The sequence below is a fragment of the Ruegeria atlantica genome (assembly GCF_013033965.1).
GTDB classification, from domain to species: domain Bacteria; phylum Pseudomonadota; class Alphaproteobacteria; order Rhodobacterales; family Rhodobacteraceae; genus Ruegeria; species Ruegeria atlantica_D.
In genome coordinates this window covers 1-56,951 of sequence record NZ_WQFE01000010.1, presented here as the reverse complement: position 1 = coordinate 56,951, position 56,951 = coordinate 1, and the positions used below count along the sequence as shown (strand labels likewise).

52 protein-coding genes, 1 other RNA gene and 2 riboswitches (1 of these 55 running past the window's edge) are annotated in these 56,951 nt (G+C 57.2%); of the genes, 38 read left to right on the top strand and 15 right to left on the bottom strand.

Annotated elements, in window-relative coordinates:
- Positions 1–53, bottom strand: partial view of a hypothetical protein gene (locus GOW16_RS16790; protein ID WP_170417104.1) — the beginning only. Its footprint begins 436 nt before the window's first position; only the first 53 of its 489 coding nucleotides appear in the window; it begins with the start codon at positions 51–53; its stop codon lies beyond the left edge, outside the window.
- Between the two features lie 197 nt (positions 54–250).
- Between GOW16_RS16790 and GOW16_RS16785 the strand changes: the two genes are divergently transcribed.
- Complete coding sequence (locus GOW16_RS16785; RefSeq protein WP_170417102.1) at positions 251–862, top strand: hypothetical protein; 612 nt, start codon at positions 251–253, stop codon at positions 860–862.
- 16 nt (positions 863–878) lie between these two features.
- Here GOW16_RS16785 and recR read toward each other — a convergent pair whose 3' ends face one another.
- The 3 genes from recR to GOW16_RS16770 all read right to left on the bottom strand — a co-directional run bounded on the left by recR (position 879) and on the right by GOW16_RS16770 (position 3,782).
- Positions 879–1,472: a recombination mediator RecR gene (gene recR / locus GOW16_RS16780; RefSeq protein WP_170417100.1), complete on the bottom strand. Its 594-nt coding sequence runs from the start codon at positions 1,470–1,472 to the stop codon at positions 879–881.
- A gap of 64 nt (positions 1,473–1,536) precedes the next feature.
- Positions 1,537–1,881, bottom strand: coding sequence for a YbaB/EbfC family nucleoid-associated protein (locus tag GOW16_RS16775; protein WP_170417098.1), 345 nt, complete (start codon positions 1,879–1,881; stop codon positions 1,537–1,539).
- 149 nt (positions 1,882–2,030) lie between these two features.
- Entirely contained in the window at positions 2,031–3,782 is a 1,752-nt protein-coding gene (locus GOW16_RS16770) for a DNA polymerase III subunit gamma/tau (RefSeq protein WP_170417096.1), read from the bottom strand.
- Positions 3,783–3,939: 157 nt separating this feature from the next.
- On the opposite strand from GOW16_RS16770, the gene GOW16_RS16765 reads away from it, so the two are divergent.
- Positions 3,940–4,434 carry a protein-tyrosine phosphatase family protein gene (locus GOW16_RS16765; RefSeq protein WP_254429821.1) on the top strand — a complete coding sequence of 165 codons (495 nt, stop codon included), beginning with the start codon at positions 3,940–3,942 and terminating at the stop codon, positions 4,432–4,434.
- A 10-nt stretch (positions 4,435–4,444) separates the two neighbouring features.
- Here GOW16_RS16765 and GOW16_RS16760 read toward each other — a convergent pair whose 3' ends face one another.
- Positions 4,445–4,852 (bottom strand): hypothetical protein, encoded by a 408-nt coding sequence (locus tag GOW16_RS16760; RefSeq protein ID WP_170417094.1) that lies wholly within the window; start codon positions 4,850–4,852, stop codon positions 4,445–4,447.
- A gap of 84 nt (positions 4,853–4,936) precedes the next feature.
- A riboswitch (cobalamin riboswitch) is annotated at positions 4,937–5,155 on the bottom strand.
- A 144-nt stretch (positions 5,156–5,299) separates the two neighbouring features.
- Between GOW16_RS16760 and GOW16_RS16755 the strand changes: the two genes are divergently transcribed.
- Positions 5,300–6,157, top strand: a complete 858-nt coding sequence (locus tag GOW16_RS16755) for an alpha/beta hydrolase family protein (protein ID WP_170417092.1) — start codon at positions 5,300–5,302, stop codon at positions 6,155–6,157.
- A gap of 8 nt (positions 6,158–6,165) precedes the next feature.
- Here GOW16_RS16755 and rsgA read toward each other — a convergent pair whose 3' ends face one another.
- The 3 genes from rsgA to GOW16_RS16740 form a co-directional block, all read right to left on the bottom strand.
- Positions 6,166–7,194, bottom strand: coding sequence for a ribosome small subunit-dependent GTPase A (rsgA, locus tag GOW16_RS16750; RefSeq protein ID WP_170417090.1), 1,029 nt, complete (start codon positions 7,192–7,194; stop codon positions 6,166–6,168).
- A gap of 159 nt (positions 7,195–7,353) precedes the next feature.
- Positions 7,354–7,452, bottom strand: an RNA gene (gene ffs, locus GOW16_RS16745) — signal recognition particle sRNA small type.
- A 39-nt stretch (positions 7,453–7,491) separates the two neighbouring features.
- On the bottom strand, positions 7,492–9,321 hold the full coding sequence (locus tag GOW16_RS16740; RefSeq protein WP_368039930.1) for a bifunctional 2',3'-cyclic-nucleotide 2'-phosphodiesterase/3'-nucleotidase: 1,830 nt from the start codon (positions 9,319–9,321) through the stop codon (positions 7,492–7,494).
- A 207-nt stretch (positions 9,322–9,528) separates the two neighbouring features.
- Here GOW16_RS16740 and nudC point away from each other — a divergent pair, with 207 nt between their 5' ends.
- Genes nudC through GOW16_RS16725 form a run of 3 tightly spaced genes read left to right on the top strand, consistent with a single transcriptional unit; the run spans position 9,529 to position 11,532 of the window.
- Complete coding sequence (gene nudC, locus GOW16_RS16735; RefSeq protein WP_170417086.1) at positions 9,529–10,509, top strand: NAD(+) diphosphatase; 981 nt, start codon at positions 9,529–9,531, stop codon at positions 10,507–10,509.
- Positions 10,510–10,549: 40 nt separating this feature from the next.
- The gene (locus tag GOW16_RS16730) at positions 10,550–11,017 is read left to right on the top strand and encodes an SRPBCC family protein (protein WP_170417084.1); all 468 of its coding nucleotides are present in this window, start codon (positions 10,550–10,552) and stop codon (positions 11,015–11,017) included.
- Between the two features lie 32 nt (positions 11,018–11,049).
- Positions 11,050–11,532 carry a GNAT family N-acetyltransferase gene (locus GOW16_RS16725; RefSeq protein WP_170417082.1) on the top strand — a complete coding sequence of 161 codons (483 nt, stop codon included), beginning with the start codon at positions 11,050–11,052 and terminating at the stop codon, positions 11,530–11,532.
- Here GOW16_RS16725 and GOW16_RS16720 read toward each other — a convergent pair.
- Entirely contained in the window at positions 11,529–12,362 is an 834-nt protein-coding gene (locus tag GOW16_RS16720; protein ID WP_170417080.1) for a prephenate dehydratase, read from the bottom strand. The two genes, GOW16_RS16725 and GOW16_RS16720, sit on opposite strands and share 4 nt — an antisense overlap.
- A gap of 119 nt (positions 12,363–12,481) precedes the next feature.
- On the opposite strand from GOW16_RS16720, the gene GOW16_RS16715 reads away from it, so the two are divergent.
- From GOW16_RS16715 to GOW16_RS16690, 6 genes are all read left to right on the top strand, one after another.
- Positions 12,482–12,988 (top strand): c-type cytochrome, encoded by a 507-nt coding sequence (locus GOW16_RS16715; RefSeq protein WP_170417462.1) that lies wholly within the window; start codon positions 12,482–12,484, stop codon positions 12,986–12,988.
- A 176-nt stretch (positions 12,989–13,164) separates the two neighbouring features.
- Positions 13,165–15,108, top strand: coding sequence for an extracellular solute-binding protein (locus GOW16_RS16710; protein WP_170417078.1), 1,944 nt, complete (start codon positions 13,165–13,167; stop codon positions 15,106–15,108).
- A gap of 5 nt (positions 15,109–15,113) precedes the next feature.
- Positions 15,114–16,199, top strand: coding sequence for a microcin C ABC transporter permease YejB (locus GOW16_RS16705; protein WP_170417076.1), 1,086 nt, complete (start codon positions 15,114–15,116; stop codon positions 16,197–16,199).
- Positions 16,200–17,306 carry an ABC transporter permease gene (locus GOW16_RS16700; protein ID WP_170417074.1) on the top strand — a complete coding sequence of 369 codons (1,107 nt, stop codon included), beginning with the start codon at positions 16,200–16,202 and terminating at the stop codon, positions 17,304–17,306.
- Positions 17,303–17,614: a hypothetical protein gene (locus GOW16_RS16695; protein WP_170417072.1), complete on the top strand. Its 312-nt coding sequence runs from the start codon at positions 17,303–17,305 to the stop codon at positions 17,612–17,614. The genes GOW16_RS16700 and GOW16_RS16695 overlap by 4 nt, the downstream gene beginning before the upstream one ends.
- Before the next feature lie 2 nt (positions 17,615–17,616).
- On the top strand, positions 17,617–19,209 hold the full coding sequence (locus GOW16_RS16690; RefSeq protein WP_170417070.1) for an ABC transporter ATP-binding protein: 1,593 nt from the start codon (positions 17,617–17,619) through the stop codon (positions 19,207–19,209).
- Between the two features lie 252 nt (positions 19,210–19,461).
- Here GOW16_RS16690 and GOW16_RS16685 read toward each other — a convergent pair whose 3' ends face one another.
- Complete coding sequence (locus GOW16_RS16685) at positions 19,462–21,390, bottom strand: elongation factor G (RefSeq protein WP_170417067.1); 1,929 nt, start codon at positions 21,388–21,390, stop codon at positions 19,462–19,464.
- A gap of 177 nt (positions 21,391–21,567) precedes the next feature.
- Positions 21,568–22,923 carry an oxygen-independent coproporphyrinogen III oxidase gene (hemN, locus tag GOW16_RS16680; protein WP_170417065.1) on the bottom strand — a complete coding sequence of 452 codons (1,356 nt, stop codon included), beginning with the start codon at positions 22,921–22,923 and terminating at the stop codon, positions 21,568–21,570.
- 64 nt (positions 22,924–22,987) lie between these two features.
- Here hemN and fnrL point away from each other — a divergent pair, with 64 nt between their 5' ends.
- Complete coding sequence (fnrL, locus tag GOW16_RS16675; protein ID WP_170417062.1) at positions 22,988–23,728, top strand: transcriptional regulator FnrL; 741 nt, start codon at positions 22,988–22,990, stop codon at positions 23,726–23,728.
- 64 nt (positions 23,729–23,792) lie between these two features.
- Positions 23,793–24,047: a GlsB/YeaQ/YmgE family stress response membrane protein gene (locus GOW16_RS16670; protein WP_170417060.1), complete on the top strand. Its 255-nt coding sequence runs from the start codon at positions 23,793–23,795 to the stop codon at positions 24,045–24,047.
- Positions 24,048–24,092: 45 nt separating this feature from the next.
- On the opposite strand, the gene GOW16_RS16665 is transcribed toward GOW16_RS16670, so the two are convergent.
- Positions 24,093–24,932 carry a universal stress protein gene (locus GOW16_RS16665; RefSeq protein WP_170417058.1) on the bottom strand — a complete coding sequence of 280 codons (840 nt, stop codon included), beginning with the start codon at positions 24,930–24,932 and terminating at the stop codon, positions 24,093–24,095.
- A 195-nt stretch (positions 24,933–25,127) separates the two neighbouring features.
- Here GOW16_RS16665 and ccoN point away from each other — a divergent pair, with 195 nt between their 5' ends.
- From ccoN to GOW16_RS16590, 15 genes are all read left to right on the top strand, one after another.
- Positions 25,128–26,735: a cytochrome-c oxidase, cbb3-type subunit I gene (gene ccoN, locus GOW16_RS16660; RefSeq protein WP_170417056.1), complete on the top strand. Its 1,608-nt coding sequence runs from the start codon at positions 25,128–25,130 to the stop codon at positions 26,733–26,735.
- Between the two features lie 16 nt (positions 26,736–26,751).
- Positions 26,752–27,480 carry a cytochrome-c oxidase, cbb3-type subunit II gene (gene ccoO / locus GOW16_RS16655; protein WP_170417054.1) on the top strand — a complete coding sequence of 243 codons (729 nt, stop codon included), beginning with the start codon at positions 26,752–26,754 and terminating at the stop codon, positions 27,478–27,480.
- 11 nt (positions 27,481–27,491) lie between these two features.
- Positions 27,492–27,728: a cbb3-type cytochrome oxidase subunit 3 gene (locus GOW16_RS16650; RefSeq protein ID WP_170417052.1), complete on the top strand. Its 237-nt coding sequence runs from the start codon at positions 27,492–27,494 to the stop codon at positions 27,726–27,728.
- Positions 27,725–28,588, top strand: a complete 864-nt coding sequence (ccoP, locus tag GOW16_RS16645) for a cytochrome-c oxidase, cbb3-type subunit III (protein ID WP_170417050.1) — start codon at positions 27,725–27,727, stop codon at positions 28,586–28,588. The genes GOW16_RS16650 and ccoP overlap by 4 nt, the downstream gene beginning before the upstream one ends.
- A gap of 406 nt (positions 28,589–28,994) precedes the next feature.
- Positions 28,995–29,870 carry a LysR family transcriptional regulator gene (locus GOW16_RS16640; RefSeq protein WP_170417049.1) on the top strand — a complete coding sequence of 292 codons (876 nt, stop codon included), beginning with the start codon at positions 28,995–28,997 and terminating at the stop codon, positions 29,868–29,870.
- A 100-nt stretch (positions 29,871–29,970) separates the two neighbouring features.
- On the top strand, positions 29,971–31,398 hold the full coding sequence (gene ccoG, locus GOW16_RS16635; protein ID WP_170417047.1) for a cytochrome c oxidase accessory protein CcoG: 1,428 nt from the start codon (positions 29,971–29,973) through the stop codon (positions 31,396–31,398).
- A 1-nt stretch (position 31,399) separates the two neighbouring features.
- Positions 31,400–31,858: a FixH family protein gene (locus GOW16_RS16630; protein ID WP_170417460.1), complete on the top strand. Its 459-nt coding sequence runs from the start codon at positions 31,400–31,402 to the stop codon at positions 31,856–31,858.
- A gap of 3 nt (positions 31,859–31,861) precedes the next feature.
- Positions 31,862–34,039, top strand: a complete 2,178-nt coding sequence (locus tag GOW16_RS16625) for a heavy metal translocating P-type ATPase (protein WP_170417045.1) — start codon at positions 31,862–31,864, stop codon at positions 34,037–34,039.
- A 5-nt stretch (positions 34,040–34,044) separates the two neighbouring features.
- Positions 34,045–34,203, top strand: coding sequence for a cbb3-type cytochrome oxidase assembly protein CcoS (gene ccoS, locus GOW16_RS16620; RefSeq protein WP_170417043.1), 159 nt, complete (start codon positions 34,045–34,047; stop codon positions 34,201–34,203).
- 68 nt (positions 34,204–34,271) lie between these two features.
- Positions 34,272–34,469, top strand: a complete 198-nt coding sequence (gene secE / locus GOW16_RS16615; RefSeq protein WP_058272489.1) for a preprotein translocase subunit SecE — start codon at positions 34,272–34,274, stop codon at positions 34,467–34,469.
- A 201-nt stretch (positions 34,470–34,670) separates the two neighbouring features.
- A complete protein-coding gene (nusG, locus tag GOW16_RS16610; RefSeq protein ID WP_152459924.1) occupies positions 34,671–35,204 on the top strand; it encodes a transcription termination/antitermination protein NusG in 534 nt (177 codons plus the stop codon).
- Between the two features lie 178 nt (positions 35,205–35,382).
- Positions 35,383–35,525: riboswitch (cobalamin riboswitch) on the top strand.
- 53 nt (positions 35,526–35,578) lie between these two features.
- On the top strand, positions 35,579–36,259 hold the full coding sequence (locus GOW16_RS16605) for an energy-coupling factor ABC transporter permease (protein WP_170417041.1): 681 nt from the start codon (positions 35,579–35,581) through the stop codon (positions 36,257–36,259).
- Between the two features lie 308 nt (positions 36,260–36,567).
- Positions 36,568–37,017: a 50S ribosomal protein L11 gene (gene rplK / locus GOW16_RS16600; protein ID WP_113791694.1), complete on the top strand. Its 450-nt coding sequence runs from the start codon at positions 36,568–36,570 to the stop codon at positions 37,015–37,017.
- A gap of 1 nt (position 37,018) precedes the next feature.
- Positions 37,019–37,717 (top strand): 50S ribosomal protein L1, encoded by a 699-nt coding sequence (gene rplA, locus GOW16_RS16595; RefSeq protein WP_170417038.1) that lies wholly within the window; start codon positions 37,019–37,021, stop codon positions 37,715–37,717.
- A 234-nt stretch (positions 37,718–37,951) separates the two neighbouring features.
- The gene (locus GOW16_RS16590; RefSeq protein ID WP_170417036.1) at positions 37,952–38,740 is read left to right on the top strand and encodes a hypothetical protein; all 789 of its coding nucleotides are present in this window, start codon (positions 37,952–37,954) and stop codon (positions 38,738–38,740) included.
- 66 nt (positions 38,741–38,806) lie between these two features.
- On the opposite strand, the gene GOW16_RS16585 is transcribed toward GOW16_RS16590, so the two are convergent.
- Positions 38,807–39,847, bottom strand: a complete 1,041-nt coding sequence (locus GOW16_RS16585) for a Hint domain-containing protein (RefSeq protein WP_170417034.1) — start codon at positions 39,845–39,847, stop codon at positions 38,807–38,809.
- Between the two features lie 160 nt (positions 39,848–40,007).
- The gene (locus GOW16_RS16580) at positions 40,008–40,982 is read right to left on the bottom strand and encodes a phosphotransferase (RefSeq protein ID WP_170417032.1); all 975 of its coding nucleotides are present in this window, start codon (positions 40,980–40,982) and stop codon (positions 40,008–40,010) included.
- A 481-nt stretch (positions 40,983–41,463) separates the two neighbouring features.
- Here GOW16_RS16580 and rplJ point away from each other — a divergent pair, with 481 nt between their 5' ends.
- From rplJ to GOW16_RS16550, 6 genes are all read left to right on the top strand, one after another.
- Positions 41,464–41,982: a 50S ribosomal protein L10 gene (rplJ, locus tag GOW16_RS16575; protein WP_170417030.1), complete on the top strand. Its 519-nt coding sequence runs from the start codon at positions 41,464–41,466 to the stop codon at positions 41,980–41,982.
- A gap of 80 nt (positions 41,983–42,062) precedes the next feature.
- Positions 42,063–42,437, top strand: a complete 375-nt coding sequence (gene rplL, locus GOW16_RS16570; RefSeq protein ID WP_170417028.1) for a 50S ribosomal protein L7/L12 — start codon at positions 42,063–42,065, stop codon at positions 42,435–42,437.
- 251 nt (positions 42,438–42,688) lie between these two features.
- Positions 42,689–46,825 carry a DNA-directed RNA polymerase subunit beta gene (rpoB, locus tag GOW16_RS16565; protein ID WP_170417026.1) on the top strand — a complete coding sequence of 1,379 codons (4,137 nt, stop codon included), beginning with the start codon at positions 42,689–42,691 and terminating at the stop codon, positions 46,823–46,825.
- 52 nt (positions 46,826–46,877) lie between these two features.
- Entirely contained in the window at positions 46,878–51,119 is a 4,242-nt protein-coding gene (gene rpoC / locus GOW16_RS16560) for a DNA-directed RNA polymerase subunit beta' (protein ID WP_170417024.1), read from the top strand.
- Between the two features lie 134 nt (positions 51,120–51,253).
- Positions 51,254–51,709: a macro domain-containing protein gene (locus GOW16_RS16555; RefSeq protein ID WP_170417022.1), complete on the top strand. Its 456-nt coding sequence runs from the start codon at positions 51,254–51,256 to the stop codon at positions 51,707–51,709.
- Between the two features lie 87 nt (positions 51,710–51,796).
- Positions 51,797–52,666 (top strand): DMT family transporter, encoded by an 870-nt coding sequence (locus GOW16_RS16550; RefSeq protein WP_170417020.1) that lies wholly within the window; start codon positions 51,797–51,799, stop codon positions 52,664–52,666.
- Here the strand turns inward: GOW16_RS16550 and GOW16_RS16545 are convergent.
- Positions 52,651–53,457: a putative rhamnosyl transferase gene (locus tag GOW16_RS16545; protein ID WP_170417018.1), complete on the bottom strand. Its 807-nt coding sequence runs from the start codon at positions 53,455–53,457 to the stop codon at positions 52,651–52,653. The two genes, GOW16_RS16550 and GOW16_RS16545, sit on opposite strands and share 16 nt — an antisense overlap.
- Before the next feature lie 385 nt (positions 53,458–53,842).
- Between GOW16_RS16545 and rpsL the strand changes: the two genes are divergently transcribed.
- Genes rpsL through fusA form a run of 3 tightly spaced genes read left to right on the top strand, consistent with a single transcriptional unit; the run spans position 53,843 to position 56,836 of the window.
- The gene (gene rpsL / locus GOW16_RS16540; protein ID WP_005621086.1) at positions 53,843–54,214 is read left to right on the top strand and encodes a 30S ribosomal protein S12; all 372 of its coding nucleotides are present in this window, start codon (positions 53,843–53,845) and stop codon (positions 54,212–54,214) included.
- Positions 54,215–54,229: 15 nt separating this feature from the next.
- On the top strand, positions 54,230–54,700 hold the full coding sequence (rpsG, locus tag GOW16_RS16535) for a 30S ribosomal protein S7 (protein WP_008756926.1): 471 nt from the start codon (positions 54,230–54,232) through the stop codon (positions 54,698–54,700).
- An 18-nt stretch (positions 54,701–54,718) separates the two neighbouring features.
- Entirely contained in the window at positions 54,719–56,836 is a 2,118-nt protein-coding gene (gene fusA, locus GOW16_RS16530) for an elongation factor G (protein ID WP_170417016.1), read from the top strand.
- Positions 56,837–56,951 lie beyond the last annotated feature (115 nt).

Genomic DNA, 56,951 nt, shown 5'->3' with positions numbered 1-56,951 from the left:
AAAGCGGCGGTGGCGGTGAAGGCGGCGAAGGTGAAGGCGAGAAGGCGGGTCATGACAGTTTCCAAACACATTGGTCCTTAAGTCCTAGTGAACTGTTAGCCTTTTAGAACACCAAAGTCAGCGCCTTGTTGTTGAATTTGCATCAGCAGCGATATGAAACAGTTCCCCTAGACTTCGGGTGTTTTCAAGCAGTCGAACCTTTGCATAATTGGCAGGTGACATTTGTCAAAAGCACTCTCGAGGTTAAAAAGTGTTTAAGTTCGGACTTTTCGGCAAAAATACAGACGCAAAGGCTGAAACGAACGATCAGCAGATTGTCATCGCACAGTTGAATGCACGCGTTCAGCCTATGGATCGTGGGGATTACTTTGAGGACCCATTGGACGAGGTGCTTCGAAGTGCAGACTTGGGTGAGGTTACTGGTGGTGGCACTCAGTTAGCCGGAGATCCAGACGGCATCGCGTATTGTGATCTCGAGATCGCGATAAATGATGAAACCGATGCAACCATTCTGAAAATCACGCGAACCCTTGAGGAATTGGGAGCCCCAAAGGGATCGTTTTTGAAGTTTTCCTCTGACAGAGCGGACGTCCCCTTCGGTCAGGCTGAGGGAATGGGCATTTTTCTTAACGGAACGGATTTGCCGGATGAAGTTTATGCAAATTCTGACGTAAACGAAACTATAGGGCACCTTGAGAAGTTGTTGGAGAGTATCGGTAGTTTTCGGGGCTATTGGGAAGGAAGCAGCGAAACGGCTCTGTACTTTTATGGAGGTGACTTCGAACTGATGAAGAAGGCGGCCGCCCAATTTCTCGAAGAAGATCCCCTATGTGCAAAATCGCGTATCGTACAAATTGCATAAACCGCGAGCGATAAAGCTACAACTCTTTCCTTGCTCTCAGCGCCGCTGTGATCGTCCCGTCATCCAGATAATCCAGCTCGCCGCCAATCGGCACACCCTGCGCCAGTGAGGTCAGGCGGACCTGCCCCTCCAACTGATCCGCTATGTAATGCGCGGTGGTCTGACCATCGACGGTGGCGTTCAGCGCAAGAATGACCTCGGTGATCCCTTCGGCCAGAACCCGATCTTTAAGCCGGGGGATACGCAACTCATCCGGGCCGACGCCATCCAATGCCGACAGCGTGCCACCCAGCACGTGATAGCGGCCTTTGAAGACACCGGCACGTTCCATTGCCCAAAGGTCGGCGACGTCCTCGACCACGCACAGCTCTCCGGTCGCGCGGGCCTCGCTGTCGCAGATGTCACAGATGTCGGTGGTGCCGACATTGCCGCAATTCAGGCATTCGCGGGCGGTCACCGCCACTTGCTGCATCGCATCAGACAGAGGCGTGAGCAGCAGCGCACGCTTGCGGATCAGGTGCAGCACCGCGCGACGGGCCGAGCGAGGCCCGAGACCGGGCAGCTTGGCCATCAGGTCGATCAGATTGTCGATATCGCTGTTCGAACTCAACGCGCGTGCTCCTGCAAAAGGGCCGGGCAGGGGTGCCCGGCCTTTGGGTCGTCAGGAGTGTCTATCAGAACGGCAGCTTGATGTCTGCGGGCAGACCCATGCTTTCGGTCAGTTTTGCCATCTCGGCCTGCGAGCGTTCGGCCGCTTTGGTCTGTGCATCCTTGATGGCCGCCAGGATCAGATCTTCGACAACTTCTTTGTCGTCGCCATTGAAGATCGACGGGTCGATGTCCAGACCTTTTAGCTCACCTTTGGCGGTGGCGGTGGCTTTCACCAGCCCCGCGCCGGATTCGCCGACAACCATCATGTTGTTCAACTCTTCCTGCATGTCCGTCATCTTGGTCTGCAAATCCTGTGCGGATTTCATCATCTTGGCCATATCGCCCAGACCGCCGAGTCCTTTGAGCATTGCTTTTCTCCTGCAAATCGATTTGTCGCCTAAATACGGATGCCGCTGGTATGGTACAAGGGGAGAGCTTCTCCCGCTTGGCGTCAAGGCCTATAGCAAGACCTATCCTCCGCTTGGGCCCAGGAGTGTTTCCGGTTTAGGCGCAAAGATCAGTCTTCTTCGAACGGGTCCCATTCGTCTTCGACCTCAGGCAGGGCTTCGGTTTCGACCTTGGCCGCGCGTTCTTCCGGAGTTTCGATCCGCTTGATGCGCGCTTTGGGAAATTGCATCAGAACGGCTTGAACCATTGGATGTTGTTCGGCTTGCGCTTTAAGCGCCAGATCGGCTGCATCGCGGACCTCGGCGATCGTCGCGGCATCCCCGTCTGCCACGATTGAGACAGCCCATCGGTTCCCGGTCCAGCGTTGCAATGCTGAACCAAGTCTTTGCGCCAGGTCGGTCGGGGCGTTGTCAGTGGGTGTGAATTCGATCCGGCCCGGGGAATACGAGACCAGACGCACGCCGTTTTCGACCTCGACCAGCAGTTTGACGTCCCGGTTGGTGCGGATCAGTTCGACCACGTGTTCGAAGGTCGGATAACGCGCCAGCGCAGTCTGGATGTCTTGAGCCAATGCTGCGGTGGGTGCGCCTGCCGGGCCGCGTTGCGCCGAAAGATGCGCCGACGGCGTCGTCTGCGTGGGCGCATGACTCGGCACGGCTACACCGCCGCCGGGCCCTCCATTCGGCGGGGGAGGAGGCGCGTCCTGCAGCCGTTTAATAAGTTCTTCCGGACTTGGCAGATCGGCCACATGGGTCAGACGAATAATGGCCATTTCTGCCGCCATCATCGCGTTGGGTGCAGCAGAGACTTCTTCCAGCGCCTTCAGCAGCATTTGCCACATCCGCGTCAATACCCGCATCGGCAGCGCTTCGGACATCTGTTGACCGCGCGCGCGTTCATCCGGTGAGACGGTCGGGTCCTCGGCTGCATCCGGAGTGATTTTCACGACAGAGACCCAATGGGTGATTTCCGCCAAATCCCGCAGGACGGCCAGCGGATCGGCTCCTTCGGCGTATTGGCCGCTCAGCTCAGTCAATGCCCCCGCCGCATCTCCACGCAGGATCATATCCATCAGATCCAGCACCCGCCCGCGATCCGCCAGGCCCAACATTGCGCGAACCTGATCGGCGCTGGTTTCCCCCGCACCATGTGAGATCGCCTGATCCAACAGCGAGGTGGCATCGCGCGCGGAGCCTTCGGCCGCGCGCGTGATCAAAGCCAGCGCGTCTTCCGCAATCTGCGCGTTTTCCGCCGCAGCGATTTTGTTGAGCAAACCGATCATGTCTTCAGGTTCGATCCGGCGCAGGTCGAACCGCTGGCAACGAGACAGCACGGTTACCGGCACTTTGCGAATTTCGGTTGTCGCAAAGATGAACTTCACATGCTCGGGCGGTTCCTCAAGCGTCTTGAGCAGCGCGTTGAATGCGCTGGTCGAGAGCATGTGGACCTCGTCGATAATGTAGATCTTGTAGCGGGCACTGGCAGCGCGATAGCGGACGCTATCGATGATCTCGCGTATGTCGTTCACGCCGGTGCGGCTGGCGGCGTCCATCTCCATCACGTCGACATGGCGGCCTTCCATGATGGCAACGCAGTGCTCGCACTGGCCGCAAGGCTCAGTCGTTGGTTTGCCTTCGCCATCCGGGCCGATGCAGTTCATGCCTTTGGCGATGATCCGTGCCGTGGTGGTTTTACCTGTACCGCGAATACCAGTCATGATGAAGGCTTGCGCGATCCGGTCCGCCTCGAACGCGTTTTTCAGCGTGCGCACCATTGCGTCCTGTCCAACCAGATCTGCAAAGGTTTCGGGGCGGTACTTGCGGGCAAGAACCTGATAGGCGGGGCTGGGCGTTTCGGTCATGTCTGCTCTGTCGGATTCGTGTCAGAAACGCAGCGTAGAGACCCGCGCCGCCCGCGTCCACAGCAGGCTTTGAGGAAATTCGGTTTGGACTGCTTCGGCAGTCAGGATAAACCGGCACTCGTGGTCGGGCGGGCCGAAGATAAAAGGAGCGCGAGCGTTGGCAAATTTTGCAATATACCCGCTATGCGTTGGTTCGGGCACCTTGGCACTGTCCCCACTGCCAGGTGGCGATGGCGGATATGCAGAAGATTTGACGGTGATGTACGACTGGACCCCCAATCTGGTTGTATCCATGACCACCGAGGCCGAGATGCAGCAACTGGGTGCAGGCGGCTTTGGTCAGGATGTTCAAAACAAGTCCGCGATCTGGATGCACCTTCCGGTCGAGGATTTTGGTACGCCCCCACCGAAGATCGAAGCTCTTTGGCCGAAGGTAAGCGCAACCGCGCGACAAATACTGTCCGGCGGAGGACGTGTGCTAGTGCACTGCCGGGGCGGTTGTGGCCGGTCGGGGATGATTGTCTTGAGGCTGATGATCGAAAGCGGAGAAGATCCAGACCTCGCACTTGGCAGGTTGCGCCTGGTCCGGCCCTGCGCGGTGGAAACCGACCAGCAGATGGCCTGGGCCATGAAACAGGCCCAGAGCGATTGATGAAACAAGATCAGGCGGTGGCCTGCTGTACGACTTGCTGCGATGGGTGCGGCGCAAGGGCCGATGCCTGCAGCATGGCGCAAGGCAAAGTAGTCAAAACACCAGAAGGCAAAGTGGCGAATTCCGGGCCAAACATCATGTCGGCGTAGTCGTCCAGCATATCTGCCGGGTCGCCTGCGTTTGCCCCGCAATAGACTCTGATCTGCGATGGGCTGGCGCGAAACCGCGCGGTGCAGCCCTCGGTGCAATGGGCCAGCTCGCCGGAGCCTTCCACCTCAAACTCGCTGGTTGTTACCGGTTGCGCTGTGGCCATTGCGTCGGTCAAAGCCCGAGCCATTCGGGCCAATGCGGGGCAGGTTTTTCCCGTTTTCTGGCACAGGGTTGCGGTGAATTCGTGGGTCGTTGTCTTCCAGATCATAATGCGCCCTCCGCGCGGTGGACGGGGGACGTGGAACAGGGAACTCAGCGCACTGAAGACCTGTCCGGACACCCCGCCCGAGTTTCGGTTTCTACTTCGATGGCAGGTCTCCTGACTTGCAGGTCATCGCTTTGCCGACCTTCCCAGTCTTTCGACCAGTGGTGTTTCGGCATTGCTCACCGCTTACAGTTGCGGGGGCAGTCGCGGCCTTGGTCCGTTCCGGCATCGCCGGGCTGGACCGCACCGTGTTCCCTTTTCATCCCGTCCCAATATAAGAACGAGAACCATCACGTAATCGCTACCGGTTGCCTAGGGCCTGAGTCAAGCTGGCTCTTTTCCGTCCTTCAATCGGACGCTTGGTCACTTTGAAAATCTATTGACTTTAGCCGGGTAAAAGCGCCGATTGCTACAGGTGAACCGAACAGTTCAGATGCTTGCGAGGGCGCGATGTTGGACAATACTCCGACGGTTTTGACCGAAGATTTTGTGTTTTCTGCCGGGGAGGCCAACCTTTCCGCACGTTTGTACACGCCTGTTTCCGCGCCGGATGTGGCCGTCGTGATCCATGCAGCCACGGGCGTGCCGCGCGATTACTATCAGCATTTCGCACAATGGTTGGCCGTAGAGCAGGGTATGGCCTGTCTGACTTATGACTATCGTGACTTTGGCCATTCGCTGCGCGGGCGTCTGCGCGACTCCCAGGCTACGATGGCCGATTGGGCGTTGATCGACATGCCTGCCGCCCGGGCTGAAATGCGGCGCAGATTCCCCGCCGCACAGCAGTGGAGCATTGGCCATTCGGTCGGTGGAATGCTGGGGCCAATTCAGCCGGATATTGAGCAAATCGATCGGATGATCTGTGTCTGTTCAGGTTTGGTGACTTTATCCGACCACCCTTGGCCTTATCGCGCGCTGGCGACAATGTTTTGGTATGGCCACCCGCCATTGCTGGTAAAGGCCTTGGGATATCTTCCGGGCAAGGCGCTTGGATTCGGCTCGGACCTTCCGGCACGCGTTTATTGGCAGTGGCGCAAATGGTGCACGGCTGCGCTGAACTACGTGCCGGATATCGGCAAAACCCTTCCAGATGCCCGTTGGGCCGCGTCGGAAACACCCGTTGATCTGTTCACAATGGACGATGATCAGGTGGTGCCCCCGAACGCGGTTTGGCGGTTGGCCGATCTGTACGGTCCCAAAGCGCGCCGGCATCAGCTAACGCCGAAGGACTTTGGTTTGACCGAGGTCGGCCACATCGGCGCATTTGCGCGCCGAAATGCAGCCATCTGGCCTCGGTTGATTGCCTGAGCCGGTACTTACAGCCTTTTGCGGGATTTCTTGTCCTGCATCACTGACCGTACCATTTTGCCAAAGGCTTTGTCGCGCGCACGAGATTGGGCCACGGTTTCCGAGTTCCTTTCATCCTCGCGCCGCAGCTTTCGCCAACGCTCCAACCGCTCGGCGTCCAGTGATCCGTTGGCAATCGCGCTCTGTACAGCACATCCCGGTTCGGCCTGATGCTGGCAATCGGAAAAACGGCAGGTCTGAGCCAAATCCAGAATGTCGGAAAAGACCTCATCGACGCCATCCTGCGCATCCAGCAACCGCAATGCCCGCATGCCGGGTGTGTCGACCAGCCATCCGCCGTTCTGCATTGGGTGCAACGCGCGCGCCGTTGTCGTGTGCCGCCCGCGCGCGTCGTCCTCGCGAATACCAGACGTTGCTTCATCCAGACCCGTCATGGCGTTGGCCAGTGTAGTTTTGCCCACTCCAGATGAGCCGACCAGTGCAGCGGTCTGTCCTGTCGGGCACCAGGACAGAACTTGCTGCACGTCCATAGCATCCAAAGCATTGATTGCCATCACAGTCAGAAACGGAGCCAGCGACTCGGCGGCTTTGGAGTACTGTTCAGAATCGGTGCAGGTATCGGCCTTGGTCAGGATGACGACCGGGTAACAGCCGGCTTGATGGGCCAAAGCCAAGTATCGTTCCAGTCGGGCCAGATTGAAGTCAGCATTGCAGGAACTGACGATGAACAGCACATCCACATTAGCAGCAATCAACTGAGCCTCGGCCCCGGTTCCGGCGGCGCGGCGTTTCAAAAGGCTTCGACGGTCCAGCAAGTACTGAACGCGGTTTTGATCATCCGCCAGTACCCAGTCACCAACGGCAAAGTCGCCTGTCGGTCGGTTGGGGCTTAGCAGCGGGGCTTCCCCACTGTCATTTGCGCCGATCAGGCGGTCGCGGTGAACCTCTGTGATGCGAAAGGGAACGCATGAAGGATTGGCCGCGTGTTGAGCGGCAAAGTGTGAGGACCATCCCAGGTCCGAAAGTGTAAAAGACATTGGTCTGCCTGTGTTCAGATACAGCGAGCCGACTGGATGGCGGTCGCGCATCCATCGGTGATGTGTTCAGGCAGGTTCGAGAATGGGTCTCAGAAACGGTTTGCCTGAAGGGTTTTCGCTACAATCATAAAAGCCCTCCTGTGGCTACGGGTCTGAGTAAAGTGAGAGGTTGGACATCGACCCAAGCGGGGCTCGTTGTGGCTGCTTCCTTCCGGACCTGACCAGGTTGGCGAGGCGCTCGCCCGCGCCAACCTCTCGACACTCGATATAGGCAAGGCACGCGGAAATGACAACCCGTCACAGTGAGAGTTGAACTTGCAAAAACCCTTCGGCATCCGTGCCGGTCAGCTTTGGATTGAACTCTGCGATGTCCGCGAGGTGACACTGTGCCTTTGGGCCTGTCTTCAACAGCCCCAAGGAACCCGGCATGGGTGCAAATCTGAACGGGCAGGGCCCCTGTCCCAGCGATTCTGTCGACAGTGCATCGGCCAGATAGTCCTTCAGCACGTTTTGGATCGACAGGGTTGGAACGTTGATGGGTTCGGCGTCACGTATGAATGGAAAATGCCCGCCGCCACTGGCTCGGTAGTTGTTCAGTGCAACCACAAATCGCTGCTCTGCCGTCACCGGGCGGTCATCGAAACGTATGTCCGAGATGCGCCGAGCGCCCGGATTTGCCAGCTGTCCGACCGCATCGAACCGAGGCGGCTCGCTCAGGTCGATCACGTAGGTTAAGCCGAATAGAACATCGAAATTGTGCCCAGCTCGGTCAGGATTGACCAATTCGGTCTGAGTGCCAGATTTCAACTGATTGAAAACACCTGCCGACATTTCAAGCCAATCGCTGATGTGATCTCCGGAAACCACGACCGCACGAAGCTCGTTTGGAAAGATGTTCAGGTCGGCCACGTGCCGCATGCGCATCACGCCCGCAGGGATGTCTGTGAAAAAACGAGGCCCGGCGCGACCACCGAACTTCGAAGGGGAGGCAGCGGACAGCAAAGGGATCGCGTCATAGGCAGTACCTTTCAGGTTCTGACGCAAAGCAGAAGCCTGCGCCGCGGCCACTATCGCAAGCCCGCGATCCCTGGCGCAAAAGCTGAAATAGCTGTGCAGATGCTGATCCGTGTGACCAATCGGGTTCTCGACCCGTTTTCGTGTTGCCGTATGCACGTCTGAAAATAGCGCCACAAGCGACGGGTCTTCGGGGGCCGGGTCAGCACCTGAAACCGGGCGCAGTTCCGCACAATGGGCCGTAATCGACCAGCCCTTTTCTTCCGTTCCGGTTAGCGCCAAATCAATCACGCCAAGGTGGGATCCGGCAAATCCTGGCATGACAACAGGCGTGCCATGCACAAGGCCACCAGTGGCATCGACGTGTTCCAGCCCAACATGAGATTTCCCCGGCAGTGTCAAATGGGTATGGCCAGCAATGATGGCGTCTATATCGTCAATACCAGCAAGTGGGATAATCGCGTTTTCCAGGTCGGGTGTGGCGTCGGCAGAACCCAGACCCGAATGGGCCAGAGCAACGATCACGTCGCAGCCATTGGATCGAAGCTCTGACACCTTCTTTCGCGCGCAGACCAAAATGTCATCTACCCGGACATCATGGTTCAGCCGATGAGATTCCCAATTCCGGGTTTGCGGTGGCACGACCGAGAACACGCCGATCTTTAAAGAAGTTGGCAGCCCCTCCGCCTCAATCTGGCGCGTTAAAACCGCTTCATCCTGCCATATCGAGGCTGCGCCGGATTGATGGACATTACTGCAAACCACTGGGCAGGGTGCCTGTGAAAGGATGCGGTTCAATGCGTTCAGACCGAGCCCGAAATCGTGGTTGCCCAACCCGATTGCATCATACCCCAGTGCAGCAAAAGCCTGCATCAGCGCATGCGGCTTTTCAACCTGCTCTGCGGCCAGATCTCCAACCGGTGTTCCCTGCAAAGAATCGCCATTGTCGAAAAGTAACACGATCGAGCCTTCCGCTTGCACCTCGGTCCGGGCTTGCCGGATCAGGCTGGCGGTTCGGGTCAGACCAATTGTGGGATCAGGTGTGTCAGAATAGTAATCAAAGCTCCGCAGGTTCATATGAAGATCGGTTGTGGCCAGTATCCGGACCCGCACGGTCTGCGAAGGCAGAGAAAAGGAAGGTTTCAAATTTCTACTTTTAGCGGTTTTGTCTTAGTCATTTTCAACAAAAAGGTTAATCACAGTGAATTGCAAGGATTAGCTGCATTCATTCGATGGCGACCTGTGGTTTTGGGCGTGAAATTCCGTTGCAACTGCTTGGCCGACATGGCAGCCCTGTGCGGACAAGCCTAAGGATAACTTATGAAAAATGCGGAATATGTGACGTTTGGTGGCTCGGGGCTGGATCGCGCGGCGCATTTTCGTGGTGATGCCGAAGCGATCGAGCGCGCATTGACAGATCCCAGTGCAAAATGCCTGCTGTTGTGGCGCGGCAAGGTTTTGGTTCAGGGTGAGGCGTTGGATCAGCTGGGGCTGATCCCGATGTCGCACAAGCTGGTTGAAAACGGGCCGGGTGGCTCTGTCGAACAGCCTGTATTCCTGGGGCTGTCAGACAACGCGCCGGTGTTTGCTGCTGATATATCGGGCTGGACGGCTGATGGGCTGGATGTGTCCGGTGTCGGTGCCTTTATCGATAAATCAGAGCAGCAGCACCCGGATTTGCCTTACGGCTATGTCTTTGCCGAACTACGCAGGATCATGACCCGATTGTCGGCGCGGGACGCGGAATTGGCGGCCTCGGCCAAGGCGGTGATCGGCTGGCATGAAACGCATCGGTTTTGTGCTCGGTGTGGCGCAGCCAGCGAACTTGTGCAGGCCGGGTGGCAACGCAGTTGCCCGTCGTGCGGCGGGCAGCATTTCCCGCGTACCGATCCGGTTGTCATCATGTTGATCACCTATGGCGATTCCGTCCTGATGGGACGTTCGCCGGGTTGGCCTGAAGGGATGTACTCGTTGTTGGCCGGGTTTATCGAACCCGGTGAGACGCTCGAGGCGGCGGTCCGTCGGGAAGTGATGGAAGAAGCCGGGGTGCCTGTAGGTGAGGTCAGTTATCTATCCAGCCAGCCCTGGCCGTTTCCGGCCTCATTGATGTTCGGCTGCGCGGGTGAGGCGTTGTCGCGAGATATCAGCATCGACCCGGTTGAAATCGAAGATGCGATGTGGGTGACCAAATCCGAGATGATGCAGGCTTTTGCCGGCGAACACCCCGTTTTACTGCCAGCCCGCAAGGGTGCTATTGCGCACTTTCTACTGCAAAACTGGCTTGCGGATACGTTGGACTGACAAAATACTAAGCTGAAAAGCGAGAGAACCCCGAACCACGATGCAGTTTACAGCGCGCGAAGATATCGAAGCTCCTATCAACTCGGTGTTTGAAATGGTGGCCGATTTTGACCGATTCGAGCGGATCGCGATGCGACGCGGGATCGAGGTGCGGCGAACTTCGGGTGAAATGGGCGTTGTTCCAGGCACCAGTTGGGAGACGGAATTCAGGCTGCGCGGAAAGCCACGCCAGATTTCCGTCCAGATGGCCGAGTGTGACCCGCCTTCGCTGATGCGCTTCGAAGCGGCAAGTAAGGGGATGAACGGGGTCACGACGGTCGAGCTGTTGGCGCTGTCGCAGCGCCGCACGCGCTTGAGCGTTGATATGTCTCTGTCGGCCAAATCCCTGCCCGCGCGGCTGTTGTTGCAATCACTCAGGCTTGGGCAATCCCGATTTCGCCGACAGTTTCAGTTGCGCCTGACCGAGTTCGCACGGGAAATGGAACAACGTCACATTCATGGTGGCTGAATTCGTTGCCCCGATATCTGGAGGGCGAAAATATGGATAGCTTTGCAGTCCGCGAGGCGGTTTTGGAGGACGCCCAGGGCATCTCGGAGGTGTTGCAGGAAATCGCCGCTGCAGGAAAGCGCAAGAAACGCTGTGATGTTGATTTTGCGCGCGAACACTACGTGGCCGATCCTGATCGGATCAGGTGTTCTGTTGCCGTCCAGGGGGAACAGATTCTGGGATTTCAGTCGCTGAAATGGGCGGTCGAAAACAATCCATATGGCGCTCCGGCTGGGTGGGGCGTCATTGGAACTCATATCCGCCCGTCAGCCGCCCGGCGCGGTGTCGGGCGCGCCTTGTTTCGCGCAACGCTTTTGGCGGCGCAGGAAAGTGGCCTTTCAGCCATTGATGCAACCATATCGCCCACAAACGCCGAAGGTTTGGCCTTTTATTCAGCGATGGGTTTTGTGGATTACCGGCAGCACGACGGTGCCCGGTGCAAATGCTTTTCCGTGACCCGAGGCCGAGAGCCTTAACCACGCGGCTGAGCAGCCGGGTAAACACCCAAAATCTCGACGTTGGTGGTGAAATGTTCCAGCTCTTCCATCGCAAGCTGAACATTCCGGTCGTCGGGGTGGCCCACGATGTCAGCGTAAAACTGGGTCGCGGTGAAGGATCCGTCGAGCATGTAGCTTTCCAGCTTGGTCATGTTGATGCCGTTGGTCGCAAATCCACCCATCGCCTTGTAAAGCGCGGCCGGAATGTTGCGCACCTGAAAAACAAAGCTGGTTATCATGCCGTGTTCACCCCTGCGGGTCATGTCGGCCTGCTGTGACATCACCAAAAAGCGCGTGGTGTTGTTGTCGCGGTCCTCGATGTTCCGGGCAAGAACGTTCAGGCCATAAATCTCGCCCGCCAACTCGCTGGCCAATGCTGCTGAGTGTACCTCGCCTTGCTCAGCAACCTCGCGTGCGGCCCGCGCATTGTCGGGGCTGACGCGCCCTTTGATGTTGTGTTCTTTCAGAAAACCGGCGCATTGCGGCAATAGAACCAGATGCGAATGCGCTTCTGTGACGTCCTCGATTTTGGCCCCTGGAACGGCAAGAAGGTTGATGTGAACCCGCACGAACGCTTCTTCGATAATGTGCAACCCGCTGTGGGGCAGCAAGCGGTGGATATCTGCGACCCGTCCATACGTGGTGTTTTCAACCGGCAGCATCGCCAGATCGGCATCGCCCGCGCGCACCGATTCGATCACATCTTCGAAAGTCCGGCAGGGCAGGACCTCCATATCCGGGCGGGCATTGCGGCAAGCCTCATGGCTGTAGGCGCCGGGTTCTCCCTGAAATGCAATACGTTTGGTCATTTGGTCGATTCCGTGCAACAAGTTCGATAATTGGGCGTTTAGTCGCGGTGTCTATACCTTGCCTCTTGTCAGGGGAAGCCTTAGACACCCCGCAGACAGCTGAAATGGACTCGCGATCAATGTTCGACACGATGACAGTTACCAAGGCCGCAGCAGGCCTGTTTGGCACCTTCCTGGTGCTGCTTTTGGCCAAATGGGGTGCCGAAGTGCTTTACCATGCGGATGGGCATGGTGAGACAGCCTCTTACATTATCGAAACCGAAAGCTCGGGTGAAAGCGCTGACGGTGAAGAAGTGGTGTTCGAAGACATGCTGGCCGCCGCTGACCCGGAAAAAGGCGCCAGAGTGTTCCGCAAGTGTACTGCTTGCCACAAGCTGGAAGATGGCGCGAACGGAACCGGCCCGTACTTGTATGCAATCGTGGATCGTCCCGTCGCTTCGGCCAAGGGCTTCACCGGCTATTCAGCCTCGATGCAGGCGCATGGCGGCAATTGGACACCCGAAGCACTGGACGCGTTCCTGACCCGCCCCAGTGCTTACATCTCAGGCACATCCATGAGCTTTGCGGGTCTGAAGAAACCACAAGACCGGGCCGACCTGATTGCCTACCTGCAGACCATCAACTGATCTTGCGCTCAGTTTCGACGTATTCAAAAGCCGCTGCCTCGTGCAGCGGCTTTATTTTTTGTCTAAGTAAATCTTCACAAAGTGTTCACGCACTCTAAACTTGAAACTGTCAGTGCTGGACCTTTAGCTAGGTTTAAGCGCATTAAGACGTTGCAAGGGCTGTAGAAGAGGCGGGTATGACACAAAATCGCACGAAATCGACGCTGACGATGATGAAGCGGAGAACAGCGCTGCAATTGATGGGGGGAAGCGCCGTAGCCGCCATAACACCAGGGTTGAGCGGAGCAACGGCTGCCGGAGCCTCCGACAGCGAAATTATCAAGGCACACGGGTATTCCTTCTTTGGCGACCTCAAATACCCACCAGATTTTAAACATTTCGAATACGTAAACCCCGATGCGCCTGTTGGCGGTGAGATTTCGGTTTCATCGCGGGGAACCTTCGACGGCATGAACCGATTCAACTGGCAAGGCAAAGCAGGTCTTTACTCTGGCTTGATCGCGGAAAGCATGTTTGGCGACAGTCCATTTGGATCGGCCTCGCCTGCGGACTCCATCACTGAAGCCTATGGTTTGCTGGCAGAATCCGTTGAGTACCCCAGTACCAAGGAATGGTGCATCTTTTACATGCGGCCCGAGGCACGTTTCGCGGATGGCACACCGCTAACTGCGCATGATGCAGCGTTTACCCACGACCTTTTCCTTGAACAGGGCATCCGCAGCTATGCGCGGGCGGTCAAGCAGCGCATCGAGGGATACGAGATCATCGATGACCACACGATCAAGTTCAACTTTGTTGACGGTATCTCGCGCCGGTCGCTTATCTCGCAGGTCGGCGGAACGCCCGTATTCTCGAAAGCCTGGTACGAAAAAACCGGCGAACGGTTGGATAAGCAAAGCCTTGTGACACCAATGGGAAGCGGCCCATATGTGCTCGATGACTATGAGATAAACCGCTATATCGTCTATCGCCGAAACCCCGACTATTGGGGTTGGCACCTGCCGATCAATGTTGGACGGCACAACTTTGAAACCGTGCGGGTCGAGTATTTTGCTGATGATGCCGCCGAGTTCGAAGCGTTCAAAGCGGGCATCTACACATTTCGTGCAGAAGGTAGCACCAAGAAATGGGCCACCGGGTACGATTTCCCGGCAGTTCAGAATGGATATGTAAAACGCGAAAGCATTCCTGTCATGGCGCCTCCATCGCCATCGGGTTTCATCTTCAACATGCAACGCGCGCCGTTTGACAACATCAAGGTCCGCGAGGCGCTTGGGTTGGCTTTCAATTTTGAATGGACGTCCGAATCCCTTCAGTTCGGCCTGACGGAACCGCGCCATTCCTTCGCTGAAAACTCGGAAGTCGCGGCAGATGGCTTGCCCGACGAGATGGAAACAGCTTTCTTGCGGTCCTTAGGTGATATGGTTCCCGAAGAGCTTTTCACGCAGGAAGCGGTACGTGCCCATACCTCGAATGCGGATCGTACAGTGGACCGTCGCAACAAGCGAACAGCCCTCAAGTTGTTCGAGGAGGCCGGTTGGACGGTATCGAGCAGCGGAAAACTGCAGGACGCGAACGGCAATCCGCTTAAGATCACCATTATGCTCAACGCTTCTTCGTCGGATACGGCCGAGGCTATTGTGACGACTTACGCTGCGAATCTGGAAAGTTTTGGCGTTGCGGTGACGGTCGAAAAGATCGACAGCGCACAGTGGATTCAGCGGTACTATGACAAAGATTTCGACATGATCTTTTTCCGTAACCAGCCGTTCCTGGAGGCGGGCACCGGCCTGAAACAGGCCTATGGGTCTGAAACCGCTGTTGTTTCCTCCTATAACCCCCAATCCCTGCAGGAGCCGCTTGTAGACGCCATCATCGACGCGTCCCTGGACACGAAGTCTCGCGAGGAAGAGATCGCAGCGCTAAAATCTCTGGACCGCGTCCTGCGGTATCTCCGCATCCAAGTGCCAAGCGGCTACGTCTCGGATACCTGGGTTGCCTATTACGACATGTTCGAGCATCCCGAAGTGTTGCCGCCATTGGCCGTCGGGCAGTTTGACTTCTGGTGGTTTAACGAAGAGAAGTACCAGAAACTGAAAGCTGCTGGCGCGGTGAGGTAACCGATTTGGGCGCGTATATTCTTCGCCGGCTTTTGCTGGTCATACCGACGCTACTTGGAATCATGATTGTGAACTTCACCTTGGTACAATTTGTGCCAGGTGGCCCGATCGAGCAGATACTGGCTCAGATGCAGGGCGAAGGTGACGTGTTCGCAGGTTTTGCCGGGGGCGAAGGTGCGCCGGCCGAAGAGACCTTTGGTTCGGACAGTGAATATATCGGCGCCCGAGGTTTGCCAAAAGAGTTCATCGAGGAACTGGAGAAAGAGTTCGGGTTCGACAAACCTCCGGTCGAGCGTTTCCTTACGATGATGGGCAACTACCTGACGCTGGATTTCGGTGAGAGTTATTTCCGGTCAATCAGCGTGATTGACCTGGTGCTCGAGAAGATGCCCGTTTCGATTTCTCTGGGTTTGTGGTCCACGTTGATTGCCTATCTGGTGTCGATCCCCCTGGGTATTCGCAAAGCCATCAAGGACGGATCGACCTTTGATACATGGACCAGTGGTACGATTATCGTGGCCTACGCCATTCCAGGCTTCTTGTTTGCCATCCTGCTGCTGGTGCTGTTCGCCGGTGGCTCTTACTGGCAAATATTCCCGTTGCGGGGGCTGACCTCTGACAATTGGGAGAGCCTGAGCCTGTTTGGCAAGATTGTTGACTACTTCTGGCACATCGCCTTGCCGATCATCGCGCTGACGATCTCGGCCTTTGCGACACTGACGCTGCTGACCAAGAACTCGTTTCTGGACGAAATCAAAAAGCAATACGTCATGACCGCTCGTGCCAAGGGGCTAAGCGAAAGCAAAGTTCTGTACGGGCACGTGTTCCGCAATGCCATGCTTATCGTGATCGCGGGTTTCCCTGCTGTTTTCATCGGCGTCTTCTTCGGGGGGTCGATCATTATCGAAACGATCTTCTCGCTCGACGGTCTTGGTCGCCTGGGGTTCGAGGCTGCCGTGGCCCGGGATTACCCGGTGATTTTTGGGACGTTGTTCATCTTTGGCCTGATGGGGCTGGTTGTCGGCATCATCAGCGATCTGATGTATGTGTTGGTCGATCCGCGTATCGATTTCGAAAAGCGGGAGGGGTAAATGGCACTATCCCCCCTGAACCAGCGCCGCTGGCGCAATTTCCGGCGCAATGGCCGGGCGTTCTGGTCGCTGATCATCTTCTCAATTTTGTTCGGCCTATCGTTGTTTGCCGAATTCATCGCCAATGACAAACCGATCCTGGTGAAGTACCGCGGTGAGTTTTACACGCCGATCTTCAACTTCTATCCAGAAACCGAGTTCGGCGGTGATTTCCAGACCGAAGCGATTTATCGCGACCCCGAGGTGCAGTGCCTGATCGACAGCGGTGGGTTGGAGTCGTGTTTCGACGACCCCGAGGGGATCATCGACGAAATCAAATCCGGCAGCTTTCAGGCGGACGGGTTTGAACGCGGTTGGACCGTCTGGCCGTTGATCCCTTATTCCTACAATACCAGCGTGGATCGCCCCGGCGCCGCGCCGCTACCGCCCAACGGCCAGAACCTGCTGGGCACTGATGACACCAAACGCGATGTGCTGGCCCGCGTAATCTATGGGTTCCGTCTGTCGATCTTGTTCACCCTTGTCGTAACGGGTGTGGCAAGTCTGATTGGTATCTTCGCCGGGGCCATTCAGGGGTTTTTCGGCGGATGGCTGGATCTCATTTTCCAGCGCATCATCGAAATCTGGTCGGCTACGCCATCGCTCTATGTGATCATCATCATGTTTGCGATACTTGGGCGTAGTTTCTGGCTGCTGGTCGCGTTGATGATCCTGTTCGGCTGGACCGGACTTGTGGGCGTCGTGCGCGCCGAGTTTCTGCGGGCGCGAAATCTGGAATACGTGCGCGCCGCGCGGGCGCTGGGCGTAGGGAATATGACGATCATGTTCCGCCATATGCTGCCCAACGCAATGGTGGCCACACTGACCTTCATGCCCTTCATCGTAACGGGAACAATCGGCGGTCTGGCCTCGCTGGATTTTCTGGGCTTCGGCCTGCCATCTTCGGCCCCATCCTTGGGTGAGCTGACCTTGCAGGCCAAGCAGAACCTGCAGGCCCCGTGGCTGGCGTTCACCGCCTTCTTCACCTTTGCCATCATGCTGTCGCTGCTGGTCTTTATCTTCGAAGGCGTCCGCGATGCGTTTGATCCCAGAAAGACGTTCTCATGAGCGTTGATGCGAGCAACAACTTGGCGGCCAGAGGAATCCTGTACGCCAGCCTTGCGGCGCTGGGCTACATCGCATGGGTTTTGGTTTGGCTTGGGGTTGATTTAGTCCAGTCTCACCCGTCCGGCCCAATCCGGTTCGAAGTCATTGGCCTGATGTTTGTGGTCCTTTTTGGGCCGGGAACGTTTTCCCTGCTCGCCAGCGCCATCACATATGGCGTCAAAAGGACGTTTCCGACTTTTTTGCAAGTGTCGGCGCTGCTCAGCGCAGTTTGGGTGGCCTATATGTACACAGCCCTGGAGGCGCTTTGAGAATGGGATCTGAATCAGCGCCACTGTTGAACGTGCGGGACCTGCGCGTGTCCTTTCAGCAAGACGGTCAGGTATCTGCTGCGGTCAAGGGGGTGTCATTTACCGTGGGCCGCGGTGAAACGGTTGCTCTGGTAGGCGAATCCGGGTCAGGCAAATCGGTGACCGCGCTGTCGACAGTATCCTTGCTAGGTGACAGCGCAATTGTCGAAGGCTCGGTCACCTATGAAGGGCAAGAGATGATTGGCGCATCCGAGCAGCGCCTGATGGATGTGCGCGGCAACGATATCAGCTTTATCTTTCAAGAGCCGATGACCTCGCTCAACCCGCTGCACACGATCCAGAAACAGATGGCGGAATCACTGGCCCTGCATCAGGGTTTGACCGGCGACGCGGCGCGCGTCCGGATTGTCGAATTGCTGACAAAGGTCGGTATTCGCGACCCCGAGGAGCGGCTGGACAGCTATCCGCATCAATTGTCCGGCGGTCAACGTCAGCGTGTCATGATCGCCCTAGCGCTTGCCAATAAGCCCGACATTCTGATTGCGGATGAACCTACGACTGCTCTGGATGTGACCATTCAGGCGCAAATCCTCGAACTGTTGGCCGAGCTTCAGAAGTCTGAGAATATGGGGATGCTTTTTATCACCCACGATCTGGGGATCGTGCGCCGCATCGCCGACCGGGTCTGTGTGATGAAGGATGGCGAGATTGTTGAGACTGGTGAAACCCGCGAGATTTTTGACAACCCTCAACACCCTTACACACGCAAACTGCTGGCGGCTGAACCCTCTGGTCACCCCGATCCCGTGGCGCCCGACGCCGAGGAGGTTGCGCGCACGGACCATCTGAAGGTCTGGTTCCCGATCCAGCGTGGGTTCCTGAAGCGCACTGTTGGTTACGTGAAGGCGGTAAACGACGCTACGCTCAGCGTACGGGCGGGCGAAACGGTAGGGATCGTCGGCGAAAGCGGCTCTGGTAAGACAACGTTGGCGCTGGCGATCATGCGGCTGATCGCGTCCGAGGGTAGCATCACGTTTCGTGATGAGGATGTCAGAAGGTGGTCCACCCGAGAGCTGCGGCGCCTCCGTAAGGACATGCAGATCGTGTTCCAGGACCCGTTCGGCAGTCTGAGCCCGCGGATGACCTGTCAGCAGATCATTGCCGAGGGGTTGGCGATCCACAAAGTTGACCCCCATCGCGCACCGCGCGAGCTGGTGGCTGAAGTGATGACCGAGGTTGGCCTGGACCCGGCGGCGATGGACCGCTACCCGCATGAGTTCTCTGGCGGTCAGCGTCAGCGTATTGCCATTGCACGTGCCATGGTGCTGCGGCCCAAACTTCTGGTTCTGGATGAGCCGACCAGTGCCCTGGATATGACAGTGCAGGTTCAGATCGTCGACCTGTTGCGCGATCTTCAACGTAAATACGGGCTGGCCTATCTGTTTATCAGCCATGATCTCAAAGTCGTCCGCGCGATGTCTCACAACGTGATTGTCATGCGAAACGGTGATGTGATCGAAATGGGCGCGGCCGAGGACCTGTTCGAGAACGCGCAGACGGATTATACCCGCGAGTTGATCGCGGCGGCGGGATAACATGAAAAAGCCGGCAAAGACTATGTCGGGAAAGCTTGGTTTATTGGTGTCTCGTGCTTGCTGAGCTTTCTTAGCGCAGAATCCTGGGCCTCTTTCTCTGCCAAAGTTGCCCTGTGTATCGTCGTCTTCGCGGTATTGTTTGGAGAACACCTTTGGGAGTGGTTCAAGTCTAAGCTTTAGCGAAACAAAAAATGCAAGAGATCGAAGCTGCTGTTTATGCGATCTCTTGCATCTTGGTGGGTAAAGCCCGTTTCATGCGTTGGCAGCTTCGCGCGAGGCAGATTTTGGAACCGGCCCGCGCAATTCTTCATAGTGATCGAATTGCAGTTTCACCCACCCGGTGCCGCGTGTCGCGCTGGCGAGGGTTCTATGCAACTCGTCCTCGGCCACCGCAGGCAGTTGGGCGTTGAATATTTCCCACCCGGACGCGTTCGGGTTGCCTTCAAAGCCCAGCACCTGACCCTGCAAGGAACTGATTGTCGGCACCAGATCGCCCACGAAATCCGAGGGCAGGTGGATTTCGGCGTTTAAGATGGGTTGCAGGACCACGGGTTTTGCCTGCGGCAGTGCTTCTCGCACCGCGTTCTTGCCCGCTGTGCGGAACGCATAGTCTGAACTGTCTACGTTGTGATGCTTACCGTCGCTCAGGGTGACTTTGACATCGACAACCGGGAACCCTTCGGGCCCCTGTGCCAGCGCATCCTTGGCCCCGTGTTCGACAGACGGGATGTAGTTTTTGGGCACGGCGCCCCCTTTGACGATTTCCTCGAACTCGAAGCCTGATCCGCGCGGAGTCGGTGCGATCGAGATCACGACATCGGCAAATTGCCCCGCGCCGCCGGATTGCTTTCGATGGCGATGGCGGTGTTCGATAGGTGTGCGGATGGTCTCGCGATACGCCGTCTCCACGGTCTCCGTTTCGATCTCGATCCCGAAGTCTTCGGCTAGCTTGGCACTGACCCGCCGCATATGCTGCGGCCCCTGCGATCCCAAAATTGCATGGCCACTCAGTTCATCCTGCTCAAAGTGCAGACCGGGGTCGATCTCGACCAGGCGGGTCAGGGCGTTGGACAGGCGTACATCGTCACGCTCATGCGCAGGCGATACAACTTGCCGATGGGCCGCCGGGTGGGATTCGGCCCATCCAGGTAACGGTGTGGACCCGGCGCCGTCATAAATGTTGCCGGGATTCAGGTGGTCCGATTTGACGGCCAGTCCAATTTGCCCGGCTTCCAGTTCCGGAATTTGGGTTTTGGCATCTAATGTCGTCAGGTTGCCAACCGTTTCCCCGCCCAATGCTTCGTGCGCTTTGACGCCCTTGCCCAGACCACGCAGAACGACGATCTTTCCGATGTGCTTTTTGACGTCGGCAAACCCGGCAATCGCGCGTGCGTCTTCGGCCGCCTCGTCCCGCCCAGCAGCGATGTCGAACTCTGGGGCTTCGTGACGCAGAGCCTTCATCAGGCGGGTCAGCCCGTTCCCGTGGCTTGCAGATCCAAGGCAGGCCGGGATCAACTGGTGATTTTGCAAGACCTGCGCGGCCAGATCATAGATTTCTGCGCTTGGCGGTTGTTTGTCTTCGATTAGTTGCTCGAGCAGGTGATCATCGAAGTCCGAAAGAGTTTCCAGCAATTCGGTCCGGGCTTCCTGCTCGCGGTCTTCGACGGACTGAGGAAGCTCGATTAGGGCCGAGGGCTGTCCTTCCTGATACTTCCATGCACGTTCAGAGATCAGGTCGACTGCGCCTATGATCGTCTCACCATCGCGAATTGGAACCTGCCGCAAGGCGATGTGTTGCGTACAGTAGGTCTGCAAGGCGGCGATGATATCGCGGATTCGACCGTTGGGGCTGTCCATACGGTTGATGAACAAAAAGCAGGGGATACCTGCCTCTTCGACCAGACGCAGATACGGGGCGCACAGCACGGCGGCGTCCGGGTCGGGCGGCACGACGACAACGGCGGCGTCTGAGATGGCCATAGCAGGGCCGACATAGGCCAACGTGTCACTACCGCCATTCACGTCAATGGCACACCAGGGTTCGCCCAGATAAGAAAAACCGTGCAAATGCACGGTTCCGGATACGTCGAATGTGGTTGGCCGGCCATCAAGGCGGCTAATGGCCTCGACCAGAGTTGTTTTGCCCGATTGGCTGGGGCCGAGGACGGAAAAAACGCGCATGGATGCAGTCCCTCTTTCAAGTTGCAGAACGGCTGCACGAAAAGGGTGGTCGAGCGCGAATGCGTCGGCACATACTGTCTGGTACTCTGCCTGCCTCAGGCGCGGGGCGGATCTCAACCCGCCCTGTAAGTGTGGGGAAAACCCACCCTCCGCGTCAAGTCTTGTCCTGTTGCTGTATCAGATAGCCGAGCTGTGTCCCGCCTTGCTCAGGTCATAGGCATCAAAGCTGCGTGCGATCATTCGGGTCAGCGCACGCGCCTCGGGTGGGATGAACAGACCGTCTTCTGAGACGCTCAGTAAGCCGTCAAACGTTGCGTTTGCGGTCTTGTACATGTCCTGCAATTCCGCCGCGGTGACGTTGTGGTCGCGCAGAATCTCGGCCGTATCGATGCGGAAGTCGCACATCAAAGCTTCGATCAATCGCGCGCGGAGGACGTCCTGCCCTTTAAACAAGTGCCCACGGGATATTGAGAACCGCCCATCGCGGATCGCCTTGGTGTGGGCCGACGTCGCAGGTGCGTTTTGAGCATACCCTTGCGGGAACCGCGAGATCGAGCTTGCACCGACACCAATCAGAACTTCGGCCTGATCGTCAGTATATCCCTGGAAATTCCGCTTAAGCCGCCCTGCGTTCAGCGCATGCGTCAGCCCGTCATCCTGCGTGGCAAAGTGGTCAATCCCGATCTCTGCATATTTGTCCCACAGAAACAGACGCCGGGCTGTGTCGAACAGGTCCAGGCGGTCTTCGGGTGTGGGCAGCGCATCCGTTGGGATCAGCTGCTGCCGTTTGGCCATCCACGGCACATGGGCATAGCCGTACAGCGCCACCCGGTCCGGGCTGAGCGACAGAAGTTTCTGAACGCTTTCGGTCATCCGTGACTTGGTCTGGTGCGGCAGGCCGTACAGAATATCCGCGTTCAGGCTGGATATCCCACGCGCGCGGATCATGTCGACGGCCTTGCGGGTGGTGTCGTAACTTTGGATGCGCCCGATGGTTTTCTGGATTTCGTCGTCGAAATCCTGAACGCCAATAGACGCGCGGTTCATGCCAGCCTCGGCCAACGCGTCCAGCCGATCCTCGTCAATCTCGTTCGGGTCGATCTCGACCGAGAATTCCGCATCCGGTCCCAGTGGAACAACCTCAAGAATGCGGGCGGCCAGTTCGCGCATCAAATCGGGATTCAGCAGCGTGGGCGTGCCGCCGCCCCAATGCAGGCGCGACAGGGTCACACCCTCGGGCAGTTGCGCGGCAAGCAGGTCCAGCTCGGCCTTCAGCACGTCCACATAGGCGATCACAGGGTTGTCGGTTTGGGTTCCTTGTGTCCGACAGGCGCAGAACCAACATAGCCTGCGGCAGAACGGCACGTGGATATACAGCGACACGGAACTGCCCGGTTTTATCCCGGAAATCCAGTCAGCATAAAGACTTGGTCCCACGTCGTTACTGAAATGCGGGGCGGTTGGATAGCTTGTGTAACGCGGGACTTTCGCGTCAAATAGTCCAAGCTTTGACAATTGCGGTTTCACTATCATACCGATACCGTTAAGGCACGGCCGTCTACGAAACCTTGACTGAGATCAAGTGAAAGCGCGAACGATGCTAAAAGCCCAATTTGACCATACCAACTGTTCCGATTGTCCCATTCGGCACCGCGCCGTTTGTGCGCATTGCGATGCCGATGAGTTGGAAGAGCTTGAGGGCATTAAGTACTACCGGACATTCGAGGCGGGACAGACGATCATCTGGTCGGGCGATCAGATGAATTTTGTAGGCTCTGTCGTGTCGGGAATCGCGTCATTGACCCAAACGATGGAAGATGGTCGAACGCAAATGGTTGGCCTGCTTTTGCCCAGCGATTTTGTTGGACGACCCGGTCGGGAAACAGCGCCCTATGACGTGTTGGCCACAACCGATTTGGTCATGTGCTGTTTTCGCAAGAAACCGTTCGAAGCCCTGATGGGCAGCACCCCGCATATCGCCCACCGTCTGCTGCAGATGACGCTGGATGAGCTGGACGCGGCGCGTGAATGGATGTTGGTTTTGGGGCGCAAGACCGCGCGCGAGAAGATTGCAAGTCTGCTGTCGATCATTGCCCGGCGGGACGCTTCGATTGCGCCTAAAGCAAAACCCGGCCCGATCGTGTTTGATCTTCCGCTGACGCGTGAGGCGATGGCAGACTATCTGGGATTGACTCTTGAAACCGTAAGCCGCCAGGTTTCGGCCCTCAAGAAAGAGGGGGTCATCGAACTGGAAGGCAAACGCCACGTGACGATCCCCGATATGCGGCGTTTGATGGATGAGGCCGGCGACGACTCGGATGGTGGCTTTCTGATTTAAGCCTGTCCTGCTGCCTGCAGCCGTGATTTACTGAACCTGTGAACGGACCACGCAGGAGCAAGGCATGGAATTCAGTAGCATTTTGGCAATGCTTGTCATCGGTGCGATCGCCGGGTGGCTTTCGGGCAAAATTATGGAAGGTCGCGGGTTCGGCCTGATCGGAAACATCATAGTCGGGATCGTGGGCGCCTTTCTTGCAGGTCTGATTTTCCCGGCGCTGGGCTTTTCGGTTGGCGGCGGCGTGTTTTCGTCAATACTCTTCGCAACCATCGGCGCGGTCATATTGTTGTTTGTGATTGGCCTCATAAAACGCGTTTAGGCCATCCGTCTGAATGGATAGCCCCGGTATAAGAAACACACCCGATCAGTGCGCCAGAAACACTGGGACTGCGGCCTGTTCCAGCATGTTGCGGGTCGCGCCGCCCAAAATGGCTTCGCGGAACCGCGAATGGCCATATGCACCCATAACGATCATGTCCGCCTCACTATCTTCGGCGTGCCTGTTCAGGATGTCTGACACACGGGTCATGGTTTTGCTGAGCACATCAATCTCACATTTGGCCCCGTGGCGGGCCAGCATCTGAGACAGCAGTCCACCGGGGTCAGAACGGTCGGGACCGTGGCGTGGCGGATCGATGACAACAATCCGAACCAGATCGGCTTGCGTCAGGAAGGGCAGGGCGCACCGGATGGCGCGCATGGCCTCGACACTTTCATTCCATCCGATCAGGACAGTACCCGGGCGCTCAAAGGGCGCTGCATTTTCCGGTGTGACCAGAATTGGCGCGTGACCTTCGAACATGGCGGCTTCGACAATTGGCTCGGCCTCGGCGCTGCGGTCTTTGCCATAAGGTTTGGGCAGGACAACCAGATCCGAGAACCGGGCACGATGCGCTACGTGCCGACCAATATCGGCGATCTGAGCGACCCCGCTTTCGGCAGACCAGCGAATATCGGATTTGCCCATGTATTCCTGAGTTTGCGTCAGCAGTTCGTCGGCGTCTGCGTTGGCCCGGCTCAGCGTTTCTTGCAGGACCAGAGCATTTGCACCTGCGTAATAATAACCCGCTTGGCTGCGATCGACGCCAAGGCACAGCGCTTCGGCATGCGCATCCTGTGCATGTGCCAGTGCAACCATTTGCGCCAAGGCTGATTGTGATTGTTCCGAGTCCGTTACGACCGTGAGAAGAGATTTGTACGCCATTTTGACCTCTTGTCTTCGGGGCTAAGTGACATGCGGCCATGCAACTCAGTCTAAGACTTAGGATTGTCACAGATTTCGGGCTATTGTCTTGATACAGATCAAAGCGAGATTGGCCGCTGTCCGACAAAACAACGGCCAGTCAAAAGGGTTCCGCGACAAATAAGAATCGCGCGGGGCATGGCAAAGGGACGCAATATGTCAAATTACATCAAGCTGATCGTGCTTGGTCTGATCGCGATATTCGCGGCGATCGGAACCAATTATGCACGCGATTTGGCGTATCAGGTGCACGCAGTTCTGGTGATGCTGATCGCCGGTGGGTTGTTCATCTGGACGCTGAGAAACACGGATGAGCCAGATATCCTCGTCGACCGTTCGGCCGAATACATGGATGACGTGATCCGCTATGGCGTGATCGCAACCGCATTTTGGGGTGTGGTCGGGTTCATCGCGGGTACTTTTATCGCCTTTCAGTTGGCTTTCCCGGCGCTGAACTTCGAGTGGGCGCAGGGATATCTCAACTTTGGCCGTTTGCGTCCGCTGCACACCTCGGCTGTAATCTTTGCCTTTGGCGGTAACGCCTTGATTGCGACCTCGTTCTATGTGGTTCAGCGTACAAGCGCCGCGCGCCTGTGGGGCGGCAATCTGGCGTGGTTCGTGTTCTGGGGCTATCAGCTCTTCATCGTTCTGGCCGCAACCGGTTACGTGCTGGGTGGAACTCAGTCTAAGGAGTACGCGGAACCTGAATGGTATGTTGACCTGTGGCTGACCATTGTCTGGGTGGCTTATCTGGCCGTGTTCCTGGGCACGATCGTCCGGCGGAAAGAGCCCCACATCTATGTGGCAAACTGGTTCTATCTGGCGTTCATCGTCACCGTTGCCATGCTGCACCTGGTCAACAACATGACCATACCGGTCAGCATCTGGGGTTCGAAATCGGTCATCGTCTGGTCGGGTGTGCAAGACGCCATGATCCAGTGGTGGTACGGCCACAATGCTGTGGGCTTCTTCCTGACCGCAGGCTTCCTTGGAATGATGTATTACTTCATCCCGAAACAGGCCGAGCGTCCGGTGTTTTCCTACAAGCTGTCGATCATCCACTTCTGGGCGCTGATCTTCCTGTATATCTGGGCCGGTCCGCACCATTTGCACTATACCGCGCTGCCTGATTGGGCCTCGACGCTGGGCATGGTGTTCTCGATCATCCTGTGGATGCCGTCCTGGGGTGGTATGATCAACGGTCTGATGACCCTGTCGGGTGCCTGGGACAAGCTGCGCACCGACCCGGTGATCCGGATGATGGTGATCTCGGTTGGCTTCTACGGCATGTCGACCTTTGAAGGTCCGATGATGTCGATCCGCGCGGTCAACAGCCTGTCCCACTACACCGACTGGACCATTGGTCACGTGCACTCGGGCGCGCTGGGCTGGAACGGTATGATCACCTTTGGTGCGCTGTACTTCCTGGTGCCTGTTCTGTGGAAGCGTGAACGTCTGTACTCACTGCAGATGGTCAGCTGGCACTTCTGGCTCGCCACCATCGGCATCGTGCTTTACGCCGCGTCGATGTGGGTCACCGGTATCATGGAAGGCCTGATGTGGCGTGAAGTGGATGCTAACGGCTTCCTGGTGAACTCGTTCGCCGACACCGTGGCTGCCAAGTTCCCGATGTATGTGGTGCGTGCTTTGGGTGGCGTCATGTTCGTCGCTGGCGCCGTGATCATGTGCTACAACCTGTGGATGACTGTGCGGAAAGCGCCGGCCAAAGAGGCCAGCCTGACCGTCGCGGTCCCGGCTGAATAGAGGGAGGGCCGGAGCAATGGCAATTCTCGACAAACATAAGATCCTCGAGACCAACGCGACCCTCCTGCTGATCTTCAGCTTTCTGGTCGTAACCATCGGTGGCATCGTTCAGATCACCCCGCTGTTCTATCTTGAGAACACCATCGAGAAGGTGGAGGGCATGCGCCCTTACACCCCCTTGGAAATGGCGGGCCGTGACATCTACATCCGCGAAGGCTGCTATACCTGCCACAGCCAGATGATCCGCCCAATGCGGGACGAGGTCGAACGCTATGGCCACTACTCGCTGGCGGCCGAGTCGATGTATGACCACCCGTTCCAATGGGGGTCCAAGCGTACCGGACCTGATCTGGCTCGCGTGGGCGGTCGCTATTCCGACCAGTGGCATGTGGATCACCTGCGTGATCCGCAGTCGGTGGTGCCGGAATCAGTGATGCCTAAATATGGCTTCCTCGAGCATCGCAAGATCGACGGCAAGTATATCGGTGATGTCATGGCTGCGAATGCGGTTGTGGGCACGCCCTATACCGAAGAAATGCTGGCAAATGCGCAGGCGGATTTCCGAGCGCAGGCCGATCCGGACAGCGACTATGACGGTTTGCTGGAACGTTACGGTGACAAGGTCAGCGTTCGCAACTTCGACGGTCAGCCCGAGTTGACCGAGGCTGATGCGTTGGTTGCATACCTGCAGATGCTGGGAACGTTGGTCGATTTCTCGACCTTCACCCCGGACCCGAGCCGCTAAAGGAGGGTGTTATGGAAGAATACACATTCCTGAGGCAATTCGCGGATAGCTGGATGCTATTGCTGCTGTTTGCCTTCTTTGTTGGTATCGTGATCTGGGTGTTCCGCCCCGGTTCCAGCAAGGAATACAAGGACACCGCCAACATCCCGTTCCGGCACGAAGATGCCCCGGCGCCCCTAAAGGGTGACGAAACAGCTGCGCCCCGTGGGGGCGACAAACCCGCCACATCCAAGGAGGCGCGGCAATGAGCAAGATACCTGAAAAACAGCCGGGCGATCCGAATACCACGGGCCACAGCTGGGACGGCATCGAGGAATTCGATAATCCGATGCCACGCTGGTGGCTGTGGACTTTTTACGTCACGATCATCTGGGGTGTGATCTACACGATCATGTACCCGGCCTGGCCGCTTGTTCAATCCGCAACTGCCGGTGTCCTTGGCTGGTCTTCACGAGAATTGGTGCAGGAAGAGATTGTTTCTTTCGAAGAGGCCAACGCGCCCTGGAACGCCAAGCTGGTTGAAACCTCGCTGGGGGACGTCTCGAAGGATCCCGAGCTGCAGCAATACGCGGTCAACGCGGGCGGTGCGGTGTTCCGGACATGGTGCGCGCAGTGCCACGGTTCGGGCGCGCAAGGTGCGCCGGGGTTCCCGAACTTGCTGGACGACGCATGGCTCTGGGGTGGTTCGCTTGAAGATATCGAGACCACCATTGCCTATGGTATCCGTAACGAGGAAAGCGACGACGCACGCTATTCCGAAATGCCAGCCTTTGGCGAAATCCTCGAGAAAGAGGAGATCACTCAGGTTGTACAGTACGTCATGTCGCTGACCAATGCGCAGACCGACGACGCGGCGGCGCAGGCGGGCAAAGTTGTTTTTGAAGACAACTGTTCCTCTTGCCATGGTGAAGACGGCAAGGGCGATGTCACCCAAGGTGCTCCGAACCTGACCGACGCGATCTGGCTATACGGCGGCAGCCAGGAAGCCCTGACCGAAACGGTGACCAACAGCCGCTTTGGTGTGATGCCCGCATGGGAAAATCGCCTGACTGATGCGCAGATCCGCGCGGTGACTGCGTATGTCCACCAATTGGGTGGCGGGCAGTAACTATAAAAGAATACCTTCGGACGGTTCGCCGTCCGAAGGTTGAGGCACCGGCTGTTCCATCTGTTCGCGCGTTTCCTGAACAGCCGGTGCTGCCTCTACATTACAAACCACTGCCTAGACGGTCCAGACGCGGGTTCTGGTTTGTTAATCGCATTGTGAAAAACTGGCTCGTTTGCATTCCTTCCACCAATGGTTTTCCGGCAACCAACGCTGTTTGCGTGTGTTGCTGTGATCCGGTGAATTCATTTCGCTCTGCTCATTTGTCTGAGTGGCGATCATGAATGTTCGTGCGAGAATCGAGAGCATCTGACCTCTCCTGAGCTTTGTTTCATCTGACATCAAGATTGATTTTCCGGCCAGGAAATGCGACTCAATTAGCATTCCAATGTGTAATCAGGACTTACATATGAACTGGTTGGACATGCCGCCACTTGCCGCGCTCAGGGCATTCTCCGCATTTGCTGAAACACGAAATGTTGTGGAAGCGGGCAACTCACTGAATGTCAGCCACGCTGCCATCAGCCAGCAATTGCGCGCACTAGAAAAGCATCTCGGAGTTGCACTGTTGGACCGGTCCGGTAAGTCCATGACCTTGACCCTTGAAGGTGAGAGGTTGGCCCGCTCGTTGCATCTGGGGTTCGGAGCGATTGGCGATGCGGTGGCCGAACTTACACAATCCAAACAGGACCGTCCGGTCCACGTTTCATTGACATCGTCTTTTGCCGCGTCTTGGCTAATGCCTCGGTTACCCGCCTTTCAGGCCGAGCACCTGGATATTCAATTGGCGCTGGACCCGTCGCCAGACCTTGTCAGCCTGCGCCCCGGCGGCGTCGATGTGGCAATCCGGTATGGCACAGGCTCTTGGCCGGGCGTCTGTTCGGAAATGCTGCTGCCAAGCCCGATGGTCATTGTCGCCGCTCGAGTTCTGTTGGGCGAAAAGACGTCGTGGACGCCGGATGAACTGAGCGAGCTGCCTTGGCTAGAGGAATTCGGCACCACCGAGGCGACCAATTGGTTGTCGCGTCGGGGTGTTGGACATGGGCCAAGCGCTGGTCGAATCTCATTGCCGGGCAACCTGTTGCTCGATGGGTTGCGCGCGGGGCAGGGCGTGACCGTCACAGCGCGGCATTTTGTCGAACACGACATCACGTCGGGTCAAATCGTTGAGCTGTTTAGGGAACCGGAAAACAGTGGATATCACCTTGTTACAGGCGATTTTCCTTTGCGTCCGGCCGCTAAAACTTTTGTTGGGTGGCTCAGGCGGCAAGCTGATAGGATGTGACAAAAGGTGTCTGCACGATGCGCTTTTGACCCATGTCAAAGTGACTACCTTTGTGATCTGGAAGAAGACGCCGTGATATAGCTACATCTGGAGCCAGCCCGTGAGCGATTCCGACCCCGCACCCAGCCTATACGCCGCACGAGAACCCATATTTCCGCGGCGCGTTTCCGGGCCGTTCCGCAATCTGAAATGGATCATTCTCGCGGTCACATTGGGGATCTATTACGTTACCCCATGGATCAGGTGGGACCGAGGCCCCAGCCTGCCGGATCAGGCGGTGTTGCTGGATTTAGCCAACCGCAGGTTCTATTTCTTCTGGATCGAAATTTGGCCGCATGAATTCTATTTTGTGGCCGGTCTGTTGATCATGGCGGGCTTGGGGTTGTTCCTGTTCACCTCGGCGCTGGGCCGCGTGTGGTGTGGCTATGCCTGCCCGCAAACGGTATGGACCGACTTGTTCATCCTTGTTGAGCGCTGGATCGAAGGGGATCGCAACGCCCGCTTGCGGCTGCACCGGCAAAAGAAACTGGATTTTCACAAGGCCCGTTTGCGACTGACCAAATGGACCGCGTGGTTTCTGATCGGTCTGGCGACCGGCGGCGCCTGGGTATTCTACTTTGCTGATGCCCCGACGCTGGCCCGCGATCTTGTAACCGGTAACGCTCATCCTGTTGCGTACACAACGATACTGATTTTAACCGGCACGACCTTTCTGTTCGGTGGGTTCGCGCGCGAGCAGATTTGTATCTATGCCTGCCCGTGGCCGCGCATTCAGGCCGCTATGATGGACGAAGATACCTTGGTCGTCGGGTATCGCGAATGGCGGGGTGAGCCGCGCGGCAAGGGCAAACGGACTGCAGATTCCGAGCTTGGGGACTGCATCGACTGCATGGCCTGCGTCAATGTTTGTCCGGTTGGGATCGACATTCGCGATGGGCAGCAGTTGGAATGTATCACTTGTGCGCTGTGTATTGACGCCTGTGACGACATGATGGCCAAGATCGGCAAACCACGTGGTCTGATCGACTATATGGCGCTGAGTGACGAAACGCATGAGCGGGCAGGGCAACCACCCAAGAATGTCTGGAAACACATTCTGCGACCCAGAACCATCATGTACACGGCCCTGTGGTCACTGGTCGGCTTTGGGTTGCTGTTTGCCCTGTTCATTCGGTCCGACATCGAAGTTACTGTAGCACCGGTGCGCAATCCGACCTTTGTCACCCTGTCCGATGGCACAATCCGCAATACCTATGACGTGCGCTTGCGGAACAAACATGGCGAGGAACGGCTGTTCAAGCTGTCGCTGTCTGGTGATCCGGCAATGCGCATCGTGATCGAGGGCACCGCGCTTGATACAGTGAATGTGACGGCAGATACTGCCCAGTTAGAGCGTGTGTATATCATAGCGTCGAAAGACACGGACCCGGCAGCTGCTGGCGCGACGCCGGTTCGGATCTGGATCGAAGACCTGGAAAGCGGCGAACGGGCTTACAAGGATACGACGTTCAATGGACGAGGAAACTGACATGGCCGAGCGTCAATTTACCGGAAAGCACTTTCTGGCGATCTTTGTCGCCGCTTTCGGGGTGATCATATCAGTGAACCTTTTGTTGGCCTACAACGCCGTCAAAACTTTCCCGGGGCTCGAGGTCAAGAACTCTTACGTCGCCAGTCAGGAGTTCAACGACCGCCTGAAAGTGCAACAGGCACTGGGTTGGGAAATCCGGGCCGAGACCAAAGGTGGTCTGCTGATCTTGCACATCAACGACCGAACGGGGGCGCCGGTCCAGGTTGCCGAGTTGCAGGCGGTTGTCGGCCGGGCGACGCATGTGAAAGAGGATTTCACCCCGGATTTCACCTTTGACGGCACCGCCTATTCCGCACCGGCGGCGTTGGGTAAAGGGAACTGGAATATCCGTCTAGTGGCCAAAGACAGCAGCGGTGCCGAATTTGCGCAACGGGTTCCGTTGTATGTGAAAGGGTAGGGAATGACCGCTCAGCTCAGCTCAGGTACGGCGGCGTGTCCCGGTTGCATCGCAGCTCCGACGGAACCGGCGCGCCCCATTCCCGAGGATGTGCAGATAGCCTTGTCCTTGCCCGGCATTCACTGTTCGGCCTGTATTGCGAATGTTGAACGCGCGCTGAACGCCCATCCGGGGGTCGATGATGCACGGGTAAATCTGACCCTCAAACGTGCGATGATCAAAGCTGCGCCTGAGACGCATGCCTCCGACCTGATCCCGGTCTTGGAGCGCGCGGGGTACGAGGCGCATGAGCTGGACCCGGGCGCTTTGTCGGCCACCCAATCAGACAAGGCCGGGCGCGATTTGTTGATGCGGCTGGCGGTGGCCGGGTTTGCATCGATGAACGTAATGTTGTTGTCGGTGTCGGTCTGGTCTGGGGCTACCGACGCGACGCGGGACATGTTCCACTGGATCTCGGCGGCCATCGCGCTGCCTGCAATTGCTTTCTCGGCGCAACCTTTCTTTGCTAACGCCTGGAGCGCTCTGCGCGTCCGTCGATTGAACATGGATGTGCCGATTGTACTGGCGATCCTGTTGGCGCTGGTCACATCGCTGTGGGAAACCGCGTTGAGTGGCAAACATGCCTATTTCGACGCAGCCTTGACGCTGACGTTTTTCCTGCTGGCCGGGCGGTATCTGGATTACCGCACCCGCGCTGCGGCGCGATCTGCAGCAGAAGAGCTGACAGCCTTGGAAGTACCGCGCGCCATTCGGCTGGTGGATGGCGTTGAAGAAGAGGTTTCCGTTGCAACACTTGCTGTCGGTGATCTGGTCCTTGTTCGGCCCGGTGGGCGGATGCCGGTGGATGGTGAAATCGTTTCGGGCAAATCGGAACTCGACCGGTCTTTGTTGACCGGTGAGACTTTGCCTGCCTTTGCCGAAACCGGACTTGCCGTCAGCGCAGGTGAAGTCAACCTGACAGGCCCGCTGACGGTCCGGACGACGGCGGTAGGCGAGGATACGTCCCTACACCGTATGGCGGATCTTGTGGCCATCGCTGAATCTGGTCGATCCCGGTACACTTCGCTGGCCGACAAAGCGGCCAAGCTTTATGCCCCGGGGGTTCATATCCTGTCTGCGCTCAGTTTCCTCGGTTGGTACATCTATTCGGGCGATATTCGAACCGCGCTGAACATCGCCGCGGCGGTTTTGATCATCACCTGCCCCTGTGCGCTTGGGCTGGCAGTGCCTGCGGTGACCACTGCGGCCTCGGGGCGGCTGTTCCGCAAGGGGATGCTGATTAAACATGCCACGGCGCTGGAACGTCTTGCCGAAGTCGATACGGTTGTTTTCGACAAAACAGGGACGCTAACCTCTGGAACACCGGAACTGACCAATCTTGCGGATCATTCGCGCGGCAATCTCGAAGTTGCGCTTGCACTGGCCGAGGCGTCTTCGCACCCATTGTCGGTGTCGCTTGCCAAATCCGCCAAAGAGGCCGGGATCAAACCTGCCAGACTTGAGGATGTGGTCGAGGTTCCGGGGTATGGAACCGAAGGAACCTACCGTGGTCAGCGCGTGCGCCTTGGGCGCGCCGGTTGGACTGGCGCAACTGAGGGTGATCAGACGGCAGCCTGGTTGGCAGTCGCGGGTCAGGCACCGGTTGCGTTTCTATTCTCGGATTCGCTGCGCGCAGGCGCGGCTGAGGCTGTGCATGCGTTCCGTGACGCTGGAAAGAGTGTTGTTCTGATTTCGGGCGATACGCGGGGCGCGGTCCAATCGCTGGCCGACAAGCTTGGAATTGAAACATGGATTGCAGAAGCGCTGCCCCAGGATAAAGCCACGCATGTGCACGACCTCAGCGACCAGGGCCGCCATGTCCTGATGATCGGTGACGGGCTGAATGACACCGCTGCGCTGGCAGCGGCGCATGTGTCGATCTCTCCCGCATCGGCGCTGGACGCGGCGCGGGTGGCCTCTGACATCGTGCTGCTGGGCAACGACCTGTCGCCGGTTGCAGATGCCTGTGACACGGCCGTCAAAGCGACGAAAAGGATTCGCGAGAACTTTCGTATTGCCACGGTTTACAATATCATCGCGGTGCCCCTGGCCGTGGCCGGGCTTGCCACGCCGTTGATCGCGGCATTGGCGATGTCGACCTCGTCCATTACCGTGTCCCTGAACGCCCTGCGCCTGAGGTAGTTGTTATGGAAGTTTTGGCCTATCTCATACCGATTTCCCTCTTTTTGGGCGGGGTTGGCCTTGTGGCGTTTATCTACACGGTCCGGTCGAACCAGTATGAAGATCCCGAAGGCGACGCACGGCGCATCCTGAGCGATGAATGGGATGACAAGCCCAAGCCCTGACCGCTCTTGAAATTGCCGCAATGCCCGGTTATGTCCGGCCCATCCGCTAGCAGAGAGAACCAAGCCAAATGGCAACTATGAATCCGATCCAGTTCATTCAGCAAGTCCGTGCCGAAGTCGCAAAGGTCGTGTGGCCCACGCGCCGCGAGGTTCTGCTGACAACGGTCATGGTGTTCATCATGGCGGCGCTGACGGCCGTGTTCTTTGCGTTGGTTGACTTGGGCATTCGCGGCGGTCTGCAACTGATCCTGGGTGCGTTCGGTTAAGTCGACAGGGGTGTGGCGGAAACGCGACTGCCCTCTTGCGCAGCCCGCGATGTCAGAGTAGTTGACACGGTACTATTCGGAACGGGCGTGCGGCGATTCGGGCTGCGCGCCGCTTTTTATTCCGGATGACGTGATAGATTTTCAATGACGGATGTGTCTGGCCAACAGGACGCTCCGAAGGCAAACAAGGACGACAGGTTCATGGCGAAACGGTGGTACTCGGTCAGCGTTCTTTCGAACTTCGAAAAGAAGATCGCAGAGCAGATCCGCACGTCCGTGGCTGAGCAGGGCCTTGAGGATGATATTGACGAAGTACTGGTGCCCACCGAAGAGGTGATCGAAGTGCGCCGCGGCAAGAAAGTCACGACCGAGCGTCGCTTCATGCCCGGTTACGTTCTGGTGCACATGGAAATGTCGGACCAGGGCTATCACCTGATCAACTCGATCAACCGCGTCACCGGTTTCCTGGGCCCGCAGGGCCGTCCGATGCCGATGCGCGATGCCGAGGTAAACCAGATCCTCAACCGCGTTCAGGAAGGTGAAGAAGCACCCAAGCTGATGATCAGCTTCGAGGTCGGCGAGAAGGTCAAGGTCAATGACGGCCCGTTCGAAGATTTCGATGGGATGGTCGAAGGCGTGGACGACGAGAACCAGAAGCTGAAGGTTTCGGTTTCGATCTTTGGTCGGGAAACCCCGGTCGAGCTGGACTTTACTCAGGTCACGAAACAAAGCTGACCACGCTCTCAAGCAGTTGTTTTTAGCCGCGATGTCTGACGCATCGCGGCTTTCTTGTTTTATAAGGCAGTGTTGCAATGAGAGGGCGGAATTCGACGCTCACTTCGCGAACGTGCGTTCAAACTTCGCTGTCGCACGATCAGATGCCGCAGACAGAGCTTGTCCCTGACCCCGCCTCATGTAATGTCGCGCTGATGGCGGCCTTCGAGAGGAGGTCTTAATTGGGAATCGGGTGAAAAACCCGGACTGCCCCCGCAACTGTAAGTAGCCAGAGCCTTTTGAGCTACGAGTCAGGATACCAGCCATCATAGCGCAACCGCCGGGAAACTCCGGCCCTTCTACATGCGTCGGGTGGACGCGAAAGGAACTCTACAATGCATATCGAACCTGGCGTCGTTGATGGCGCGAAAATGGTCTTCGCCTATGGTACGGCTGCGGCCGCCGCAGGTTATTCCTTGAAATTGGTTAACGATGATCTCAAAGCTCATTCCATAGCGTCATTCTGCGTACGCTCTGTTATTGCCGCTATAGGCGTGTTCATCTTCTTCGAAGTCTTTCCGCATTTCGCTGTTGGCATCTCAGAGGTGCATTTCATACTTGGCACAACCCTGTTTTTGCTGCTTGGGGCAGGTGCGGCTGCGTTAGGTCTGGCTGGCGGTTTGGCAATCCAGGGCTTCTTGTTTGCCCCGTCTGATGTGCCAATGTACTTCGTCAATATCTCGACCCTGCTGTTCCCGCTATTCGCTGTGGAAGCGCTGGCCAGGAAGATTATTCCGCAGAGCGTTAGCTACGTCGATCTGCGGTATTCGGACGTGCTGAAATTGTCCGCCGTGTATCAAGGTGGTGTTGTTGCCTGGGTCGCTTTCTGGGCGATTTACGGGCAAGGTGTCGGCGCCGATAACCTCTCAGCCGTAACCAGCTTTGGCATGGCTTACCTTTTGGTTATCGTGATCGAACCGGTGGCTGACCTCGCAGTTCTGGCGGGAGCCAAAAGCCTGAGAGCGTTGACCGACAGAGGCATCTTCACTCACCGTTTGCACAACGCCGCTGCATAGATGCCAATTCAATGGTCTGTGGCGCACACCGCGCCGCGGACCGATCTGGACAGTACGCCAAACGGCAAAATTCCTTGGCGACGCTGATTTTGCGAACTTGATTTCTCCGGCAGGTCTTGGACCGCAGCAGCCGTTCCGAATTCCTAAAGCTGCCCACTTGCCAACACTGCCGTTCCCCTATAAATGCCGCCTCTATCGTCTTCGGGCGAGATTCTCTCGTGGGAGGTTGCTGGGATCGCGATCCCGGATCGGACCACGCAACAAAAACCGGGTGGAACGCGTTTCACCTACGTTGAAAGGAAAACCAAATGGCCAAGAAGCTTGCTGGTACAATGAAACTGCAGGTTCCTGCAGGTCAGGCGAACCCGTCGCCGCCAGTTGGTCCGGCGCTGGGTCAGCGCGGCATCAACATCATGGAATTCTGCAAGGCGTTCAACGCCAAGACCGCAGACATGGAGCAGGGCGCGCCTTGCCCGACCGTGATCACCTACTATCAGGACAAGTCCTTCACCATGGATATCAAGACGCCGCCCGCGTCTTATTACCTGAAAAAAGCAGCTGGTCTGAAGCCGGTTGGCAAGCGTAACCGTCCTCGCGGCGCGGAAAATCCAGGTCGTGAGACCGTGGCAACCGTGACCACAAAGCAGGTTCGCGAAATCGCCGAAGCCAAAATGAAAGATCTGAACGCCAACGACGTCGAAGGCGCAATGCAGATCATCCTGGGCTCGGCCCGCTCCATGGGCATCGAGGTGAAGTAAGATGGCAAAACTCGGTAAACGTACCCGCGCTGCGCGCGAAGCTGTCGCTGGCAAGGAAAACCTGTCGGTGGACGAAGCAGTTGCCCTGGTCAAAGCCAACGCAACTTCGAAATTCGACGAGACCATCGAAATCGCTCTGAACCTGGGCGTTGACACCCGTCACGCGGACCAGATGGTTCGTGGCGTTGTCGGCCTGCCGAATGGCACCGGCAAAGCGATGCGTGTTGCTGTTTTTGCTCGCGGCCCCAAAGCTGACGAAGCAAAAGAAGCAGGCGCAGATATCGTTGGCGCAGAAGACCTGATGGAAACCATTCAGGGCGGAACAATCGAATTCGATCGTTGCATTGCAACCCCGGACATGATGCCGATCGTTGGTCGTCTGGGTAAGGTTCTGGGCCCCCGTAACCTGATGCCGAACCCCAAAGTTGGCACCGTGACCATGGACGTGAAAGCGGCCGTGGAAGCAGCCAAAGGTGGTGAAGTTCAGTTCAAAGCGGAAAAAGGCGGTGTTGTGCACGCCGGAGTTGGCAAAGCGTCGTTTGACGAAGCCAAGCTGGCTGAAAACGTTCGTGCATTCGTTTCGGCAGTCGCCAAGGCCAAGCCGTCGGGCGCCAAAGGCACCTACATGAAGAAAATCGCGCTGAGCTCGACCATGGGCCCGGGTGTGACTCTGGATGTGGCTGCAGCAGCAGGCGAATAAGCCCAAGACAACAGCCTAAGATTATTGAACCCGGGTGGTGTGAACTGCCCGGGTTTTTTTGACCGAAAACGTTGACATTGAACTTTGCATTGAAACGGGCACCAAGTTCTGAGATTACAGTTTTGACGGTTCTGGTCGCCCGGTGGAACCAGTGAGGTCATCGAGCGGAGCGACGCAATTTTGAACGGTTTCAATGACATTTTGTTTCTTGTGCGGACAAAAGGATTTGGGGAATTGCCTCGCCTTCTGGCCAAGCAATTGTCGGATGCGGGTGCGCAGGTTGCGATTGTTGTAGATGAACGCGAGGGCCCGGCGGATTGTGCGCCCTATGCCAAGATAAGCCTGGACGAAGAGGCGCTGGCCGATCTGGGCATGACCGGGCTACCGGAAAACTGGGGCTGGTTCTGTGGGGACATGTGTTACTATTTGGCAGCGACCGCAATGCCCGGTTATTCCCGCTACGTACTGATCGAATCTGACGTATTTTTTCCTCCTTTGGCGGTAGAGCCTTTGATCGAAAGGTTGGTTGCGCATCCGGCGCAGGTGATCGCAGCGCAGCTGGGTTTGGCGGCGAAGCCCAAACGTTTTTCTCGGGGGTTGCAGCACTTTGGGATTGATCCGCGATGGGGATGCATATTTCCCCTGACTTCCGTCCAAAACGAGGCGGTAGAGGCCATGAAGGCACTTCGAATGGCGCATTTGAAACAATACCCCAAGGTGCAGCTGAACGATGAAGGCATTCTCGCAGGTGTCGTAGCTAAACACGGATTTAGATATGCGTCCTTGGAAGACGTCGCACCGGCACATGTCAGCGCAGAAACTTTCAACACCAACCCACCACATTTGTTTGAAGCACTGAGAAACGATGCACAGGAGCGCCGAGTATTCCATCCAGTCGTAGAGTTTGAAACGATATTGCGCCGTTTGGCGACTGGCGAAAAAGCTTACACGCGCCGCAGGCTGCGCAATGTGATCCAAACTGCTCCTCAGAACATGAAGCAGGAACTGTTGCAGCGGCTCTGAATCATTTGCTGATTTCAACGCCACACCGCATTGAGGCGAACACGCTAAATACTGCTCGAGACTCTGTTAGAGATAGGTGCGCAATACACCTGCCTCACGCGCGTTGATAGTTGGGACTGCGGTGCGTTGGAACGCATCGCTGATATCCTCAATAGACGGGAACAGCGCAAGAATCTCTGTCTGCTGCGGCGAGGACAGCGCATGTTTGGCATTGTCGCCATAGTAATAGCTTTCGGTCAGCGCGCCGTTGGACCGGACAATATGGTGCCGGTCGAACATGAAGTGGGTGTAGGTGATGCGGTCTGTCTGGCGGATCGAGATCCCCGGAAGGCCGCACAGGTGCTTGGCGGCCACGAACACTTCGGTGGATCCGAAGAGCATGTCGGTGGCCGGAGAACCAATCAGAATTCGATGCTGTTGCGAAACCACAAGCTCTTGTGCGTTCCCGATTGTTCCGGCTTCGATCACGACTGGGGCATAAGGCCCCTGGCCATGAACCTCAGTCGTTCCGATCCAGAGGATGGGTTGATACCCGCCGTCTCGGGTCCAGACACGTTGACCTTTTCTGAGGTCTTGCACCTCAATGGCACCATCGGCAGTTTCGATGAGAGTTCCCTGCCCGAAACAGGCCACGTAGTCAGTATACGCAGAAGACCCAGCATTTGAGCCACCGGTTTTGACATATGATGTGCCGGGTTCTAATGGCGCAGACGTAGCATAGCCCCAAACGTCCTGCGTCACGCCACCTTGGGAAAACACATAGATGGTGATTTCTGGCCCGGTCGGGTTGAGATCGTCATCCAGGGCTCGCACCGTGATGGTCGACTCTGATTCGACCTGCGTTCCATTTGCCACAATACCACCGCCATCCGTGATGATGTGGCCAGTCGGCTGGTCATCGTTGAAAATGTCAGGGCCGCCACTGGTGTCATCCAATGTAACGGTTGTCCCGGTGCCGCCCGAGTAGGTAAAGACGGTGCCATCCGGTGTGTCCGAGTTGTTAATGATTGAGCCCCCGACGGCGATGTCGTCAGCGTCCGCCGTATTTGGAACGAAAACAGCGACCAGGCTGGAGCTGTCCTGAGCAAAAAAACTGCGGAGTACCATCTAAGCGATTTACCTTTTACGTTCCGGTTGCGGCCGACCTAAACTGACAAAGGTCGTGTGAGCTGTGGTTTTGGATAACAATTTTTAGGATAGGGCGGTCAACTGTGATTTGCGCGGTGCTGCTCACAATCCCGTCATTCCGTTTGGCTATCCGGACTTTTCAAAGGTGCTGGAATGCGATCCGCAAGCGGTTGCCCAGTCTTTGCCTTTTGTCCTTTTCGAATTCGCTGCATTCGTGGTCAATCCGCCACAAAGCCAGCCAGTCCTTCAACAGCCGCCCGCGGATGCAGTAGTCCAAAATTTCGACATTGACCGGATGCCGGTAAAGGCGAAAGAACATATCCTTGTTTCTCTTCAGGATGCCGCTTCGGTCGACGTCCGACGCGATGCCGTTTCGAAAGATGTCCGCTTTCAGGAAATCGACGATGTCATAGACCGCCAGCTTGTCGCGGGCTTCGGTGAAATCCAGACCAATTGTTTTTCCTTGTCCGACGATCAGGTTCTGCCCGTGAAAATCGCCATGCGAAAACATGCGCAGGTCCTCGGTCCCTTTAAGTCGAGCCCCTTCGTCGAGCATCACGTTCACCATTGTCCGGCTTTGACTTGCGATGTCATTGGGAACGGCGGTTATCAGGTCACGCAGGCTGTCCGTCATCCACCTGGGGCGGAAGGCGTAGCGAATAGGTGGGTTGCGACTGTGAAGATCGTTCAACCATGATCCTGCGCGACGATACACTTGGGCGACCTGATCGTCGTCTTCACTGTTATAGATCAGATCAACGGCGGTTGGCCGATTGATGTACTCGGTCACCAGAAACGCGCCGCCCGGCGAGAGATAAACAGGCCGGACAACGCGCGAGGTGTCGTTTCCCTCAAAGTAACGATACAGTTCAACCAACAGGTCGTATTCATTCTTCAGCCGGTCCGTGTCGGGCGATTCAGTGTCGATCTTAAGAGCGAATGCCTGCGCGGCAGTGTATAGGATCACAACGGACCGCGTATCTTCGAATGCGTGCGATCGGTAAATGCATTCGTACCGGCGGATGGGTTCTTTCAGGAACCGGTCAGAAAACTCGTCTACATACGAGGCGACACGGGCATCTTCTTCGTCTGAAAGGGGTAACGTTCCAGCCAACGGGCCAAGTCCTGAGTGTTAATTTCCGGTTCCCGGACAGGATAGCAGTGCGGTTTCCGTGTCAACGAAAAGTCGGTGTTTTGACGCGGGCAACCGGGATTTTGCGAGCCGCATTCAGCCTATCCGCGTCTGCATTTGTACTGAGCTTGGGGCGGGGCGAAAACTGGTGCTCGGCGGAGGCTGTTGCGGACCCGCAGAATCCGCAATTTACCTCTTGGAAACCGGCCTCATCTGGCCTAAGTAAGGCTACGAAGTAAAGCGTGCGATTCGTCGTGCGCTTTATTTTGTTTCGTCCAAGACGGTGGGTGGTGCCATATGGCCCCTTAATTCCCTGCCTGAGACGGGTAAGACCAAAGAATTCTGAGGGTCCCACCCTCGGGCGCATTTTGGCCAATCCCGTAACAACGGACCTGAACGCTGGGGTTTCGACCTCGGCAAATATGAGCCGGGGTGAAACATCGCCCCAAACTTGGAGAGAACTGTGGATAGAGCCCAGAAAGAGAAAGTGGTCGAGGAACTCGGCCAAATCTTCGAAAGCTCTGGCGTCGTAGTGGTTGCTCACTACGCCGGTCTGACAGTTGCCGAGATGCAGGACCTTCGCGCACGTGCTCGTGACGCGGGTGGCTCCGTGCGTGTTGCCAAGAACAGGCTCGCCAAAATCGCCCTTGAGGGTAAGCCGTGTGAAAGCATGGCCGACCTGCTGACAGGGATGACCGTTCTGACCTATTCCGAGGACCCTGTGGCAGCAGCCAAAGTGGCCCAGGACTACGCCAAAGAGAACCAAAAGTTCGAAATTCTTGGCGGTGCAATGGGTGAGAACGCTCTGGATCGTGCCGGCGTCGAAGCCGTGTCGAAAATGCCTTCGCGCGAGGAGCTTATTGCTACTATCGCGGGCATGCTTGGCGCACCTGCTTCGAACATCGCTGGCGCAATTGGCGCACCTGCAAGCAACATCGCAAGCATCCTTTCCACCATCGAAGAGAAGGCGGAAGCTGCGTAAGCGGTTGGCACTGAATGATCTGCGTGGGGCATTTGCCCTGACGTTGGAACACACACTGTAAAACGGAAAGAGCTAATACAATGGCTGATCTGAAAGCACTCGCAGAAAGCATCGTGGGTCTGACCCTGCTGGAAGCACAAGAACTGAAAACCATCCTCAAAGACGAATACGGCATCGAGCCCGCAGCTGGCGGCGCCGTAATGGTTGCAGCCGGTGGCGACGCCGGTGGCGCAGCTGAGGAAGAAAAAACCGAATTCGACGTCGTTCTGAAGAACGCCGGCGCTTCGAAAATCAACGTGATCAAAGAAGTTCGCGGCATCACCGGTCTGGGCCTGAAAGAAGCCAAAGAGCTGGTCGAAGCTGGCGGCAAGATCAAAGAAGGCATCGACAAAGCCGAAGCCGAAGAGATCAAAGGCAAGCTGGAAGCAGCTGGCGCCGAGGTCGAACTGGCCTAAGCCGGTTGTCAGATGCATCGCCGATGCATCGCAGAATTTGGCTGGTCCCGGAGAAATCCGGGTCCAGCCGAACCTGTCTTAGAAAGGGCCTCATGGGTTGGGGTGTTTTCTAAGACGCGGTTCGCGGATCGGGAGGCTACCATTCGGGACGGTGGCCACGAATTGATCCGGACGTGTCGTCTCTAATGTGCAAGATGCCGGGGCCCGACGGTGTCTTTGCCCGCTGAGAACATCGAAAGGTGACATCTGACATGGCTCAAACGTTCCTTGGCCAGAAACGTCTTCGTAAATATTACGGCAAAATCCGCGAAGTGCTGGAGATGCCGAACCTCATTGAGGTGCAGAAATCTTCTTATGATCTTTTCCTGCGCTCCGGCGATGCAGAGCAGCCCACTGACGGCGAAGGCATCAAAGGCGTGTTCCAGTCGGTTTTCCCGATCAAGGATTTCAACGAAACCTCCGTTCTGGAGTTTGTGAAATACGATCTGGAAAAACCCAAATACGACGTCGAAGAGTGCATGCAGCGCGACATGACCTACAGCGCGCCGCTGAAGGTCACACTGCGCCTGATCGTTTTTGATGTCGACGAGGACACAGGTGCCAAATCGGTCAAAGACATCAAAGAACAGGACGTGTTCATGGGCGACATGCCCCTCATGACGCCAAACGGAACGTTCATCGTGAACGGTACCGAGCGTGTGATCGTGTCGCAGATGCACCGCTCGCCCGGTGTGTTCTTTGACCACGACAAGGGCAAGACCCACTCTTCGGGTAAGCTGCTGTTTGCCTGCCGCATCATCCCGTATCGCGGCAGCTGGCTGGACTTCGAGTTCGACGCCAAGGACATCGTGTTCGCCCGTATCGACCGTCGCCGTAAACTGCCTGTGACAACCCTGCTCTATGCGCTGGGTCTGGATCAGGAAGCGATCATGGACGCGTATTACAACACCGTGTCCTACAAGCTGGACAAGAAGAAAGGCTGGATTGCGCCGTTCTTCCCCGAGCGTGTACGCGGCACCCGCCCGACCTATGATCTGATTGACGCGAAGTCTGGCGAAGTGATTGCCGAAGCGGGCAAGAAAGTTACTCCGCGCGCGGTCAAGAAGCTGATCGACGAAGGTGTTGTCACCAATCTGCTGGTTCCGTTCGACCATATCGTTGGCAAGTTTGTCGCCAAGGATATCATCAACGAAGAAACCGGTGCGATCTATGTCGAAGCTGGCGATGAACTGACGCTGGAATACGACAAAGACGGCGACCTGATCGGCGGTACTGTCAAGGAACTGATCGACGCAGGTATCACCGACATCCCGGTTCTGGACATCGACAACGTCAATGTCGGCCCCTACATGCGCAACACCATGGCGCAGGACAAGAACATGGGTCGGGAAACCGCGCTCATGGACATTTACCGCGTCATGCGTCCAGGCGAGCCGCCCACCGTCGAAGCCGCGTCGGCCCTGTTCGACACTCTGTTCTTTGACAGCGAGCGCTATGACCTGTCCGCGGTTGGCCGTGTGAAGATGAACATGCGTCTGGCCCTAGATGCGCCGGATACGCTGCGCACCTTGCGCCGCGAAGACATCGTGGCCTGCATCAAGGCGCTGGTCGAACTGCGCGACGGCAAAGGTGACATCGACGACATCGACCACCTGGGCAACCGTCGTGTGCGTTCGGTCGGTGAACTGATGGAAAACCAGTACCGCGTTGGCCTGCTGCGTATGGAGCGCGCGATCAAAGAGCGTATGTCGTCGGTCGAGATTGACACCGTCATGCCGCAGGACCTGATCAACGCGAAACCGGCTGCGGCTGCTGTCCGCGAATTCTTCGGCTCGTCGCAGCTGTCGCAGTTCATGGATCAGACCAACCCGCTGTCGGAAGTCACCCACAAACGCCGTCTCTCGGCGCTTGGTCCCGGTGGTCTGACACGTGAGCGTGCGGGCTTTGAGGTTCGCGACGTGCACCCGACCCACTATGGCCGGATGTGCCCGATTGAAACGCCGGAAGGCCCGAACATCGGTCTGATCAACTCGCTGGCCACCTTTGCCCGCGTGAACAAGTATGGTTTCATCGAAACACCGTATCGTGTCGTCAAAGACGCTGAGGTGACCGATGAGGTTCACTACATGTCCGCGACCGAGGAAATGCGTCACACCGTTGCGCAGGCGAACGCGACGCTGGATGCGGATGGCAAGTTCATCAACGATCTGGTTTCGACCCGTCAGTCGGGCGACTACACTCTCGCCCCGCGCGAGAATGTGGACTTGATCGACGTGAGCCCGAAACAGTTGGTTTCGGTCGCTGCATCGCTGATCCCGTTCCTTGAAAATGACGACGCCAACCGCGCTCTGATGGGCTCGAACATGCAACGTCAGGCGGTTCCGCTGTTGCGGGCCGAGGCACCGCTGGTCGGTACCGGGATCGAGGAAAAGGTTGCGATCGACTCGGGTGCTGCGATTCAGGCGAAACGCGCCGGTATCATCGACCAGGTCGATGCCCAGCGTATCGTTATCCGCGCGACCGAAGACCTGGAACTGGGCGATGCTGGCGTTGACATCTATCGTCTGCGCAAGTTCCAGCGTTCGAACCAGAACACCTGCATCAACCAGCGTCCGCTGGTGAAAGTGGGTGACACGGTTGGCAAAGGCGAAGTGATTGCCGATGGTCCGTCCACCGATATCGGTGAACTGGCTCTGGGTAAGAACGTGGTCGTCGCGTTCATGCCGTGGAACGGTTACAACTACGAAGACTCGATCCTGATCTCGGAACGTATCGCGCGTGACGACGTCTTTACCTCGGTCCATATCGAGGAATTCGAAGTCGCCGCCCGTGATACAAAGCTGGGTCCGGAAGAGATCACCCGCGACATCCCGAACGTCGGTGAAGAAGCGCTGCGCAACCTCGACGAGGCGGGCATAGTTTACATCGGCGCGGATGTTGAACCGGGCGATATTCTGGTCGGCAAGATCACTCCGAAGGGCGAAAGCCCGATGACCCCGGAAGAAAAGCTGCTGCGCGCCATCTTTGGTGAAAAAGCATCTGACGTGCGCGACACCTCGCTGCGCGTGAAGCCGGGCGATTACGGTACGGTCGTCGAGGTCCGTGTCTTCAATCGTCACGGCGTCGAGAAAGACGAGCGTGCGCTGCAGATCGAGCGTGAGGAAGTCGAACGTCTGGCCCGTGACCGTGACGACGAGCTGGCGATCCTTGACCGCAACATCTACGCGCGTCTGCAGGGCCTGATCCTGGGTAAAACCGCTGTCAAAGGCCCGAAAGGCGTCAAGGCGGGGTCGGTGATCACTGAGGAACTTCTGGACATGCTGACCCGTGGTCAGTGGTGGCAGCTGGCACTGGAAGACGAGCAGGATGCACAGATCGTCGAGGCTCTGAACGAGCAGTATGAAGTGCAAAAGCGCGCTCTGGACGCCCGTTTCGAGGACAAGGTCGAGAAAGTCCGTCGTGGCGACGACCTGCCGCCGGGCGTGATGAAGATGGTCAAAGTCTTCATCGCCGTGAAGCGTAAGCTGCAGCCGGGCGACAAGATGGCCGGTCGTCACGGGAACAAAGGTGTGATTTCCAAGGTTGTTCCGATGGAAGACATGCCGTTCCTGGCTGATGGTACTCCGGTTGACTTCTGTCTGAACCCGCTGGGTGTGCCTTCGCGTATGAACGTCGGTCAGATCCTTGAAACCCACATGGGTTGGGCCGCACGCGGTCTGGGTCTGAATATCGACGACGCACTGGGTGAATACCGCCGCTCCGGCGATCTGACCCCGGTTCGCGAAGCGATGAAGCTGGCTTATGGCGAAAATGTCTATGAAGAAGGCATTGCCGGCATGGACGAGGATCACCTGATCGAGGCTGCGGGCAACGTGACCCGCGGTGTTCCGATTGCAACCCCGGTCTTTGACGGTGCCAAGGAAGCAGACGTCAACGACGCGCTGGTGCGTGCGGGCTTCTCGGAAAGCGGTCAATCGGTTCTGTTCGACGGTCGTACCGGTGAGCAATTCGCACGACCGGTGACCGTAGGCATCAAGTACCTGCTGAAACTGCACCACCTGGTGGACGACAAGATCCACGCGCGTTCGACCGGGCCCTACAGCCTGGTTACCCAGCAGCCGCTGGGTGGTAAGGCGCAGTTCGGTGGTCAGCGCTTTGGTGAGATGGAAGTCTGGGCTCTGGAAGCTTACGGCGCCGCCTACACCCTGCAGGAGATGCTCACCGTGAAATCGGATGACGTCGCCGGCCGGACCAAGGTCTATGAGTCGATCGTCAAGGGCGAGGATAACTTTGAAGCGGGCGTACCGGAATCGTTCAACGTTCTGGTTAAAGAAGTCCGTGGCCTCGGCCTGAATATGGAACTCCTGGATGCGGAGGTTGAGGAGTAAGGGCCTCGGCCCTTCCTCCCGTCCCCCCTTCCGCAAAATTTGAGGTATCAAAATGAACCAGGAAATCACCAACAACCCGTTCAACCCGCTGACACCGCCGAAAGTCTTTGACGAGATCAAGGTTTCGCTGGCCAGCCCTGAACGGATCCTGTCTTGGTCCTATGGTGAGATCAAGAAACCCGAAACTATCAACTACCGGACGTTCAAGCCCGAGCGTGACGGTCTGTTCTGCGCGCGTATCTTTGGCCCGATCAAAGATTACGAATGTCTGTGCGGCAAATACAAGCGGATGAAGTATCGCGGCGTTGTCTGCGAGAAATGCGGTGTGGAAGTCACCCTGCAGAAAGTCCGCCGCGAGCGTATGGGCCACATCGAACTGGCTGCGCCCGTTGCACACATCTGGTTCCTGAAATCGCTGCCGTCCCGCATCGGTCTGATGCTGGACATGACGCTGCGTGATCTGGAACGCGTACTGTACTTTGAAAACTACGTCGTCATCGAGCCCGGTCTGACTGACCTGACCTACGGCCAGATGCTGACCGAAGAAGAGTACATGGACGCGCAGGATGCCTATGGCATGGACGCGTTCACCGCGAATATCGGTGCCGAAGCCATCCGTGAGATGCTGGCCCAGATCGATCTGGAAGCCGAAGCCGAGCAGCTGCGCGCTGATTTGGCCGAAGCAACCGGCGAGTTGAAGCCCAAGAAGATCATCAAGCGTCTGAAGGTTGTTGAATCCTTCCTCGAGTCGGGCAACCGTCCCGAGTGGATGGTCATGACTGTGATCCCGGTCATTCCGCCGGAACTGCGTCCGCTGGTTCCGCTGGATGGTGGCCGTTTCGCGACCTCGGATCTGAACGATCTGTATCGCCGCGTCATCAACCGGAACAACCGTCTGAAGCGTCTGATCGAACTGCGTGCACCTGACATCATCGTCCGCAACGAAAAGCGGATGCTGCAGGAGTCCGTTGACGCTCTGTTTGACAACGGCCGTCGTGGCCGCGTGATCACCGGCGCCAACAAGCGTCCGCTGAAATCGCTGTCGGACATGCTGAAGGGTAAGCAGGGCCGCTTCCGTCAGAACCTTCTGGGGAAACGCGTCGACTTCTCGGGTCGTTCGGTCATTGTGACCGGTCCGGAACTCAAGCTGCACCAGTGTGGTCTGCCCAAGAAGATGGCGCTGGAATTGTTCAAGCCGTTCATCTACTCGCGCCTTGAAGCCAAGGGTCTGTCTTCGACCGTGAAACAGGCGAAGAAACTGGTCGAGAAAGAGCGTCCCGAAGTGTGGGATATCCTCGACGAGGTGATCCGCGAGCACCCTGTCATGCTGAACCGTGCGCCGACGCTGCACCGTCTTGGCATTCAGGCGTTCGAGCCGGTTCTGATCGAAGGTAAAGCCATCCAGCTGCACCCGCTGGTCTGCTCGGCCTTTAACGCCGACTTCGACGGGGACCAGATGGCCGTTCACGTCCCGCTGAGCCTTGAGGCTCAGCTGGAAGCGCGTGTTCTGATGATGTCGACGAACAACGTTCTGTCGCCTGCAAACGGCGCGCCGATCATCGTTCCGTCGCAGGATATGATCCTGGGTCTGTACTACGTGACCCTGGAACGCGAAGGCATGCCGGGCGAAGGCAAAGTCTTTGGTTCGATCGAAGAAGTTCAGCACGCGCTGGACGCGGGTGAGGTGCATCTGCACTCGAAAATCACCGCGCGGATCACGCAGATCGACGACGAAGGCAACGAAGTTCAGAAGCGTTATGAAACGACTCCGGGCCGTCTGCGTCTGGGTGCGTTGCTGCCGATGAACAACAAAGCTCCTTTCGAGCTGGTCAACCGCCTGCTGCGGAAGAAAGAAGTTCAGCAGGTCATCGACACCGTCTATCGTTACTGCGGTCAGAAAGAGTCGGTTATCTTCTGTGACCAGATCATGTCGATGGGCTTCAAAGAAGCGTTCAAGGCTGGCATCTCGTTCGGTAAGGACGACATGGTCATTCCAGACGACAAGTGGGGCATCGTTGATGACACCCGCGGTCAGGTGAAGGACTTTGAACAGCAGTACATGGACGGCCTGATCACTCAGGGCGAAAAGTACAACAAAGTTGTCGATGCTTGGTCGAAGTGTAACGACCGCGTCACCGAGGCGATGATGAGCACAATCTCGTCGTCAGATCGGGCGGATGACGGCTCCGAGCAGGAACCGAACTCGGTCTACATGATGGCCCACTCCGGTGCGCGTGGCTCTGTCACTCAGATGAAACAGCTGGGCGGTATGCGTGGCCTGATGGCCAAGCCGAACGGTGACATCATCGAGACGCCGATCATCTCGAACTTCAAAGAAGGTCTGACCGTTCTCGAGTACTTCAACTCGACGCACGGTGCCCGTAAGGGTCTGTCGGATACCGCTCTGAAGACGGCGAACTCGGGTTACCTGACCCGTCGTCTGGTGGACGTCGCGCAAGACTGTATCGTTCGTGAGATCGACTGTGGCACCGAGCGTGCGATCACTGCCGAAGCAGCCGTGAACGACGGCGAGGTTGTTGCCTCGCTGGCGGAACGTGTGCTGGGCCGTGTTGCGGCTGATGATGTTCTGCGCCCGGGCACCGAAGAGGTGATCGTGGCTGCAGGTCAGCTGATCGACGAGCGTATGGCCGACACCATCGATGAAGCTGGTGTTCAGTCGATGCGCATCCGCTCGCCTCTAACCTGTGAGTCCGAGGAAGGCGTCTGTGCGACCTGCTATGGTCGTGACCTTGCACGCGGTACGCGGGTCAACACGGGTGAGGCCGTCGGCATCATCGCCGCTCAGTCCATTGGTGAGCCCGGTACACAGCTGACGATGCGGACCTTCCACATCGGTGGTGTTGCACAAGGTGGCCAGCAGTCGTTCCAGGAAGCAAGTCAAGACGGTGTCGTATCGTTCGAGAACCCGCAGGTTCTGGCCAATTCCGCAGGTGAAATCCTGGTCATGGGTCGGAACATGAAGTTGGTGATCAAGGACGAACATGGCGAAGAGCGTGCCAGCCACAAGCTGGGTTACGGCTCGAAGCTGTTCGTCAAGGACGGTGCTAAAGTTGCCCGTGGCGACAAGCTGTACGAGTGGGACCCCTACACGCTGCCGATCATCGCCGAGAAAGCCGGTACCGCGAAGTATGTTGACCTTGTTTCGGGCATTGCAGTCCGCGATGAGACCGATGATGCAACCGGTATGACCCAGAAGATCGTGATCGACTGGCGCGCCGCCCCCAAAGGCAGCGACCTGAAGCCCGAGATCATTCTGGTCGGTGAAGATGGCGAGCCGGTCCGCAACGATGCGGGCAACCCGGTTCACTATCCGATGTCGGTAGACGCGATCTTGTCGGTCGAAGACGGTCAACAGATTGAAGCTGGTGAAGTTGTCGCGCGTATCCCGCGTGAAGGTGCCAAGACCAAGGACATCACCGGTGGTCTGCCGCGTGTGGCTGAACTGTTCGAAGCCCGTCGCCCGAAAGATCACGCGATCATCGCAGAAGCCGATGGTTACGTGCGCTTTGGCCGCGACTACAAGAACAAGCGCCGCATCAGCATCGAACCGGCTGATGAGTCCATGGAGACCATCGAGTACATGGTGCCCAAGGGCAAGCACATCCCGGTCGCAGAAGGTGACTTCATCCAGAAGGGTGAATACCTGATGGACGGTAACCCGGCCCCGCATGACATCCTGTCCATCATGGGTGTCGAAGCGCTGGCGGATTACATGATCGACGAGGTGCAGGATGTTTATCGTCTGCAAGGCGTGAAGATCAACGACAAGCACATCGAGGTCATCGTGCGCCAGATGCTGCAGAAGTGGGAGATCCTGGATTCAGGTGACACCACCCTGCTGAAAGGCGAACATGTCGACAAGCAGGAGTTCGACGCAGCCAACGAGAAGACGTTGGCCCGCGGCGGTCGTCCGGCTCAGGGCGAGCCGATCCTCTTGGGGATCACCAAAGCCTCGCTGCAGACGCGTTCGTTCATCTCGGCGGCGTCGTTCCAGGAAACCACCCGCGTGCTGACCGAAGCTTCGGTTCAGGGCAAGAAGGACAAGCTGGTTGGCCTGAAAGAGAACGTCATCGTCGGTCGTCTGATCCCCGCCGGTACCGGCGGCGCGACCCAGGCCGTGCGTCAGGTTGCGCAAGGCCGCGACAACGTCGTGATCGAAGCCCGCCGGGAAGAGGCCGAAGCGGCCGCTGCTCTGGCTGCGCCGGTCATGGATGACGATATGGTCGGTGACGAACTGGACGTTCTGGTGGAAACACCGGAAAGCCGCGAGTAACGTCCTCGTGCAGTAAAACGGAAAGGCCCCGCAATTTCGCGGGGCCTTTTCTTTTGCCCTTGGCGTGCTTTCGAGCGATCATGGTACAATACGGTAAGCTCGAAGACAGCGACCCACTGACCAGGGGATGCAGGATGCCTACACTCAAGGGAGATTTGATACAGCTGGCGCTTGATGGTGAGTTTGATGTCATTGTCCACGGTTGCAATTGTTTCCACGCGATGGGTGCCGGGATCGCCCGGATTATTGCGGCGGAATTCCCTGACGCACTTGAGGCCGACAAGCGGACAGAGCATGGGGATCGATCAAAACTAGGATCGATTTCTACGGCAGAGATCACACGGGGAACAACCAAATTTGTGGTGGTAAATGCCTATACCCAATTTCATTGGGAGGGTCCGGGGCGGCTTGTGGAATATGATGCGATCTCGGGTTGTTTTTCGACGATTGCGCGGGCTTTCCCCACGTCCCGGATCGGCTATCCGATGATCGGCGCGGGTCTGGCCGGGGGCGATTGGACCGAGATATCGCAGCGCATAGACGCGGCCCTGATGGGTATGGACCATACGCTGGTGATCTTGCCCGACTGAACAACAGGGCCGGGGTTTCATGTTGACATCTCATGCGGGCTTGCGGCCAATGGGCCAAGTTTCTTTGAAGTTTTGGAATCTGCCACTATGAACCCGAATTTGAGGGGCGCGATGCTGATGATGGGCAGCATGGCTGCCTTTACGGTCAATGATGCTTTGATCAAGGCCGCTGGGAAAGAAATCCCGCTGTTTCAGATGGTGGTGATACGTGGCGTTCTGGCGACGTTCCTTGTGTTTCTGCTGGCGCGGCATCTTGGCGCGCTGCATCTGAATTTCCCGCGTCACGATAAGTGGCTGGTGGTTGCGCGCTGTCTGGCCGAACTTTCGGCCACGTTCTTCTTTCTTACAGCGCTATTGCATATGCCGTTGGCGAATGTGACGGCCGTCCTTCAGGCCTTGCCGCTGACAGTGACGTTGGGCGCGGTTCTGTTCTTTGGTGAACACATCGGCTGGCGCAGGATTCTGGCGATTGTAATGGGGTTCGCTGGCATGTTGCTGATTGTGCGGCCAGGGCCAGACGGGTTCAGCATTTATGCGATTTACGCTTTGATTGCGGTGGCATCCGTCACCGCGCGGGATCTGATTACGCGGCGCATGTCCGTTCATGTGCCATCGCTCGCCGTTACTCTGGCGACCTCGTTGTCCATTACTATGGCGGCTGGAATTGCGACCATGGTAACTGGTTGGGAACCTGTTCCAATCGGAGCGGGCGCGTTGGTGGCCTCTGCCGCCGTCTTTGTCCTGACCGGGTATCTGTGCAGCGTTTTGGTGATGCGCGAAGGGGATGTCGGTTTCATAGCACCCTTCCGCTATTCAAGTTTGATCTGGGCCTTGGGTTTGGGCTGGGTTGTGTTTGGCGATTGGCCGGACACGGTAACGATGGTCGGAGCCGCGCTGGTCGTAGGGGCTGGGCTTTTCACTCTGTTCCGGGAACGTCAGTCTCAACCTGCGGAGTGAACCCGCCGCACTTCGTCTTGTTCAATGGCAAAGCGGGCAATGAATTCACCCTCTTGTTCCGACGTCAGTGGGAACAGCTCGGCCTTGCTGGCACGTGCATGGGGTGAGTCGTTGAAATTGTTCAGGGTGCGAACCCACATGGGCGCGTCAGGATAGCTGATCACCGGCATGAAGCGACCGATCTTATGGTGGGTAAAGCTCATGATCGTGTGCTTGCAACCGCCGGCGATATACATCCCCAGACCGACGCCCAACAGGGATCGGAACACCTGGGTCGCGCGAATGCCATCCGATCCGAACCGCGCCAGAAACCCGTTGTTGAAATCCAGCCCGACTGTACGGTTGTTCCGGATCAGCCCCTTGGCGTCGATTGTCGCAAGGCGCAGACGTTCGATCAGGTCGACCGAGACGGCGTCATCGTCGTCATGCCGAAACTGGATGCACGGCTGATCCGGGTCGGTACGGGCGCTGTGCAGAACCTCCTTGACGACTGGACGATGCCGGGCCGGAGCGCGTTTGACAATTCGGATCTGTTTGATGCCCGAAGTCAGGTCAAAGAGCCGGTCCATCGAAGCTTTGGGCAAGCATTCCCCGATCAGAACGAACAACTCAAAATCTTCGTCGGTCTGTTCCCGAAAACAGGGCAGGGTGGTCGTTTCAAACAGCCGGAACCGTTCTTCCAGCCGCTCGGGGCTGTACAGGTATTGCCGCCGCTCTTCGACTGTTTCATGTTCCACCTGATAGCCGCCAATTGCGGGGTAGGAAAAGCGGCACAGGCCAATGACTTGCATGTTTCGTCCATCGCAGAGTTTTGCCGCCACTATGCCGTTGTCCACATTTGCTCGCAACGGGCGAATGGTTCTGGAAACTAAGCCCACGCCTTGATAAAACACCGCCAATCGGCTGACTGGGCGTGCGCTGTTGACACTTGGGTCGACTCCTCATATACGCGCGTCATCTCGGTGCCGGGGGCCGCCCCATAACCGATTCCAGTAATGAACTGGTCAAGGCCCGGACAATTTTGTAGTTCGCGCCCTCTGATAACAAACCGCGACGTTCACCTCGGAATGGGAACGCTCGCGGGTTTTGCGCTTGTGGACGCATGAGTGCAGCGAATTTAACCGCACGCAACCCGCGTGCATGTCATGTGTGTTGCAAAACGGGGAAGAAACCGGAATGCCAACTATTCAACAGCTGATCCGCAAGCCGCGGCAGCCCAAAGTAAAACGCTCGAAGTCCATGCACTTGGAGCAGTGCCCGCAGAAACGCGGCGTCTGCACACGTGTATATACAACCACACCGAAGAAGCCGAACTCGGCGATGCGTAAGGTTGCCAAGGTGCGCCTGACCAACGGGTTCGAGGTTATCTCGTACATCCCCGGTGAAAGCCACAACCTGCAGGAACACTCGGTTGTTCTGATCCGTGGCGGCCGTGTAAAAGACCTTCCCGGTGTGCGTTACCACATCCTGCGCGGTGTTCTGGATACTCAGGGCGTCAAAGACCGTAAGCAACGTCGTTCGAAATACGGCGCGAAGCGTCCCAAGTAAGAAGGAGAGGCTGATATGTCACGTCGTCACGCCGCCGAAAAACGCGAAGTCCTGCCTGACGCCAAATTTGGCGACAAGGTACTGACCAAATTCATGAACAACCTGATGATCGACGGCAAGAAGTCGGTCGCAGAGCGCATCGTCTATAACGCATTTGACCGCGTTGAAGGCAAGATCAAGCGCGCTCCTGTCGAAGTGTTCCACGAAGCGCTCGACAACATCAAACCTTCGGTCGAGGTTCGCTCGCGCCGGGTTGGTGGTGCAACCTATCAGGTTCCGGTCGAAGTGCGCCCCGAGCGCCGCGAAGCACTGGCCATCCGTTGGCTGATCACTGCTGCGCGTGGCCGCAACGAAAACACCATGGAAGAGCGCCTTGCAGGCGAGCTGCTGGATGCCGTTCAGTCCCGCGGTACCGCCGTCAAGAAACGCGAAGACACCCACAAGATGGCCGAGGCGAACAAAGCCTTCAGCCATTATCGTTGGTAATCCGAGAGGCTTAGACCAATGGCACGCGAATATCCGCTCGAACTGTACCGTAACTTCGGTATCATGGCGCACATCGACGCAGGTAAGACCACCTGCTCGGAGCGTATCCTGTATTACACTGGTAAATCCCACAACATCGGTGAGGTGCACGATGGTGCAGCCACCATGGACTGGATGGAGCAGGAGCAGGAACGCGGCATCACCATCACTTCGGCTGCGACCACCACTTTCTGGGAACGCACCGAGGACGGTCAGACCGCAGAAACTCCTAAGCACCGCCTGAACATCATCGACACCCCCGGCCACGTTGACTTCACCATCGAAGTTGAACGTTCGCTGGCGGTTCTCGACGGTGCCGTCTGCGTTCTGGACGCAAACGCCGGTGTTGAGCCCCAGACCGAAACCGTGTGGCGTCAGGCTGACCGCTACAAGGTTCCGCGTATGGTTTTCGTCAACAAGATGGACAAGATCGGCGCTGACTTCTTCAACTGCGTCAACATGATCGAAGACCGCACCGGTGCACGCGCTGTTCCGGTTGGTATTCCGATCGGTGCCGAATCCGAGCTGGAAGGCCTGATCGACCTGGTCACCATGGAAGAGTGGCTGTGGCAGGGCGAAGATCTGGGCGCAAGCTGGATCAAAGCTCCGATCCGCGACAGCCTGAAGGACATGGCTGACGAATGGCGCGGCAAGATGATCGAAGCGGCCGTCGAAATGGACGACGACGCGATGATGGAATACCTGGAAGGCAATGAGCCCGACGTTCCGACCCTGCGCGCCCTGCTGCGCAAAGGTACTCTGGAAATCGCGTTCGTTCCGGTTCTGGGTGGTTCGGCGTTCAAGAACAAAGGCGTTCAGCCTCTGCTCAACGCTGTGATCGACTATCTGCCCAGCCCGCTGGACGTTGTCGATTACATGGGCTTCAAACCCGGCGACGAAGAAGAAGTTCGTGACATCGCACGTCGTGCCGATGACAACATGGCCTTCTCGGGTCTGGCGTTCAAAATCATGAACGACCCCTTTGTTGGCTCGCTGACCTTCACCCGGATCTACTCGGGCACCATGAACAAGGGTGACTCGATCCTGAACTCGACCAAAGGAAAAAAAGAGCGCATCGGTCGTATGATGATGATGCACTCGAACAACCGGGAAGAGATCGAAGAAGCGTTTGCAGGCGACATCATCGCGCTGGCGGGTCTGAAAGACACCACCACCGGTGACACCCTGTGTGATGCGAAGGATCCGGTGGTTCTGGAAACCATGACCTTCCCCGATCCGGTGATCGAGATCGCGGTTGAGCCCAAAACCAAGGGCGACCAAGAGAAAATGTCCCAGGGTCTGGCCCGTCTGGCCGCCGAAGACCCGTCCTTCCGTGTGGAAACCGACCTGGAATCGGGTCAGACCATCATGAAGGGTATGGGCGAACTTCACCTGGACATCCTGGTTGACCGTCTGAAGCGCGAGTTCAAGGTTGAAGCGAACATCGGTGCACCGCAGGTGGCCTATCGTGAAACCATCTCGATGCCGGTCGAGCACACCTACACCCACAAGAAGCAGTCGGGTGGTTCGGGTCAGTTCGCGGAAGTCAAGCTGGAGATCCAGCCGACCGAAGCGGGCGAAGGCTATTCGTTCGAAAGCCGCATCGTTGGCGGTGCCGTTCCGAAGGAATACATCCCGGGTGTTGAAAAAGGCATCAACTCGGTCATGGACAGCGGCCCTCTGGCTGGCTTCCCTGTGATCGACTTCAAGGTTGCCCTGTTGGACGGTAAGTTCCACGACGTTGACTCGAGTGTTCTGGCGTTCGAAATCGCATCGCGGATGTGTATGCGTGAAGGCATGCGCAAAGCTGGCGCGAAACTGCTGGAACCGATCATGAAGGTCGAAGTGATCACCCCGGAAGAATACACCGGCGGTATCATCGGCGATCTGACCTCGCGTCGGGGCCAGGTGTCTGGACAAGAACCGCGCGGCAACGCGATCGCGATCGACGCGTTTGTTCCGCTGGCGAACATGTTCGGCTACATCAACACTCTGCGTTCGATGTCGTCGGGCCGTGCCCAGTTCACCATGCAGTTCGACCACTACGATCCGGTTCCGCAGAACATCTCGGACGAGATTCAGGCGAAATACGCATAAGCGAAGATTTGAGGGAGCGCGGCTAACGCGCTCCCTTCATTACCGAAAAAGGAGGCCATCATGGCAAAGGAAAAGTTTGAGCGTACAAAACCGCACGTCAACATCGGCACGATTG

What these genes read in the sequence shown, in the direction of transcription:
- GOW16_RS16695 (WP_170417072.1), top strand. Translation starts at nt 17,303, where the DNA reads ATGAGCGTTGATGCGAGCAACAACTTGGCGGCCAGAGGAATCCTGTAC.
- GOW16_RS16730 (WP_170417084.1), top strand. Translation starts at nt 10,550, where the DNA reads ATGCAGTTTACAGCGCGCGAAGATATCGAAGCTCCTATCAACTCGGTG.
- rpsG (WP_008756926.1), top strand. Translation starts at nt 54,230, where the DNA reads ATGTCACGTCGTCACGCCGCCGAAAAACGCGAAGTCCTGCCTGACGCC.
- GOW16_RS16670 (WP_170417060.1), top strand. Translation starts at nt 23,793, where the DNA reads ATGGAATTCAGTAGCATTTTGGCAATGCTTGTCATCGGTGCGATCGCC.
- GOW16_RS16545 (WP_170417018.1), bottom strand. Translation starts at nt 53,457, where the DNA reads ATGCAAGTCATTGGCCTGTGCCGCTTTTCCTACCCCGCAATTGGCGGC.
- GOW16_RS16690 (WP_170417070.1), top strand. Translation starts at nt 17,617, where the DNA reads ATGGGATCTGAATCAGCGCCACTGTTGAACGTGCGGGACCTGCGCGTG.
- GOW16_RS16625 (WP_170417045.1), top strand. Translation starts at nt 31,862, where the DNA reads ATGACCGCTCAGCTCAGCTCAGGTACGGCGGCGTGTCCCGGTTGCATC.
- GOW16_RS16700 (WP_170417074.1), top strand. Translation starts at nt 16,200, where the DNA reads ATGGCACTATCCCCCCTGAACCAGCGCCGCTGGCGCAATTTCCGGCGC.
- GOW16_RS16630 (WP_170417460.1), top strand. Translation starts at nt 31,400, where the DNA reads ATGGCCGAGCGTCAATTTACCGGAAAGCACTTTCTGGCGATCTTTGTC.
- GOW16_RS16550 (WP_170417020.1), top strand. Translation starts at nt 51,797, where the DNA reads ATGAACCCGAATTTGAGGGGCGCGATGCTGATGATGGGCAGCATGGCT.
- GOW16_RS16685 (WP_170417067.1), bottom strand. Translation starts at nt 21,390, where the DNA reads ATGCGCGTTTTTTCCGTCCTCGGCCCCAGCCAATCGGGCAAAACAACT.
- GOW16_RS16775 (WP_170417098.1), bottom strand. Translation starts at nt 1,881, where the DNA reads ATGCTCAAAGGACTCGGCGGTCTGGGCGATATGGCCAAGATGATGAAA.
- rsgA (WP_170417090.1), bottom strand. Translation starts at nt 7,194, where the DNA reads ATGTCTTTTACACTTTCGGACCTGGGATGGTCCTCACACTTTGCCGCT.
- ccoP (WP_170417050.1), top strand. Translation starts at nt 27,725, where the DNA reads ATGAGCAAGATACCTGAAAAACAGCCGGGCGATCCGAATACCACGGGC.
- nusG (WP_152459924.1), top strand. Translation starts at nt 34,671, where the DNA reads ATGGCGAAACGGTGGTACTCGGTCAGCGTTCTTTCGAACTTCGAAAAG.
- GOW16_RS16715 (WP_170417462.1), top strand. Translation starts at nt 12,482, where the DNA reads ATGTTCGACACGATGACAGTTACCAAGGCCGCAGCAGGCCTGTTTGGC.
- GOW16_RS16725 (WP_170417082.1), top strand. Translation starts at nt 11,050, where the DNA reads ATGGATAGCTTTGCAGTCCGCGAGGCGGTTTTGGAGGACGCCCAGGGC.
- rplL (WP_170417028.1), top strand. Translation starts at nt 42,063, where the DNA reads ATGGCTGATCTGAAAGCACTCGCAGAAAGCATCGTGGGTCTGACCCTG.
- GOW16_RS16755 (WP_170417092.1), top strand. Translation starts at nt 5,300, where the DNA reads ATGTTGGACAATACTCCGACGGTTTTGACCGAAGATTTTGTGTTTTCT.
- ccoO (WP_170417054.1), top strand. Translation starts at nt 26,752, where the DNA reads ATGGCAATTCTCGACAAACATAAGATCCTCGAGACCAACGCGACCCTC.
- GOW16_RS16720 (WP_170417080.1), bottom strand. Translation starts at nt 12,362, where the DNA reads ATGACCAAACGTATTGCATTTCAGGGAGAACCCGGCGCCTACAGCCAT.
- rpoB (WP_170417026.1), top strand. Translation starts at nt 42,689, where the DNA reads ATGGCTCAAACGTTCCTTGGCCAGAAACGTCTTCGTAAATATTACGGC.
- GOW16_RS16585 (WP_170417034.1), bottom strand. Translation starts at nt 39,847, where the DNA reads ATGGTACTCCGCAGTTTTTTTGCTCAGGACAGCTCCAGCCTGGTCGCT.
- fusA (WP_170417016.1), top strand. Translation starts at nt 54,719, where the DNA reads ATGGCACGCGAATATCCGCTCGAACTGTACCGTAACTTCGGTATCATG.
- ccoN (WP_170417056.1), top strand. Translation starts at nt 25,128, where the DNA reads ATGTCAAATTACATCAAGCTGATCGTGCTTGGTCTGATCGCGATATTC.
- fnrL (WP_170417062.1), top strand. Translation starts at nt 22,988, where the DNA reads ATGCTAAAAGCCCAATTTGACCATACCAACTGTTCCGATTGTCCCATT.
- rpsL (WP_005621086.1), top strand. Translation starts at nt 53,843, where the DNA reads ATGCCAACTATTCAACAGCTGATCCGCAAGCCGCGGCAGCCCAAAGTA.
- nudC (WP_170417086.1), top strand. Translation starts at nt 9,529, where the DNA reads ATGAAAAATGCGGAATATGTGACGTTTGGTGGCTCGGGGCTGGATCGC.
- GOW16_RS16605 (WP_170417041.1), top strand. Translation starts at nt 35,579, where the DNA reads ATGCATATCGAACCTGGCGTCGTTGATGGCGCGAAAATGGTCTTCGCC.
- GOW16_RS16770 (WP_170417096.1), bottom strand. Translation starts at nt 3,782, where the DNA reads ATGACCGAAACGCCCAGCCCCGCCTATCAGGTTCTTGCCCGCAAGTAC.
- GOW16_RS16640 (WP_170417049.1), top strand. Translation starts at nt 28,995, where the DNA reads ATGAACTGGTTGGACATGCCGCCACTTGCCGCGCTCAGGGCATTCTCC.
- hemN (WP_170417065.1), bottom strand. Translation starts at nt 22,923, where the DNA reads ATGATAGTGAAACCGCAATTGTCAAAGCTTGGACTATTTGACGCGAAA.
- GOW16_RS16760 (WP_170417094.1), bottom strand. Translation starts at nt 4,852, where the DNA reads ATGATCTGGAAGACAACGACCCACGAATTCACCGCAACCCTGTGCCAG.
- ccoS (WP_170417043.1), top strand. Translation starts at nt 34,045, where the DNA reads ATGGAAGTTTTGGCCTATCTCATACCGATTTCCCTCTTTTTGGGCGGG.
- GOW16_RS16710 (WP_170417078.1), top strand. Translation starts at nt 13,165, where the DNA reads ATGACACAAAATCGCACGAAATCGACGCTGACGATGATGAAGCGGAGA.
- GOW16_RS16555 (WP_170417022.1), top strand. Translation starts at nt 51,254, where the DNA reads ATGCCTACACTCAAGGGAGATTTGATACAGCTGGCGCTTGATGGTGAG.
- secE (WP_058272489.1), top strand. Translation starts at nt 34,272, where the DNA reads ATGGCAACTATGAATCCGATCCAGTTCATTCAGCAAGTCCGTGCCGAA.
- GOW16_RS16650 (WP_170417052.1), top strand. Translation starts at nt 27,492, where the DNA reads ATGGAAGAATACACATTCCTGAGGCAATTCGCGGATAGCTGGATGCTA.
- rpoC (WP_170417024.1), top strand. Translation starts at nt 46,878, where the DNA reads ATGAACCAGGAAATCACCAACAACCCGTTCAACCCGCTGACACCGCCG.
- rplK (WP_113791694.1), top strand. Translation starts at nt 36,568, where the DNA reads ATGGCCAAGAAGCTTGCTGGTACAATGAAACTGCAGGTTCCTGCAGGT.
- rplA (WP_170417038.1), top strand. Translation starts at nt 37,019, where the DNA reads ATGGCAAAACTCGGTAAACGTACCCGCGCTGCGCGCGAAGCTGTCGCT.
- GOW16_RS16665 (WP_170417058.1), bottom strand. Translation starts at nt 24,932, where the DNA reads ATGGCGTACAAATCTCTTCTCACGGTCGTAACGGACTCGGAACAATCA.